This is a genomic window from Stutzerimonas tarimensis, from assembly GCF_042648805.1.
Lineage (GTDB): Bacteria > Pseudomonadota > Gammaproteobacteria > Pseudomonadales > Pseudomonadaceae > Azomonas > Azomonas tarimensis.
The window spans coordinates 1-55,910 of sequence record NZ_JBHRXZ010000027.1; the positions used below are offsets into that span (position 1 = coordinate 1).

The following is a 55,910-nucleotide window of genomic DNA, read 5'->3' on the forward strand; positions in this document are numbered from 1 at the left end:
GGTTCTGGCCACGCAGCAGCATCTGCTGGCGGGTGTTGGGCATGGCCTGCTTCAGGGCGCGGATACGCTCCCAGGGGTCTTCTCCAAGGTAGCGGATGCAGGCATCGAAGGTCGCCCCACCCCAGGATTCCACCGACCAGAAGCCCACCTGATCGAGCTTGGGCGCGATCGGCAGCATGTCTTCCAGGCGGACCCGGGTAGCGAGGATGGATTGGTGGGCGTCACGAAGCACCACATCGGTGATGCCGAGTGGCTGGTTACGGCTGGTCATGTCGAACTCCTTTTCAGCCCCGACGGGCACGGTGGCGTTGGAGGGCGATGCGAATGGCAGTGAAGGTCTCGTCATCCACGTGCGCAGAGGGGCTTTCGACGGGTGCGAGCTGGAGTGCCTGTGGCCCTTCGAGGCGGCCCACGAGCGACGACATGAGGCGCACGCAGACGATCAGCAGTACAAGAAAGCAGAACACGAATCCCATGCCGAACAACATGAGCTCAGCGCCTCGGGCAATCATTTCGGTGGATGTCATGGTGGGGGTACTCCGGCGCTTGCGGCGCTCTTGTTGTGAAGATGAAAGGTGTCTAGAGCGAACTGATCAGGTGGCCGCCATCGACCGGAATGACCGTGCCGGTGATGTAGCGGCCTGCGTCCGAGGCGAGCAGCAGCAGTGCGCCGTCCAGGTCTTCCGGTGTCGCCACACGCCGTTGCGGAATCCGACTGATCAACCGCTGCCCGGCCTCGCTGGCCAGGAAGTCGCGGTTCAGGTCGGTCTCCACATAGCCGGGAGCGAGGGCATTTACCCTGATTTCGTGGCGAGCTAGCTCCAGCGCCATGGCCTTGCTCAACTGGATGAGCCCGGCCTTGGACGTGGCATAGGCGCTGGTGCCGCCCGCCACCCGGAGGCCAAGGATCGAGGCGACATTGATGATGCTCCCCGAGCGTTCGGCCCGGACCAGACGCCTGGCCCCTTCCCGGGCGACGATGTAGCTGCCGCCGAGGTTTGTATCGAGCACTTCGTCCCAGGCCTGCGAGTCGGTTTCCAGCAGACTCCCGGTGGCGGTGATGCCGGCGTTGTTCACCACCACCTCGACCGTGCCCAGCCCCTGTTCGACCCTGTCGAAGGCGGCCCGCACCGAGGCAGGGTCGGTCACGTCCACCGGTACTGCCAGCACCTGTGCACCGGCTTGCTCGAGCATTTGCGCCAGGGCCGTCAGCCGGTCGCTACGGCGAGCGCAGATGGCTACCCGTGCGCCGGCCCGGGCAAGGGTGCCTGCAAAGTGCTGGCCAAGCCCACTGGAAGCGCCAGTCACCAGGGCGACGCGGCCATCCAGACGAAACGAGGGCGGGTTCATGCTTGTTGGCTCTCCTGTGTTAAGCGGACGGCCTTGCCTGCGCCCGGAGGGCAGGGCAGGCGAGAGGCGATCACTCCACCGCCTTGACCATGTCCTCGATCACCTTCCTGGCATCGCCGAACACCATCATGGTCTTGTCCATGTAGAACAGCTCGTTGTCGAGGCCGGCATAGCCGCTGGCCATGGAGCGCTTGTTCACGATCACCGTGCGTGCCTTGTAGGCATCGAGGATCGGCATGCCGGCGATGGGCGAGTGCGGGTCGGTCTTGGCCGCCGGATTGACCACGTCGTTGGCGCCCAGCACCAGCACCACGTCGGTCTGGCCGAACTCGGCGTTGATGTCGTCCATCTCGAACACCTGCTCGTAGGGCACCTCGGCCTCGGCCAGCAGCACGTTCATGTGCCCCGGCATGCGCCCGGCTACCGGGTGGATGGCGAACTTCACCGTGACCCCGGCGTGGCTCAGCTTTTCGGCGAGCTCCATCAGCGCATGCTGGGCACGAGCCACCGCCAGGCCGTAGCCCGGGACGATGATCACGCTGTCGGCGTTGGCCAGCAGAAAGGCCGCATCGTCGGCCGAGCCGGACTTCACGTTGCGTTCCTGCTGCGCCGAGGCCGGGCCTGCAGCCCCGGCCTCGGCGCCGAAGCCACCGAGGATCACGTTGATGAACGAGCGGTTCATCGCCTTGCACATGATGTAGGAAAGGATCGCCCCGGAAGAACCCACCAGCGAGCCGGCGATGATCAGCATCGAGTTGTTCAGCGAAAAGCCGATCCCTGCCGCCGCCCAGCCCGAGTAGCTGTTGAGCATCGACACCACCACCGGCATGTCGGCGCCGCCGATGGGGATGATGATCAGCACGCCGATGACGAAGGCCAACACTAGCAGCATGGCAAAGGCACTGACGTTGCCGGTGAGGCTGTACACCAGCCCCAGCCCGAGGATCGCCAGGCCGATGGCCAGGTTGATCAGGTGCTGGCCCCTAAAGGCCACCGGCGCGCCCTGGAACAGGCGGAACCGGTACTTGCCCGAGAGCTTGCCAAAGGCGATCACCGAACCGGAAAAGGTGATGGCGCCGATGGCCGCGCCCAGAAACAGCTCCAGGCGATTGCCCGCCGGGATCGGGTCGGTCATGGCCGCGACGATGCCCAGCGACTGCGGCTCGACCACTGCGGCGATGGCGATGAACACCGCGGCCAGGCCGATCATGCTGTGCATGAAGGCCACCAGCTCGGGCATCTTGGTCATTTCCACGCGCCGGGCCATCAGCGTGCCGATCGAGCCTCCGATCAGCAGGCCCACCACCACGAAGCCGATGCCGGTGGAGGCGATCTCGCTGGAGAGCTGGAACACCAGCATCATCGTGGTGATGATCGCCAGGCCCATGCCGGCCATGCCGAACAGGTTGCCGCGCCGCGAACTGGTGGGGTGCGAGAGCCCCTTGAGCGCCTGGATGAAGCACACCGAGGCGACCATGTACTGCAGGGTGATCAGGTTCATGCTCATCTACTTGGCCTCCGCCAGCACGGCGACCTGCGCCGAAGCGACGTCAGCCGAGGCAGGGTTCGCAGCAGGCGCGGCCTTTGGCGCCTTCTTGCGAAACATCTCCAGCATCCGCCGGGTAACCAGGAAACCGCCGAACACGTTCACCGCGGCCAGCCCCACCGCCAGGGTGCCCATGGCCTTGCCCAGCGGGGTCAGGGTGAGTGCGGCGGCCAGCATGGCGCCAACGATGACGATGGCGGAAATCGCGTTGGTCACCGCCATCAGGGGCGTGTGCAGGGCCGGGGTGACGTTCCACACCACGTGGTATCCCACGTAGATCGCCAGCATGAAGATGATCAGGTTGTAGACGCCGTCGGAAATCATGTCCATGAGAAAGCCTCTTGTCGTTGTTCTGGGGGTCAGCGGTTCTGGCGCAACACCTGGCCGCCTTCGCACATCAGGCAGGCGGCGACGATGTCGTCCTCGCGGTCGGGGGCAAGGCGCCCCTCGCCATCGATCACCAGCTTGAGGAAATCCAGCAGGTTGCGGGCGTAGAGCGCCGAGGCATCGGCAGCGACCCGGGCCGGCAGGTTGCTGTAGCCGATCAGTGTCACCCCGTGCCGGATCACCACCTGATCGGGCTCGGTGAGCGGGCAGTTACCGCCTTGGGCGGCGGCCAGATCCACCACCACCGAGCCCGGCTTCATCTGCGTCACCGTTTCCTCGTGCAGCAGGGTCGGAGCCCGGCGGCCGGGGATCAGCGCGGTGGTGATGACAATGTCGGCCTGCCGGGCACGCTCGTGCACCGCCTGGGCCTGGCGCTTCATCCAGCTTTCCGGCATCGGCCGGGCATAACCGCCGACGCCCTCGGCTCAGGCGCACTCCTCCTCGGTCTCGAAAGGCACCTCGATGAACCTGGCACCAAGCGACTCGATCTGCTCCTTGACTGCCGGGCGCACATCCGACGCCTCGACCACCGCGCCCAGGCGCTTGGCCGTGGCGATCGCCTGCAAGCCGGCCACCCCGGCGCCGAGCACCAGCACCCGCGCCGCCTTTACAGTGCCGGCGGCAGTCATCAGCATCGGCATGAAGCGTGGGTAATGATCAGCGGCCAGCAACACCGCCTTGTAGCCGGCGATGTTGGCCTGTGACGACAGCACATCGAGGCTCTGGGCGCGGGAGGTGCGCGGGGCGGCCTCCAGGGCGAAGGCGGTGAGGCCGCGTTTGGCCATCCGCGTGATCAGGGCATCATCGAAGGGATCGAGCATGCCCACCAGTGCCGCGCCGGGGTTCATCAACCCCAGCTCGGCATCACTGGGCGAGGCGACCTTCAGCACCAACTCGGCACCCAGAGCATCCGAGGCGGTACCAAGGCTGGCACCGACGGCGGCAAAAGCCGTGTCGGGCAGGGCAGCGGCAAGGCCGGCGTCATGCTCGAGCGTGACCTGATGGCCCTGGGCGATGAGTTTCCTCACGGTATCCGGGGTCGCGGCGACACGCGTCTCCCCGGGGCGGGTTTCGAGGGGAATGCCTATGTGCACGTCAGGCTCCTTTGTTCTTGTTAGAGGCCGTTGCAGTGCCGGTCAGAAGGCACCGGGCGTCTGGATCATAGCAAAAACAAAACAATATGGTATGTTTTTATATGGGCCGTCGTCTGGCTTTTCCCCGGCATCCCGGCACAATGCAGCCACACAGATAAAAGGCGGCGACATGGACTGGGACAACCTCCGCTATTTTCTCGAGCTTTCGCGGGCCGGCCGCCTCACCGCGGCCGCACGGCGGCTCGGGGTCGATCACACCACCGTGGCGCGGCGGGTCCAGGCGCTGGAGAAGTCACTCGGGCGTCCGTTGTTCCTGCGATCGGGTAGCGGCTACAGCCTGACCGAGGCCGGCCGCCGCCTGTCCGCCCAGGCCGAGGCGATGGAAAGCGCGTTCCTCTCCATCGAGCAGGAAGTGGATGAAGGCAGCGGCGGGGTGTCCGGCCTGGTGCGCATCGGCGCGACCGAAGGCTTCGGCGTTGAGTTCCTGGCCGGACAGCTTGCCGGGCTCACACGCCTGCACCCGGACCTGCACATCGATCTCCTGGCCGTTCCGCGCATGGTGCGCCTGGCCCGCCACGAAGCGGACATCGCCATCACCCTCGAACGCCCGGAGCGGGGCCCCTACATCATTACCCGGCTGACCGACTACTCCCTGCGCCTCTACGCCTCGGCAGACTACCTGGACAGCCACGCGCCCATCCGCCGCCGCGAAGACCTGCGCGAGCACGGCTTTGTCAGCTACATCGAGGATCTGCTCTACAGCAAGGAACTGACCTACTTCGATGAAATCGGCAAACCCGGCCAGGCGTCCCTGCGCAGCACCAGCATCCTCGCGCAACTGGAAGCCGCGAAGGCCGGAGCCGGCCTCGCCATCCTGCCCAACTTCGCCGCCAGTCACGCGCCTGGGCTGCAGCAGGTGCTGGCCGAAGAGGTGGAATTCATCCGCACGTTCTGGATGCTCATGCCCGTGGAGAGCAAGGACATCGCCCGCATGCGGGTCACCTGGGATTTCCTGCGGGAGGCTGTTGCGGCTCATCAGGGGTTGATGATGGGGCGCTGAGTGGGCCAGCAGTACCGAGCCGACATTGTTCGTTCTCGACACCAACGTAGTGTCCGAACTGCGAAAGGTTCGGGTTGGCAAAGCTGACCCGAACGTTGCGGCATGGACTGAACGCGCGCTCGCGGATCTGCTTCATCGCGTCGGCCAGCTCCGAGCTCCTCGAATTCGTCATCCAGTGCATCTGTAGCCAGGCTGCCAGCCGCCCTCACGGGCCGATCGATGCGCCGCTATCTCCGCCGTCAGTGTTCGCGCGATAACGCGTGCTGCGCCCACCACCAGAAAGGCGGACCAAGCAGCCTTTCGCAAGGAGGTCCGCAAGGTGGCGGGTCGCAGTGGCCTTGGAAACCTTGGCGACGGCCTGGTACTGAGCGGCGCTGATGCCGTCCTCAAAGCCGCGTTCGCCGCCATCTAGCAGGCGATTGAGCACTTTGACCTGTTCGGTGGAAAGGGGCTGGCCGCGATGCGTCTGCCAGAAGCGCGCCTTGGCCAGCACTCTGTCGATGCGGGCAAGGGCTTGCTCCAAACTCTTGAGTAACGTGTCGAGAAACCACTGCAGCCAAGCGGTGATATCCAGCGTGCCTTTCTGGCTGGCTTCGAGGATGCGGTAATAGCCGGCGCGGTCATCAAGGATACTGGCGGACATGGCGTAGAAACGAATGGCCTGCTGCTCACCCTGGGCCAGCGCCAAGTCGGTGATAGCGCGAGTGAGGCGGCCATTGCCATCATCGAAGGGGTGGAGGGTGACGAACCAGAAATGGGCAATCCCAGCGCGCAACGACGGGTCGAGGCTGGCATCGCTGCGGCTGCTCTCGAACCAAGTGAGAAACTTGGACAGTTGCTCTTCCAGTCCGGTGCGCGGCGGTGCCTCAAAATGCACCGTAGGCTGGTCGATGCGGCCAGAAACAACCTGCATAGGCTCGTCGCCACGCAGTGCACCGATCCGTAGCGGGCGCGCTGACAGGTTGTCATCGCTGGGGAACAGCCAGCAGTGCCACTTGTACAGTCTCTGCAGGTCTAGCGGCTGCTGATGTGCGCAAGTTGCATCTAGCAGCAATTCCGCCAGGCCTTCTGAGCGCGCCGTGGTGCGACCTTCCTCGCTAACCCCCAAGCGCCGCGCTAGCGAGGAACGCACCGAGCCGACGTTCAGCTGCTCGCCCTCAATGGCTGATGAAGTAACGATGTTCTGCAGCATGGCATCCAGGCTGCTTTGCGCTTCGGTATCACTCCCGACCGCACCGAGCATGCCGAGCAAGCGCCCCTGGGCCTGCGTGCAGGCGCGCAGCAGCGGGGCAAGCGGTTCGGCTTGCCAGCTGAAGTGCGGCCACTCGGGCTGCTGCCAGATCCAGAAAGGGTCGTTCATGGGGCTTGCTCACTGTGAGCCGATTAGCGAATCTATTCGGCTCATTAGGTGAGCCGATCATGCCGGTTATTCGGCTCACTGTCTAATTGAGGATTAGAGCCGGTGAGGGCGGGAGGCGCTTAACGAACCGCATTTTTTGCGGCGATCATGCCTTTGGCTCGGGCAGCAACCTCAATGGGATTCGCTATATACGCGGCGTCTCTGGTTTCCAGGGCATCATCGGTGATGACCGAGTGCAGGTTTTCGGGGTTTACGCTAAGGGTGGCTTCCAGTGCCTTGAGGTGCGCTTGTAGTTCTGCCGCATCGGGTTCTGGAATTTGAAGGTGCGCTTGTTTGTAGCTTCAGGGCTACAGATAGACTGGCGCGCCTCTGCTCCGGCGTCGGGTTTCCGGCTGGAGGCGCTGTTCGCAGCGGGTGGGGTTTGTGATCAGGCGCTGGGGCCAAAAAGCATGAAGCCGCGCTAGGCGCGGCTTTGAAGGTGGTGGGCCCACACGGACTCGAACCGTGGACCAAAGGATTATGAGTCCTCTGCTCTAACCAACTGAGCTATAGGCCCCCAGAAGGCTGGCGGATTATACCGGCCGGGCCTTGGGTGCGCCAACTGATTGCGAGGTCAGCAGCAGTCGTCTTCCACGCGCTGCAGCAGGGAGACCATTTCGTGGTCGCCGTTGCGCTCGAAGAGTTCGTGGATGACGTTGATTTGGGCGTGGAGGATCAGGCGGGCGTCGGGTTCGAAGCCGTTGCGGGTGCCGATCTTGTCGCGAAAGTAGCCGCAGAGGGAGCAGCTGCCGTCGTCCTTTCGGATGTAGTGCTGGATGCGCGAGTAGATGGTGCGGATGCTGCGGTCGCATTCGATGTAGGGCAATGGCTGGTCGCCGGCGACGTTGCGATAGGTGGTGAGGCTGGGCATGGCATCTCTCCTGGTTCCGGTTGGGCGGTGTCTGGCCGTGGCGGTGATGCTAGGAGGTGCCTGAGGGTGCGTCTGTCAGCCAGCCGACACCTTGCCGGCGCGCTGGCTGCGCTGTTTGAGCAGGTCGGGGCGGTGGATGTCGAAGGTTCCCGGCCGGACCCGGCTGAGGATGCCTTCGCGGGCCATCCGGTTGATCAGCGAGGACACGGTCTGACGGGTGGTACCGAGCAGGCGGGCAATGTCTTCGGTGTTGAGGTCCAGTTCCAGGCGTTGCACACCGTCATGCAGGCGTCCCTTGCGGCTGAGCATGCCGTCGAAGAAGCGCGCCAGGCGGCCTTCGACGTCGCGAAAGGCGAGGTCTTCGATCAGGCGCATGGAGTTGGCCAGGGTCTGGCCAAGCACGCGAATGACGATGGGCACGGCGCCGGGCAGCGAGCCGAGGGTGCTGAGCATCAGGGCGGTGTCGCCGACCAGTACGTCGGTGGGGCGCACGGCCTGCAGGTAGGCGCCGCTGTGGGTGCTGTAGATGTCCCCCGCTTCGAGAAAGGTGAGCGAGTACTCCTTGTCTTCAAAGGACAGGAACACCCGAATGCGGCCGCTGCGTACGATGAACACGCTGTTGCGCGAGCCGCCTGGGCTGCCGATGAGCTCGCCTTCCACCAGGCTGCGCTGGTGAAAACCCTGGAGCAGAGCGGCCTGGTCAAGGGCCTGGAGTCGGTCGGCGTTGGTGCTGTCGGATCCGTGCATGGCGTTCGGTCCGTCCGTGGGCGAAGGCCGAGCATAACGCGGTCTGATGGGCGGTGGGGAGTCTGCCGGGGCGGATGGCAAAAGCCCCGGCTGGTCCGGGGCTTCTGGTTCACTCGTCGAGGAAGGAGCGTAGATGCTCGCTACGCGTGGGATGGCGCAACTTGCGAAGCGCCTTGGCCTCGATCTGGCGGATGCGCTCGCGGGTGACATCGAACTGCTTGCCGACTTCCTCGAGGGTGTGGTCGGTGTTCATGTCGATGCCAAAGCGCATGCGCAGGACCTTGGCCTCACGTGCGGTAAGCCCGGAAAGCACTTCGCGGGTGGCTTCCTTGAGGCTCTCCACGGTGGCCACCTCGATGGGCGACTGCATGGTGGAGTCTTCGATGAAGTCGCCCAGGTGCGAGTCTTCGTCGTCGCCGATGGGCGTCTCCATGGAGATCGGTTCCTTGGCGATCTTCAGGACCTTGCGGATCTTGTCCTCGGGCATTTCCATGCGCTCGCCCAGCTCTTCCGGGGTCGGTTCGCGACCCATCTCCTGCAGCATCTGGCGGGAAATGCGGTTGAGCTTGTTGATCGTCTCGATCATGTGCACCGGGATACGGATGGTACGCGCCTGATCGGCGATCGAGCGGGTGATCGCCTGGCGAATCCACCAGGTGGCGTAGGTCGAGAACTTGTAGCCGCGGCGGTATTCGAACTTGTCCACCGCCTTCATCAGGCCGATGTTGCCTTCCTGGATCAGGTCGAGGAATTGTAGGCCGCGGTTGGTGTACTTCTTGGCGATGGAGATCACCAGGCGCAGGTTGGCCTCGACCATTTCCTTCTTGGCGCGGCGAGCCTTGGCTTCGCCGATGGACATGCGACGGTTGATGTCCTTGATGTCGGCGATGCTCAGGCCGACTTCCTTCTCCAGGTCGATCAGCTTCTGCTGGTTGGCCTTGATCGCAGGCGCCTGGGCGGCCAGGGCATCGGCGTACTTGCTCTTGCCGCTGGCAATGCCGTCGGCCCAGTCGAGGTTGGTCTCCTCGTTGGGGAACAGGCGCAGGAAGTCACCGCGGGGCATGCGCGCATCGCGCACAGCCAGCTGCATGATGGCGCGTTCCTGGCCGCGGATGTTGGCCAGGGAGGTCCGCACGCGCTCCACCAGGGCGTCATACTGCTTGGGAATGAGCTTGATGGGCATGAACAGTTCGGCAAGGGCGAACAGCTCTTCGACAGCCTGGTCGCTGTGGCGGCCATGCTTCTTGATCGTCTTCTTGGCCTTCTCGAGCTGCTCGGCTACCGCGCCGAAGCGCAGGCGAGCCACCTCGGGGTCCGGGCCGCCATCGCCTTCTTCTTCCTCGTCGTCGCTGTCGCCTTCTTCCTCGTCGTCCTTTTCGTCGTCACCGGCGGCCTTGGCGGCTGGCGGGGCGACGGGCACGACTTCCTCGGCGGCGGCGCCATCGTCGTCCGGATCGATGTAGCCACTGAAGACGTCAGTCAGGCGGCCACCTTCGGTGGTCACCCGCTCATACTCGGCGAGGATGCTGTCGACCGTGCCGGGGAAGTGGGCGATCGCGCTCATGACTTCGCGAATGCCTTCCTCGATGCGCTTGGCGATCTCGATTTCGCCTTCGCGGGTCAGCAGTTCGACCGTACCCATTTCACGCATGTACATGCGCACCGGGTCGGTGGTGCGGCCGATGTCGGTCTCCACCGCAGCCAGGGCGGCGGCGGCTTCTTCGGCGGCGGCTTCGTCGGTATCGGCCTCGGCCAGGAGCAGGGCATCGGCATCCGGAGCGGTCTCGAATACATTGATGCCCATGTCATTGATCATGCGGATGATGTCTTCCACCTGCTCAGGATCGGAAATATCCTCAGGCAGGTGGTCGTTGACCTCGGCATAGGTCAGGTAGCCTTGCTCTCGGCCACGCTGAATCAACTCTTTGAGACGGGACTGCTGTTGCGCTTTTCCGGACATAAAACCCTATCCACTGATAGTTCTGGCGGGCTGAATACAAGCTGAGCATTATAGCCCAGACCTGACCTCAGGCGCCAGTTGAGGTCGGGGAGACGGGTGCCTTGTCGCGTTGCAACAAGTCACGTAGATGATCCTTTTCCTCGGCACTGAGTTCACCTTCGCGTGCTTTGCGGAGCAGGTGCTCGAGGCGGCGCTCGTGCTGAGCGGCGGCTAGACGATTAATGGTGTCGAAAAATTGCTGTTCAAGGTTGTCACTTGAAATCAGCCATTCCTTCTCTGCCAGAGCGCGCAGCAGGCGACCTTGATCGGTGCCGTGCCAGCGGGCCAGCAGTTGCAGCGTCCGCAGCCCGGGATTCTTCTGCAGGGCGCCCAGCAGGGCTACCAGTAATTGGGCATAGGTGTGGTCTTCTTCGGCGAAATGGCTGACATCCTCGACTTTCTGGGCGAGTTCCGGGTGGCGAAGCAGGGTGCGCAGGGCTGCCAGGGTTGGCGGTTCCACCGCGACGGGAGCGCGCTTTTCACGGCGCTGGAAATCCTGTCGGGGACGGTCCTTCTGCCATTCCTTGCGCTTCGGCTTGCCGTGGGTATTCCGATAAGCGGTCGGCGCGGGGCTCTCCTGCTCCTCGACGTTGCGAAAGTACGACTCTTCCGAGGGCTGCGGTGGGCGTGGCGAGGCGGGCTCGGACGCCGCCTCGCCACTCAGGCCGGTCAGTTCGCCCAGGCGGCGACGCATCAGTGCGCGCAGGTTGGCCCCCGGAATCTTTTCGATCAGTGGTGCGGCGAGGGTGGCAAGGTGCGCCTTGCCTTCCAGTGAGCGGGGGTCGGCTTCTTCGGAAAGTTGCTGGAAGAAGTAGTCGGCCAATGGCTGGGCCTGCTGGAGCATGCGCGCGCGAAAGGCGTCTTCGCCTTCGGCGCGGACCAGGCTGTCCGGATCCTCGCCTTCGGGGACGAACAGAAAGCGCGCACGCTTGCCGTCCTGCAGGTTCGGCAGCGTCGCTTCCAGGGCTCGCCAGGCGGCCTTGCGCCCGGCCATGTCGCCGTCAAAGCAGAACAGGATGTTTGGAACCAGGCGGAACAGTCGCTTGATGTGCTCCTCGCTTGTGGCCGTACCGAGGGTGGCCACTGCGTTGCGCAGCCCTTGCTGGGCAAGGGCGATGACGTCCATGTAACCCTCTACCACCAGCACTTCGTCGAGGTCGCGGTTGTACTTGCGCGCTTCGTAGAGGCCGTAGAGTTCCTGGCCTTTATGGAATACCGGGGTTTCCGGAGAGTTGAGGTACTTGGGCTTGTCGTCGCCCAGGACCCGGCCGCCAAAAGCGATCACTCGTCCGCGGCTGTCGCGGATAGGAAACATGATCCGGTCGCGAAAGCGGTCGTAGCGCTTGCCGTTCTCGGCATTCTCGATGAGCAGGCCGGCGTCGATCATGGCCTTCTGCTGCAGACTGTCACCGCCCAGGTGCTTGAGCAGGTTGTCCCAGCCGGGAGGCGCGAAGCCCAGGCCGAAATCGCGAGCGATCACCCCGGTCAGTCCGCGGCCCTTGAGGTAGTCCACCGCGGCGCGCCGCGCCGGATGCTGCTTGAGCGCCTGGCGGAAATACTCGGCGGACGCTTCCAGCAGGGGGTAGAGGGGTGAGTCGACCGGTTGCCTGGGCTTGTGGCCGCGCGAGTCTTCTCGCGGGACGTCCAGGCCGGCGCGCTTGGCCAGATCCTCGACCGCCTGTGGAAAGTCCAGGTGGTCGTGGTCCATGATGAAGCCCAGGGCGTTGCCGCCAGCGCCGCAACCAAAGCAGTAGTAGAACTGCTTGTCGGGGCTGACCGAGAACGAGGGGGTCTTCTCATTGTGGAAGGGGCAGCGCGCGGTGTAGTTTTTCCCGGCTTTCTTCAGCGCGATACGAGAACCCACCACTTCGACGATGTCGGTGCGGTTGAGGAGATCGTCGATGAAGCTTTGCGGGATCATGCCAGCGGCGACTCGGAGCTCAGGCGGTAAGCCAGAAACGACAAGACTCCGCAGGTTCGCCCTTGGCGAAGCGGAGTCTTTCGGCTGGGTCGGCAGGCCGACCCGATGCGGGAGTCAGTGCAGGTCTGTCAGTACAGACGGACGCTGCGACGCTGCTCGCGCTGAACCTTCTTGGCATGACGCTTGACGGCAGCGGCCGCCTTGCGCTTGCGCTCGGAAGTGGGCTTCTCGTAGAACTCGCGGCTGCGCACTTCGGCCAGTACACCGGCCTTTTCGCAGGAGCGCTTGAAGCGACGCAGGGCTACGTCGAAAGGTTCGTTCTCTTTAACTTTGACAGCGGGCATCCAGGGCGTACCTTCAACTTGATTACCGGGCAACGCGCTTCGGCAAATGGCTCGCAGCACGCTGGGATTTAAGGGTTGCGGATGTTACCCCGTTGACCTGGCGAATGCAAAGCCCTGCAGTCGAAAAGCGCTGGTCGGTACCTGGCCTGACCTTTACTATGCGCGGCTCTCATTTGCTACCTCTCAGGTGCTGTACCCATGCTAGTGCTGGGCTTGGAAACCTCCTGCGATGAAACCGGCGTGGCGCTGTACGACAGCGATCAGGGCCTGCTGGCCGATGCGCTGTTCAGCCAGATCGACCTGCATCGCCTCTATGGCGGGGTGGTGCCGGAGCTTGCCTCGCGTGACCACGTCAAGCGGATGCTGCCGCTGATCCGTGAGGTGCTCACGAACGCTGGGAAGGCCCCGGCAGATATTCAGGCGGTCGCCTACACGGCAGGCCCCGGCCTGGTCGGTGCGCTTCTGGTGGGCGCCTCTTGCGCCCAGGCGCTGGCCCTGGGCTGGGGCATACCGGCTCTTGGCGTGCACCACATGGAAGGGCATCTGCTGGCACCGATGCTCGAGGAGCAGCCGCCGGCGTTTCCCTTCGTGGCCCTGCTGGTGTCCGGCGGGCATACCCAACTGGTCAAGGTCGATGGCATCGGCCGCTACGAGTTGCTCGGCGAGTCGGTCGACGACGCGGCGGGCGAAGCCTTCGACAAGACCGCCAAGCTGCTCGGGCTCGGCTACCCGGGCGGGCCGGAGATTGCCCGCCTGGCGCTTCGTGGTACGCCTGGGCGCTTCGTGTTTCCGCGGCCGATGACCGACCGGCCTGGGCTGGATTTCAGCTTCAGCGGGCTCAAGACCTTTGCGCTGAACACTTGGCAGCAGTGCCGTACCGCCGGCGACGAGGGCGAGCAGACGCGCTGCGATATTGCCCTGGCCTTCGAGCAGGCGGTGGTCGCTACGCTGACCATCAAATGCCGTCGAGCCCTGAAGCAGACCGGCCTCAAGCAACTGGTGATCGCCGGTGGCGTCAGCGCCAACCAGGCGTTGCGATCCTCACTGGCTGACATGCTGGAGGAGTTGGGCGGGCAGGTATTCTATGCGCGGCCGCGTTTCTGTACCGATAACGGTGCGATGATCGCCTATGCCGGCTGCCAGCGGCTGCTGGCCGGGCAGCACGAGGGGCCGGCGATTGGTGTGCAGGCGCGCTGGTCGATGGAGAGTCTGCCAGCGATCTGATCGCGCTCCTCCGTTAGCCGGCAGCGACAGGCCCGCGAGAAAGGCGGAGCGGCTGCTTGACCCGCGCGCGGCGTGCCTCCAGCCTGTCTCTAGCGTTTGAAACGGTGCTCCTTGCCGGCGTAGAGCTTCTCGAGATTGACCCGGTGCCGCCAGACGATAAGGCAGGCCAGCAGGCTCATGGGCATCAGGCCAGTCTGCTGCCAGGCCAGCAGTGGCAGGCTCAGGGCCAGGGCGCAGAGTGCCGCCAGCGAGCTGGTACGGGTCAGACCGAAGGTGGCGGCCCAGCCGACGACCGCCAACAGGGCGGCCGGCCAGGACAGACCGAACAGGACGCCGGCCGCGGTGGCGACACCCTTGCCGCCATGGAAGCGAAAGAACAGCGGAAATGTATGCCCGGCCACCGCAGCGAGACCGATCCAGGCTTGCTGATCAGGCGACAGGCCCAGCGCGCGAGCCAGCAGCACGGGGAGCAATCCCTTGCAGAGATCGCCGAGCAGGGTGAGAACGGCCAGGCGCTTGCCGGCCACGCGGTACATGTTGGTGGCGCCCGGGTTGCCGGAGCCGCTGTCGCGCGGGTCGGGCAGGCCCGTCAGGCGGCTGAGCAGGATGGCGAACGACAGCGAGCCGAGCAGGTAGGCGAGCAGGGTCAGCAGCCAGAACATTGATATTAATCCGGAGCAAGGGCGCTCCAGAGTCTAGCGACACCAGGCTGGGTTGTCGTCTCGCGGGAGAAGGCTAGTGGATACAGTATTTATCGAAGGGTTGGAGGTCGAGACCCTGATCGGCGCCTACGACTGGGAGCGCGGCATCCGCCAGTGCCTGCACCTCGACCTGCACCTGGGCTGGGACATACATCCGGCGGCCGAGGGGGACGACCTGAACCAGGCGCTGGATTATGCCAGGGTCGGCCAGGCGATCGAGCGCTTCGCCGAGGCGGCGCGTTTCGAACTCGTGGAGACATTCGCCGAGCGGCTGGCCGAGACCCTTATGCAGGAGTTCGGGATACCCTGGCTACGGCTGCGCATCACCAAGCCCGGCGTCAATCCGCGGGCCCGCCGGCTGGGTGTCGAGATCGAGCGTGGCAGTCGATGACGCCAGTACTGCTGGGCCTCGGTAGTAACGTCGAGCGGGAAAAGCACCTGAGCGGCGGACTCGATGCGCTGGCCACGATCCTTGTCGACATGCGCTGCTCACCCGTCTTCGAGAGCCTGGCAGTCGGCTACAAGGGCGCCAATTTCTACAACCTGGCGGTGGCCGGATTGACCACCCTGCCGTTGATGGCGCTCGACCGCCGGCTGAAATTCATCGAGGCCGACAATGGCCGTTATGCGGCCGATCGCAAGGGGTTGCCGCTGGATATCGATGTGCTCGCCTATGGTGATCTGGTGGGCAATTTCGATGGCCTGGTGCTGCCCAGGGCGGAGATCCTGCGCAACGCCTTTGTGCTCTGGCCACTGGCGTTGCTGGTACCCGATCAGCGGCACCCCGGCGAGGACAAGGCATACGCCGACCTGTGGGGTGAGGCGAGGATCGAGCAGGCGCTCTGGCCTGCGCCTTTCGAGTGGCAGGGCCAGGCGCTGACACCGGATTGGCTGCTCGAGGCGCATACCGCGCCCTAGGGTCTGTTGACGTTTCATCGCGAGCCGCGTTGCTGCGTCAACAGACCCTAGCCCTGTGAGTCTGGCTCGCTGCCCGCGCTCCGGCCTTTCACGGCGCCTTCATGTAGCCGGCCAACGCTTTTTCACGCTCACGGCTGAGCGCCTCGCCCAGCTCCGCGCCCTTGTAGCCCTGGGCGAGCAGCGGCTGCACGGTCACGCCGCGGGCAACCGAGGCGGCGCCGCGCAGGTAATCGCCCTGAGGGTGGCTGCCGCTGGCGAATCCCTGGGCCCTGGCTTCCATTTCGCAGGCGGCGAGAAATTGTTCGAGCCGCAGCGGACGGCGATAGACATCGAAGCGCTGCAGCAGCGCCAGCAGTTGCGCGGGTGACAGACTTTCCGGGGTTTGGGCCAGGACCCGGTACTGCCCCACCAGGCTGGCGAGTTCCTGGCAGTCGCGCGGTGGCTTGCAGCGCTGGTTGAGGGCGTCGATCCGCGCCAGATGCGGGGAGGTAGGCGACTCAGGCCGCTCGTTATCGATCGCGCCCGGGTCCTGCACCAGGCAGGCCCAGCGGACCGCCAGCGGCTGGTCATGACGGGCGCACTGCTCGAGCACGCGCAACCGTTGCTGACCGGTCCCGGCGCTGAACAGCGCTTCGACTTCCGGCAGCACATCGCCCAGCGCGCCGCACTCATGCAGGGTGCGAACGAACACCTCGGGATGCGGCTCCATCAGGGCGCGGGAGATCTCTTTCCAGCTGCGCTCCGGCGTCAGCGCCTGCAGTTCGCCGGATTCGGCGAGCCCACGCATCAGCTCACAGGTTTGCGCGGCGACGGTAAAGCCGAGCCCTGCATAGCGGGCGGCAAAGCGAGCCACCCGGAGTACGCGCAGCGGGTCTTCGGCGAAGGCGGGGGAAACGTGGCGCAGCAATCGGGCCTGCAGGTCGTGCCTGCCGCCATAGGGGTCGATGACCTGACCCTGTTCGTCCTCGGCCATGGCGTTGATGGTCAGGTCGCGGCGGAGCAGGTCTTGCTCCAGGGTGACCTCTGGACTGGTGAAGAAGGTAAAGCCTCCATAACCCCGACCACTCTTGCGCTCGGTACGGGCCAGGGCGTATTCCTCGCCGGTCTGTGGATGCAGGAATACCGGGAAATCGCTGCCAACCGGGCGAAATCCCTGCCGAGCCATCTCCTCGGCGCTGGCGCCGACCACCACCCAGTCCACCTCGGTGACCGGGCGTCCAAGCAGCCGATCCCGAACGGCGCCGCCGACTTTGTAGATTTGCATGGGAGTACCTCCTGGCGCGGAGGATACGGGAAAAAACGAGCAAAGCCGAAGAAAGCGCCTGGGGGCGGGCCTGAGGGAATGGCCTGCAGGGTGGGCTTCAGCCCACCCCAGGGTTCAACCGGCCATCACACGGTCATGGACAGGTCCATGCGCCGCCCGTCGTCAGGGGCAGGGTGTGGGGGCATGTGGTGGACGCTGACCAGCACATCGTCCTGGCGCGACTCCAGGTGCACATCGAAGCCCCACAGCCGGTGGAGGTGCTTGAGGACCTCCTGGGTGGACTCGCCGAGCGGTTTGCGGTTGTGCTGCTGGTGACGCAGCGTGAGCGAGCGGTCGCCGCGCAGGTCGACATTGAACACCTGGATGTTGGGTTCGCGATTGCCGAGGTTGTATTGCGCTGCCAGCAGTTCGCGGATGGTGCGGTAGCCATCGTCGTCGTGGATGGCCGGGACCGACAGGTGTTCCTGGCGATCATCGTCGAGGATACTGAACAGCTTGAGGTCGCGAATCACCTTTGGCGAAAGGAACTGCAGGATGAAGCTTTCATCCTTGAAGTTGTTCATCGCGAATTTGACGGTGGTCAACCAGTCGCTGCCGGCCATGTCGGGGAACCAGCGCTTGTCCTCTTCGGTCGGGTTTTCGCAGATCCGGCGGATGTCGCGGAACATCGAGAAGCCCAGTGTGTAGGGGTTGATGCCACTGTAGTAGGGACTGTCAAAGCCTGGCTGGAAGATCACCCCGCAGTGCGATTGCAGGAACTCGATCATGAAGCCTTCGTCGACCAGGCCCTCGTCGTAGAGATCATTGACCAGCGTGTAGTGCCAGAAGGTCGCCCAACCTTCGTTCATGACCTGGGTCTGGCGCTGCGGATAGAAGTACTGCGCCACCTTGCGTACGATGCGCACCACCTCGCGTTGCCAGGGCTCCAGCAGCGGCGCATGCTTTTCGATGAAATAGAGGATGTTTTCCTGGGGCTCGGCCGGGAATCGCTTGCGCTCGTCCTGATCGTGCTCCTTGCCCGGCGCCAGCGGGATGGTGCGCCAGAGATCATTGACCTGGCGCTGCAGGTACTCCTCACGCTCGGCCTGGCGGCGACGTTCTTCTTCGGCGGAAATGGGGTAGGGGCGCTTGTAGCGGTCGACGCCGTAGTTCATCAGCGCATGGCAGGAATCCAGCAGGTCTTCCACCGCGTCGATGCCGTGTCGCTCCTCGCAGCGGGCGATGTACTGCTTGGCGAAGACCAGGTAATCGATGATCGAGCTGGCATCGGTCCAGGTGCGGAACAGGTAATTGCCCTTGAAGAAGCTGTTGTGGCCATAGCAGGCATGGGCGATCACCAGGGCCTGCATCATGATGGTGTTTTCTTCCATCAGGTAGGCGATGCAGGGGTCGGAGTTGATCACGATCTCATAGGCGAGCCCCATCTGGCCGCGCTTGTAACCTTTTTCGGTGGAGAGGAACTGCTTGCCATAGGACCAGTGGTGATAGCCGATCGGCATGCCCACCGAGGCATAAGCGTCCATCATCTGTTCAGCTGAGATGATCTCGATCTGGTTGGGGTAGGTGTCGAGTCCGTAGCGTTCGGCAATGCGACCGATCTGGCGATCGTATTCCTGGATGAGCTCGAACGTCCATTCCGAGCCGGTGGAGATGGGCTGACGTTTCATGTATCCCCCTCAGCTGACGAGCCGACGCTGGAAAAGCTCACGGAACACCGGATAGATATCCGCTGCGGAAACCAGTTGCTGCTGGGCGAAGCCTTCGGGGAAAGCCTCGCGCACGTTTTCGTATTCGTACCACAACGCCTGGTGCTCGCGGGGCGTGATTTCCACGTAGGAAAAATACTGGACGAACGGCATGATCTGGTTGACCAGGATGTCCCGGCAGATCGGAGAGTCGTCGTTCCAGTTGTCGCCATCCGAGGCCTGAGCTGCGTAGATGTTCCACTCGTTGACCGGATAACGCTCGGCCATGATCTCCTGCATCATCTTCAGCGCGCTGGAAACGATGGTCCCGCCTGTCTCGCGCGAGTAGAAGAACTCTTCCTCGTCCACCTCCTTGGCGCTGGTGTGGTGGCGAATGAACACCACGTCGATCTTGTCGTAGCTTCGTTTCAGGAACAGGTACAGCAGGATGAAGAACCGCTTGGCGATGTCCTTGGTGGACTGGGTCATGGAGCCCGATACGTCCATCAGGCAGAACATCACCGCCTTGGAGCTGGGGTTAGGCTGCTTCGACAGCAGGTTGTACTTGAGGTCGAAGGTGTCGAGAAAGGGCACCCGGTCGATGCGGCTGCGCAGGCGTTCGATCTCCAGTTCGGCAGCCTGAATGTCATCGAGGTTGTCCGGCTCTTCGAGCCGCAAGCGTTCGAGTTCGGCCTTGACCTGACGCAACTTGCCACGGCTGCTTCCCGACAGGGCGATGCGCCGGGCGTGGGCCGAGCGGAGCGTGCGCACGATATTGATGCGCGACGGGTTCCCCTCGCTGCTGATGCCTGCCCGCACCGTCTTGAAGGTATCGGCGCCGGTGATGTGCCGCTTGATCAGATTGGGCAGCTCCAGGTCCTCGAACATGAAGTCGAGAAACTCTTCCTGGGTGATCTGGAAGACGAACTCATCCATGCCCTCGCCGCTGTTGCTGGCCTGGCCGGCACCCTGGCCGCCACCGCCGCCCTGAGGCCTGGGAATGCGATCCCCGCTGACGAATTCCTTGTTGCCGGGATGCACGATGGTCTGCTTGCCGCCCTTGCCATGGTGCAGGACCGGCTCGTCGATATCGCGACCGGGAATGCTGATTTGTTCGCCATGCTCCATATCGGTGATGGAGCGCCGGCCGACCGCCTCCTCGACTGCTTTCTTGATATGACCACGGTAGCGCCGCAGAAACCGCTGACGGTTTACCGTGCTCTTGTTCTTGCCATTCAGGCGTCGGTCGATCACGTAACTCATAGGCCCCTCCAGGGGAGCTGCAAGCTTCAAGCGACAAGCTGCAAGCCGTGCCTGCAACTCGCCACTCCGTGCTCTTGCTTGCAGCTAACAGCTTGTGGCTTGAGGCTGCTTACTGCGATTTGCGCACCCGCAGATACCACTCGGACAACAGGCGCACCTGCTTCTCGGTATACCCGCGCTCGACCATGCGGGTAACGAAGTCGTTGTGCTTCTGCTGGTCTTCCTTGCTGGCCTTGGCGTTGAAGCTGATGACCGGCAGCAGGTCCTCGGTGTTGGAGAACATCTTCTTCTCGATCACCGCGCGCAGCTTCTCGTACGACAGCCAGCTGGGGTTCTTGCCGTTGTTGTTGGCGCGGGCGCGCAGGACGAAGTTGACGATCTCGTTGCGGAAGTCCTTCGGGTTGCTGATACCGGCCGGTTTCTCGATCTTTTCCAGTTCCTCGTTGAGCGAGGCGCGGTTGAGGATCTCGCCGGTTTCAGGGTCGCGGTATTCCTGGTCCTGGATCCAGAAGTCGGCGTACAGCACATAACGGTCGAAGATGTTCTGGCCGTATTCGCTGTAGGACTCGAGGTAGGCGGTCTGGATCTCCTTGCCGATGAACTCGACGTAACGCGGCGCCAGGTACTCCTTGATGAAGCGCAGGTAGCGCTCGCGCACTTCGGCCGGGAACTGCTCCTGTTCGATCTGCTGCTCCAGCACGTAGAGCAGGTGCACCGGGTTGGCGGCGATTTCATGCGGATCGAAGTTGAACACCTTGGACAGGATCTTGAAGGCGAAGCGGGTAGAGAGCCCGTTCATGCCTTCGTCCACGCCCGCGTTGTCGCGGTACTCCTGGATCGACTTGGCCTTGGGGTCGGTGTCCTTCAGGTTCTCGCCGTCATAGACGCGCATCTTGGAGTAGATGTTGGAGTTTTCCGGTTCCTTCAGGCGCGAGAGTACCGAAAACTGAGCCAGCATCTTCAACGTGTCCGGCGCGCAGTGCGCTCTGGAAAGCGAGCTGTTGATCAGCAGTTTGTCGTAGATCTTCACCTCATCCGATACACGCAGGCAGTACGGCACCTTGACGATGTAGATACGGTCGATGAAGGCCTCGTTGTTCTTGTTGTTGCGGAAGGTATGCCACTCCGACTCGTTGGAGTGGGCCAGCAGGATGCCGTTGAAGGGAATCGCGCCCAGGCCTTCGGTACTGTTGTAGTTGCCCTCCTGCGTGGCAGTCAGCAGTGGGTGCAATACTTTGATCGGAGCCTTGAACATCTCCACGAACTCCATCAGGCCCTGGTTGGCCCGGCACAGCGCGCCCGAATAGCTGTAGGCGTCCGCGTCGTTCTGCGGGAAATCTTCGAGCTTGCGGATATCCACCTTGCCCACCAGCGCGGAGATGTCCTGGTTGTTCTCGTCGCCCGGTTCGGTCTTGGCGACCGCGATCTGGTTGAGAATCGAGGGATAGAGCTTCACGACACGGAACTTGGAGATGTCGCCGCCATACTCCTGCAGGCGCTTGGTGGCCCAGGGCGACATGATGGAGCTCAGGTAACGGCGAGAGATGCCGTAGTCCTCCTCGAGGATCTCGGCATCTTCGGCGGGATTGAACAGGCCCAGGGGCGACTCGAAGACCGGCGACCCCTTGATCGCGTAGAAGGGTACGTGCTCGATGAGTTGCTTGAGCTTCTCGGCCAGGGACGACTTGCCCCCACCGACCGGGCCCAGGAGATAGAGGATCTGCTTCTTCTCTTCCAGCCCCTGTGCGGCATGGCGGAAGTAGGAAACGATCTGCTCGATGCAGTCTTCCATTCCGTGAAAGTCAGCGAAGGCCGGATAACGGCGAATCACCTTGTTCGCGAAAATGCGCGAGAGACGCGGGTCGCTAGTGGTGTCGACGAGTTCAGGCTCGCCGATGGCCATGAGCATGCGTTCTGGCGCGGTGGCATAGGTTCTCGGATCCTGCTTGCACAGATCGAGATACTCCTGCAGTGAATATTCCTCTTGGCGAGTCGCTTCAAAGCGTTGCTGGAAGTGGCTGAAAATACTCATGACTTCACCTCGGTCGATGCTCGGAGCCGGCGTGCCATCAGGCATTCCCAGGCCGCCGACACAATCGGCTGGCGCCTGTTACGTCTGATGGTCGTTGAGTTCTTGTGGCCCGGAAACCACTTGGCCTGTGTGGCCTAATGGGCCCTGCAAATGGGATGCCGCCTGCCCCTCTGGATCTACTGTATCTCGACACCACCCCCCATAACCGATCTGGATCGGCAGGCGGATGCGCCCTGAACGGCCCAGCCCATGGCATGCAGCCGGTCGCCCCCTTTGGAGGGTCCCATCAAAAGGATAGTTCGGTTTTCGGGTGTTGCAGGACGAACAATAGGTTTCGCGGCATGACCGAGCCCCCGAGGAGGTGCGTGCGCTATCTTGGTGCGCGATCGAGGCGGAGCGGCAGCTCAGGCGCCATCTTCGATCTCTTCGGGATACAGGCTGCGCCACATTTCAAACCCACCGTCGAGGCTGTACACCTCGGAAAATCCTTGGTTGGTGAGATAGGCCGCGGCATTCTGACTGGAGTGGCCGTGGTAGCAGGTCACGATCAGCGGTGCATCGAAGTCGGCGCCGGCGAGAAAATCGGGCAGGTTCTGATTGTCAATCCGCGTGGAGCCGGTGATATGGCCGCTGGCGAAGCTCTGTGGGTCACGGATATCGACCACCACGGCGCCATTTTCGCGCAGGGTGGCGGCTTCGGATGGGGCAATGCGTTTGAAGTCACTCATCAGCGGGTCTCTTGCAGTCATGGCAGTGAAGTTCGCCAGTATCGAGGTTCGCCAGCGTCATGGCATTGCCCCAGACACAACCGGTGTCCAGGGCATAGACGTCCGGCTCGTCGCAACGGCCTTCCAACGCCGCCCAGTGGCCGAATACCAGACGGTGGCCGCGGGTCTTGCGCTCGGCGTGCTGGAACCAGGGCGCGAAGCCGCTGGGTGCGGTTCCCAGCCCTTCCTTGGCGACGAGATCGAGGGTGCCGTCCGCGGTGCAGAAGCGCATCCGGGTGAAGTAGTTGGTAATCACTCGGAGCCGCTCCACGCCCTTGAGGTTCTTGTTCCACTTGGCCGGCTGGTTGCCGTACATGCCGTCCAGGAAGGGCTTCACGCAGGCGTCGTCACGTAGCGCCTGTTGCACCTCGGCCGCCCGCCGCAGCGCCTTGGCGATGCTCCACTGCGGAGGGATTCCGGCATGCACCATGGTGAGGTCGCGCTCGGGATCGTGGTGGACCAGTTCGAGCCCGCGCAACCAGTCGATGAGCTCGCTACGGTCCGGCGCGTCGAGAATGGGTTGCAGGGTGTCGGATTTCTTCATCCGCTCAACATCGTAGGCGACTGCCAGAAGATGCAGATCATGGTTGCCCAGCACGCTGACCGCCGAGGTGCCCAGGTCGCGGACGAATCGCAGGCACTCCAGCGATTTCGGCCCGCGATTGACGAGATCGCCCACAAGCCACAGGCAATCCCGGGATGGGCTGAAAGCGGCCCGATCGAGCAGCTTCAACAGCGGATCAAGGCAACCTTGCAGGTCACCTACGGCGTAAAGGGTCATCGAAGCCTTGCCTCGCAAACGTCAGTGCAGGGCACCGGGCACGGCCAGCCGGAAAGGCGCGATCTCGGCGTCGAAACTCTGGCCATCATCGGCCAGCATCTGGTAGCTGCCCTGCATGCTGCCGACGCGCGAAGCGAGCAGGGTTCCGCTGGTGTAGCTGTGGCTCGCCCCTGGGGCGATCACCGGCTGTTCACCCACCACGCCCGCGCCGCGAACTTCCTGTACCTTGCCGTCGCCGTCGGTGATGATCCAGTGGCGGGACAGCAGCTGCGCCGATACGGTGCCGTTATTGGTGATGGTTATCTTGTAGGCAAAGGCAAAGCGGTTTTGTTCCGGCTCGGACTGCTCGGCCAGGTAGCGGGTGGTGACGTCGACATCGATGCGATAGCGGGGATCGGTCATGAGTGTTCCTGTCGGTCGGGCGGTCATCGGCGCGCGGCCAGTTGGTCGGCCAGGCGCACGAAGGCAGCCAGGTCCAGCTGTTCGGGGCGCAGGCCGCCGTCCACGCCAGCGGCTTCGATGGCCTCGTGGTCGAGCAGACCCTTGAGTGTGTTGCGCAAGGTCTTGCGGCGCTGGTTGAAGGCTTCGCGAACGATGCGCTCCAGCTGCAGGGGATCCTTTGCGATGTGCGGCGCAGTGGCGTGGGGGGTCAGTCTGACAATGGCCGAGTCGACCTTGGGCGCCGGGTTGAAGGCCCCGGGGCCGACGTTGAACAGGTGTTCGACCTGGCAGTGGTACTGGACCATGATCGACAGTCGACCCCAGTCGCCGCCGCCGGGCGAGGCGGCCATGCGCTCGACCACTTCCTTCTGCAGCATGAAATGCATGTCGCGGATCAGCGGGGCATGGGCCAGCAGATGAAAGATCAGCGGCGTGGAAATGTTGTACGGCAGGTTGCCGACGATGCGTAGGCTGCGCGGTGCCTCGGCCAGTTGGGCGAAATCGAACTTGAGTGCATCGCCCTGGTGCAGGGCGAAGCGCGGGGCCTGGCTGAAGCGTGTCCTGAGCAGGGGTACCAGATCGTGGTCGAGTTCGATGACGTCAAGACGCGCACCGCTGCCCAGCAGCCCCTCGGTGATGGCGCCCTGGCCGGGGCCGATCTCCACCAGATGCTCATCCTCACGCGCATGGATGGCCCTGAGAATGCGATGGATGACCCCCGCATCATGCAGGAAATTCTGGCCAAAGCGCTTGCGCGCGCGATGTTGATAAAGCTCGGACATGGCTGAAGCTCCAGAAAAACAGCCTGAAGCCTTTAGCTCGCAGCTGGAATGAAAAACGAAGTCTAGCAGGCGCCGACGCCAAAGGGCCTCTGGGCTGGGCGTCCAGCGCTGAGCTGGACGACGAGCTCGTTGTCGGTCATGCCTTCGGCGAAGGCGACCTTGCGGTGCGGTAGAGCGCTCTGTCGGGGTACGCCCTGCGGCCAACCCGACCTACGCCCGACACCGGCGGCGCCGTGTCACGGTGCCTTCGCCGCTTCGGCCATCTGATAAGCCGTTTCCAGCGCTACCTGCAGGCTGCCGGTGTCGATGCGGCCGGTGCCGGCGAGATCCAGGGCGGTGCCGTGGTCGACCGAGGTGCGGATGATCGGCATCCCCAGGGTCACATTGACCGCGGCGCCGAACCCTTTGTACTTGAGCACTGGCAGGCCCTGGTCATGGTACATGGCCAATACCGCGTCACAGTGCTCCAGGTTCTTCGGGGTAAAGAGGGTGTCGGCAGGCAGCGGGCCGACCAGGTCCATGCCGTCGGCGCGTAGCCGTTCGAGGCACGGCTCGATGATCTCGATCTCTTCGCGGCCCAGGTGCCCACCTTCCCCGGCATGTGGGTTGAGGCCGCAGACCAGGATGCGTGGCCGGTTCAGGCCGAATTTCTCCACGAGGTCTCGATGCAGGATCCGCGTGACCTGCTCCAGTCGGTCGCCGGTGATGGCTGCGGCCACGTCCTTGAGAGGCAGATGCGTGGTCACCAGTGCCACCCGAAGACCCTGAGTGGCGAGCATCATCACCACCTGGGGCGCGCCGGTCAGTTCGGCGAGAAATTCGGTGTGGCCGGAAAACGCCGTGCCCGCCTCGTTGATCACACCCTTGTGGACCGGGGCGGTGATCATCCCGGCGAAATCACCGTCGATACAACCCTGGCCAGCTCGGGTCAGGGTTTCCAGTACGTAGGCGGCGTTGCGTGGGTCGAGCTGGCCACTCTGGGCCGCTATGGCCAGCGGGGTATCCCAGACGTAGAGTGTGCCGGCCGGCGCCGGCAGCTCTGGCCAGCGGCCGGGCGAGACAGCTACGAGATCGACCTGTACGCCGAGTTCGGCCGCTCGCGCGTGCAGCAGCTCGAGGTCGGCCACCACCACCAGAACCCGGGGCTGGGCTTGCGCGGCGAGCAGCAGGCAGAGGTCGGGGCCTATGCCTGCCGGTTCACCAGGGGTGAGGGCGAAGCGATGGACGTTCAGATCTTGATCTCGACGTAGGCTTCGTCACGGATCTGGCGCAGCCAGGACTGCAGCTCCTCGTCGAACTTGCGGTTGCGCAGCAGGTTCGCAGCCTGTTGCTCGCGATATTCCTGGCTGGCGTCGGTGGCGCGACGGCCGAGGACTTCCAGCACATGCCAGCCATAGGGGGTGCGGAACGGCTCGGACAACTCGCCGCTGGCGGTGTCTGCCATGACCTGGCTGAATTCCGGCACCAGGGAGTTGGGGTCGATCCAGTCCAGGTCGCCGCCATTGAGCGCCGAGCCAGGGTCTTCGGAGAAATTGCGTGCCAGCTCGGCGAAATCCTCGCCGGCGCGCAGACGCACATGCAGCCGCTCGGCCAGTTGCCGGGCTTCGGTTTCGCTGCGGATCTCGCTCGGCTTGATCAGGATGTGGCGCACGCGCACTTCCTGGCGAACCTGGGTTTCGCCGCCGCGCTTGTCGGTCAGCTGGATGAGGATGAAGCCCGGGGGCGTGCGGATCGGCTCGGTCACCTGGCCGACCTGCATGTCGCCGACCATGGTGTCGAAGGGTGGCGGCAGCTGGGCGGCGCGGCGCCAGCCCATGTCGCCACCTTCGAGGGCGTTCTCGCTGGCCGAGCGGGCCATGGCGAGGCGGCCGAAGTCTGCGCCCTGGCGTGCCTGCTCGTAGGTGTCGCGAGCGGCGGCTTCGGCAGCCTGGATAGTGGCGGCGTCGGCTGCCTCGGGCACCGGAATCAGAATGTTGGCCAGGCGGTACTCCTCCGAAAGCTGCAGCTTGCCCAGATCGGAGGCGAGAAAGCTCTGCACCTCCTGGTCGGACACCTGAACGCGTTCGGCCACGCGGCGCTGGCGTACCCGGGTAATGAGCATCTCGCGGCGGATCTGTTCGCGCGCCTGCTCAGGGCTCATGCCGTCACGGGCCAGTGCCTCGCGAAACTGCTCGAGGCTCATGTTGTTGCGCTGGGCAATGGTGGCCATTGCCTGATTGAGCTCTTCGTCGCCGATGCGGATGCCGGAGCGTTCGGCCAGCTGCAGCTGGAGGTTCTCGGCGATGAGTCGCTCCATGACCTGCTGACGCATTTCCTCTTCAGGCGGCAGCTCGACGCCGCGCTGGGACATGGTGTTGCGGACCTCGCGCAGGCGCTGTTGCAGCTGGCTCTGCATGATCACGTCGTTGTCGACGATGGCCACGATGCGGTCGAGCGGCTGTACCTGAGCAAATGCCTGGCCGCCACAGGTGAGGCCGCCGAACAGGGCGGTGGCCAGCGCCAGCGGGCGCAGGTAATCAGTAAGCTTGGTCTTCACGTTCACGGTAGCCTTGAATGCCTTGGTCGAGGAAGGTGTCGGTCGCACTGCCGACCACGTTGCCGAGTCCCTTGAACACGATCTGCAGGAATATGCCGCGGTCCGGCTCGTCGTTGCGCGCGGGATCGAGGCTGACCTCGTCATAGTCGATCCAGTAGCGGTTGATCAGCCGTACTTTCCAGCAGCAGCTGTCGTATTCGAAGCCGCCGAAGGCTTCGAGGGTGCGGTTCTGGGCGTAGTCATACTGCCAGCGGGCAACCAGGCTCCATTGCTGAAGCACCGGCCAGACGGTGGAGAAGTCATGCTGCTGGATCTTGTAGTAGTCCTGGATGTATTCCGGGGTACCCGGTACGCCGAAGTCGGCGTTGTAGGTCCAGGTGCCGCTCGCCTGGTCGAAACGCATGGTGTCGTTGCGATAACGATATCCCAGGTTGACGATCTTGTTGGGGTTGTCCGCCGGCTGGTAATGGAACATGGCGCTGCCGGAGATGGTGGTGCCGGTATCCGGATCCCAGTTGAAATGGGAGGAGAAGCGCCAGTCGCGGTTGTAGCGATACATGTACTCCAGCGCATAAGGCGAGACATCCGCCTGGGCGCCGGCCCGCTCGCGGTAATCGATGCCGGGTAGCTGGACGCGGCGGTCGCGGAAATACAGCGCCTGGCCGAAGCTGAAGGTCTGGCGCTCGAAGCCGTTGGGCTCGATCCAGCGGCTGGTCACGCCCAGCGATAGCTGGTTGGCATCGCCGATACGGTCGCGTCCGGAGAAGCGGTTGTCGCGCCACAGTTGTGCGTAGCTGAAGGCAAACTCGCCGGAATCGAAGACGGGAATGTCCTGCTGGTCTTCATAGGGTACATAGAGATAGAACAGCCGCGGTTCGAGCGTCTGCCGGTAGGGGTTGCCGAACCACTGGGTGTCGCGGTCGAAGTACAGTCCGCTGTCGAGGCTGGCGATGGGCACGCCGCGATTCTGGCTGCTGTTGAAGGTCTGGTCGCCCAGGGTTGCCTGGCCACGGCTGTCCAGGTCCAGTTCGTACTGGGTGAAGGCATAGCGAAGCGAGGGTTTGATGTAACCCCAGCTCCAGTCCATCGGCAGGCTGACGCCGGGCTCGAGGTGCAGGCGTTCGCCCTCGGCGCGGTTCAGGCCGACCAGGCGGTCGTCGTACCACTGTTCGGGGACGCCGTTTTCGTTGATGAAGTCACCGCTGCGCAGGCTGCGTTTGAAGTTGACGTATTCACCCGCGTAGTCGAAGCGCAAGCCGCCAGGCTGGACGGGCAGGAAGCCGTTCAGGGTCAGTTGCGGCATGCGGTCGTAGGGGGTGATGTCGACGATGGTCGCCCGCTCGTAGGCGTGCAGGTTCAGCCCGGCGGTGAAGGTGTCGCCGCGATAGCTCAGCGCAGCCCGTTGGGTGACGAATTCCGGGCGGGACGTCCTCAGATGGGTGTCGAGATCCTGGAAATAGTAGGGGTCGCTGATGTCGGTGTAATCGAGTTCGGCCAGCCAGCGCGAGTCGAGGCCGGTGTGATTCTGCAGGCTGTACATCCAGCGCTGGTCCTCGTACTCCGACTGCAGGCGGCGCTCGTCTTCCTGGTCGTCCAGGTAGGCGGCGGAGATGCTGCCCTCGCTGTTGCGGGTCAGGTAGCGGAACTCGCCCTCCATCAGCAGCCCGCGCTCGCTCATGTAGTGCGGGTACAGGGTCGCGTCGAAGTTGGGCGCCAGGTTGAAGTAATACGGTGTGATCAGTGAGGCGCCGGTGCGCGAGGAGCTCGACAGGCCCGGCATCAGAAAGCCCGACTGGCGGCGATCGTCCAGCGGGAAATGGATGTAGGGGGTATAGAAAACCGGAATGTCCTTGACGCGAAGCGTCACGTTGGTCGCCGAACCGAAGCCGCGGGCCTGGTCGAGGGTGACGTTGTTGCCACGCAGGTGCCAGGTGTTGCGGCCGGGTTCGCAGCGGGTATAGGTACCATCCTTGAGGCGGATGATCGCGGTGTCTTCGCGCTTGATGTACTGGGCGCTGCCGCGCACCTGGCCTTCGTGAAGGATGTACTCGGCGTTGTCGATGCTGGCTTCGCCGGTGTCGAGCATCAGTTCGGCGCGGTCACCGAGCAGCAGGGCGCCGCGGTCGCGCAGGCGGACGTTGCCGATGAGCTCGCCGCGGTTTTCCAGCTGGTTCAGTCTAGCTTCGTTGGCCTCGGCCTGGATTCGTCCCTGGCGCAGCACCACGTCGCCGGCGAGGGTCGCCGTTTCGGTCTGCTGCTCGTAGCGCGAGGCCTCCGCCGAGACATAGGTCGGCGCCTGGCTCATGGGGGTTTCGTCGAACTGTCCAGGCCGTCTCGGCTCCACATAGCTGCCGGAGCAGTAGGGGCCGATCTCGGCCAGCTGGGCGCTGCTCAGCTGTTCGCGAGGCACCCAGTCAAGATGACTGTAGTCGGCACTGCGCACGGTCGACGCGCGGCCGCTGCGCGGGGACTCGGCTCTGCGGGGCTCGGCTGCCGCGGCAGTCGCTGCCGGAGCGGTCTCCTGGACAGGCCGTGGCGGCAATGCCGACGGCCGCTCTGCCGCGGCGCAGCTCCAGCCGCCACCGGGGCCCACTTCGCAGGCAAACTGCTCGGCGGCCGTGGCGAGCGAGGCTGCCATTGGCTGCAGGGCAAGGAGACTACCGGTGAAGAGGAGTGGGAACTTCTGATGAAACGAGGGATGCTTGACTGCCATCTTGTACTCGGGTCCTGGCTTCCTGCAAGCCATCGGCCGGCAAGGCTTCTGCCATCTCGATGGGCCGAAAAATATCCCGGATAATAAAGCATGACCTGCCCATCGGCTAGCGCCGCGGAGACCCCTATGCTGCACCCAGACACACGCCTGCAAGCCCTTGGCGACTGGCTCGACGCTCGACTGCCGGCCCTGTTCGCCGCCCGCTGCTGGGGCGATGTGCCCGAAGGCCAGCTGAGCCCGGCCAGCAGCGACGCCAGTTTTCGGCGCTACTTTCGCTGGGAGGGCGGCGGTCGCAGCCTGATCCTGATGGACGCGCCGCCGCCCCAGGAAGACTGCCGCCCCTTCGTCAAGGTGGCCGGCCTGCTGGCCGCGGGCGGGGTGCATGTGCCCGAAGTGCTGGCGGCCGATCTCGATCGGGGCTTCCTGCTGCTGGACGACCTCGGGCGGCAGACCTACCTGGACGTGATCGACGAGAGCAACGCCGATGCGTTGTTCGCCGATGCCATCGAAGCGCTGCTGCGCTTTCAGTGCCAGCCAGTCGCGGCCCCACTGCCAGGCTATGACGAAGCCCTGCTGCGGCGGGAGTTGCAGCTGTTTCCCGAATGGTATGTCGAGCGTCATCTGCAAGCCCCTTTCACCGGAGAGCAGGAGGCCGCCTGGCAGCGCGTCTGCCGGCTGCTGATCGACTCGGCCCTGGCCCAGCCGCAGGTGCTGGTACACCGTGACTACATGCCCCGGAACCTGATGGTCAGCGAACCCAACCCCGGTGTGCTGGACTTCCAGGATGCGGTGCTCGGCCCGCTGAGCTACGACGTCACCTCCCTGTTCAAGGACGCCTTTCTCAGCTGGCCCGAAGAACGGGTGCAGGGCTGGCTCGAATCCTACTGGGAGCAGGCACGGGCCCATGGATTGCCGGTTCCCGAGCACTTTGCCGATTTTCAGCGCGCCAGCGACCTGATGGGCGCGCAGCGTCACCTGAAGGTGATCGGCATCTTCGCGCGCATCTGCCATCGTGATGGCAAACCCCGTTATCTGGAGGATGTGCCGCGCTTCTTCAGCTACTTGCGGACGGTGCTGGGGCGGCGGCCGGAGCTGGCCGAGCTCGGCGCTTTGCTCGATGAGCTGGAGTCGCGCACATGAAGGCGATGATTCTCGCCGCGGGCAAGGGCGAGCGGATGCGTCCGCTCACCCTGCACACACCCAAGCCACTGATCCGCGCGGCCGGCGTGCCGCTGATCGAATACCACGTGCGTGCGCTGGCCGCGGCCGGTTTCCGTGAACTGGTGATCAACCATGCCTGGCTGGGCGAGCAGATCGCAGCCTACCTGGGCGATGGCGCCCGCTTCGGCGTCGAGATCAGCTATTCGCCCGAGGCTGAGCCGCTGGAAACCGGTGGCGGCATCCGCCGGGCGCTGCCCTTGCTTGGCGAGGCGCCGTTTCTGGTGGTCAACGGCGATATCTGGACCGACTGCGATTTCGCTGGCCTGCGTCGACCGCTGGCAGGGCTGGCGCATCTGCTGCTGGTGGATAATCCGGCGCATCATCCACAGGGGGATTTCCACCTGCAGCAAGGGCGGGTCGACGACGGCGGGCAGCCCCGGCTGACCTACAGTGGCATCGGGGTGTTCAGCCCGGCCTTGTTCGCCGGCACCGGGGAAGGTGCCTTCAAGCTGGCACCACTGCTGCGCCGGGCCATGGCCGAGGGACGGGTCAGCGGCGAGCGACATGCCGGCCGCTGGGTCGATGTCGGCACCCTCGAGCGGCTGGCCGAAGTGGAGCGCATCATCAAGGAGCAATGCTAGATGTTCTGGCCCATCACTCTGCTGGGCGCCATTGCTGGCTGGCTTATCGCCAGTATCCCGGGCGCTCTTCTGGGCGGCCTGCTGGGACTGATCCTCGATCGCCGCCTGCGGCTCAACTCCTGGGCGGCCTTGCGCGAGCGCATGCGTGGAACCCCGGCGCTGCAGGGCAACGAACTGCTGTTCGTGCTGCTCGGTCGGTTGGCCAAGTGCGATGGCCATGTCGCGCCAGCACACATCCAGGCCGCACGCCTGGAGATGATCCGGCGCAAGCTGGACGAGCGCGGCGAGCAGGCCGCGATCAAGGCATTCGGCCGTGGCAAGCGCGATGCTAGCGGCCTGCGCGAACCGCTGCGACGCCTGCGCGGGCGCGACGATGAGGCCAGGGCGGTGCTCGAAGCCTGCTGGCGCCTGGCGCGGGCCAACGGCGGCGTGAGCCCGCGTCAGCACGAGCTGATCCTGCTCTGGGGTGGCTGGATGGGCTGGGACCAGGCCGCGGTGGCCGCGCTCGACACGCGCCGGCGCCGCGAGCCGCCCACCCTGCACGGCGGCGCCTATCAGGATGCGCTGCGGCTGCTCGGGGTGACGGCGGTCAGCGAACCGCGGGAGATCAAGCAGGCCTATCGACGCCTGCTCAGCCAGCACCATCCGGACAAGCTCGCCGGCAGTGGCGCCAGTGCCGAACAGATCCGCCAGGCCACCGAACGCACCCGCCAGTTGCAGGACGCCTACGCGCTGATCCGCCAGCGCCAGGGATTTCGCTAGCGCTCCGGCTGTGGCCAGTCAAACCTGTCGCACCCTCGGCCGTAGGCCGGATTAGCGCAGCGAAATCCGGCGACCCATGGCCGTGCGGGTTTTCATCAGCGGTAGGTCGGATTAGCGCAGCGTAATCCGACAACGAATGGCCTCGCAGCCTGGTATCAGCGCTCCAGCCAGCCGCGGATGCGGCGCAGCAGCTGCTCCTGCTCGTTCGCCTGATCGCCTGGCAGCGGCTGCAGGCCGACCTGGGTATAGGCGTCGTGCCCGGTCTGGCGGCTCTGGTTGCGCCGCGCGCGGGCTTCGTTTTCGGCGCGGCCGCCGTCACGGTAATAGAAGTCGCCGAGCGGCAGGGGTACCTGCAGCGCCTCCAGTGGCTCGCCTTGCGCCGCCGGGCGTCGTGGCGAGATCAGGCCGATCCGGCGCACATCGGCGAAGGTGTTGTTCGTCTTGAAATGCAAGGCCCAGTAGCCGCCGGTGCCGTGACCGATAAGGATCACCGGGCCGGCCCCGCGGCTTGCGGCCAGGTCCATGCCCGCCTCGATGCGCGCGGCGACCTGCTGGGTGTGGGTCAGCGGCTCGCGCGCAGGCTCGGGCTCCTCCCAGGCGGCGTCATCGGTGGGCGGCTCTTCGAAGTCCGGCTCAGGCTCCGGTTCGGGCTCCGGCTCCGGCTCTGGCTCCGGCTCCGGCTCTGGCTCAGGTTCTGGTTCGGGCTCGTCAGGCTCGGTCTCAGGGATGTCAGGCTCCGGTTCGGTCGGCGCAGGCGCTGGCGGCAGCAGCGGGTCGGCGACCGGCAGGGGGGCGGGCTCGGGCTCGGGCAGGCTCAGGCTGAGGGTATGCCAGCCATGGTCGGTGAGCCCGTGGCGCAGTGGGCTGATCGCCCGCGGCCAATCGGCATGTTCGCCATCGCCATGCAGGAAGATGACCACGCCCCTGGCCTCGGGGCTATTGGCGTCCAGCCAGAGTGCAACAAAGGTCTCGTCGCCGGCCACCAGGCGATGCGTCTGCTGCGGATAGCGCCGCGCCAGCGCCTCGCCTTGCTCGACACTGCGCAGACTCACCGGCAGGCGTTCGTCGGCCAACGGCGGCGGGCTGCCGAGCAGGACGGTAGATAAAAGGGCGATGGACAGGCGCGACAGCATCGTTGACTCCCAGGCGATGCGTCAGCCTAGCCGCCCCATCGGCACTTGACCAGCCGCCCCGCTGGCTCGGTTAGAATGGCGGCCTACTCTTTGTCCGAGGTGCGTCATGCAACCCTTCGCCATCGCCCCGTCGATCCTCTCCGCCGACTTCGCCCGCCTGGGTGAAGAAGTGGACAAAGTGCTCGCCGCGGGTGCCGACATCGTCCATTTCGATGTGATGGACAACCATTACGTCCCCAACCTCACCATCGGTCCGATGGTCTGCAGCGCGCTGCGCAAGTACGGCATCACCGCGCCCATCGACGTGCACCTGATGGTCAAGCCGGTCGACCGCATCATCGGCGACTTCCTCGAGGCCGGCGCCAGCTACATCACCTTTCACCCGGAAGCCTCCGAGCACATCGACCGCTCGCTGCAGCTGATCCGCGATGGCGGTGCCAGGGCCGGGCTGGTATTCAACCCGGCCACGCCGCTGGATGCCCTCAAATACGTCATGGACAAGGTGGACATGATCCTGCTGATGAGCGTGAACCCGGGCTTCGGCGGGCAGAAATTCATTCCCGGCACCCTGGACAAGCTGCGCGAGGCGCGTGCGCTGATCGATGCCTCGGGCCGCGACATCCGTCTGGAGATCGACGGCGGGGTGAACGTGAAGAATATCCGCGAGATCGCCGAGGCGGGGGCCGACACCTTTGTCGCCGGGTCGGCCATCTTTGGTCAGCCGGACTTCAAGGTGGTGATCGACGCCATGCGGGCGGAGCTCGCCCAGGTACCTGCATGACTCCGCTGGAAAGGCTGTTCGGCGGCCAACTGCCGAAGCTGGTGATGTTCGACCTCGACGGCACCCTGATGGACTCGGTGCCGGACCTGGCGGCGGCGGTGGACTCCATGCTGATCCAGCTGGGTCGCCCGCCGGCGGGCATGGCGCGGGTGCGTGACTGGGTGGGCAACGGTTCGCCGACGCTGGTTCGCCGTGCCCTGGCCGGTCAGCTGGATGACAGCGGGGTGGACAGGGCCGAGGGCGAAGTCGCGCTCGGCCTGTTCATGAAGGCCTACGCCGGCGGTCATGCGCTGACCACCGTGTATCCCGGCGTTGCGCCCCTGCTGCGCTGGCTGCGTACGCGGGCCATCCCCCTGGCGGTGATCACCAACAAGCCAGAGCAGTTCGTCGAGCCCTTGCTCAGGGAAAAGGAGCTTGGGCATTTCGACTGGATCGTCGGCGGCGATACCCTGCCGAACCAGAAGCCCGACCCGGCCGGACTGCTGCATGTGCTGAGCCAGGCGGGGGTGAGCGCCGACGAGGCGTTGTTCATCGGTGACTCGCGTAACGACGTGCTGGCGGCCCGGGCGGCCGGGGTACGTTGCGTGGCGCTCACCTATGGCTACAACCATGGCCGGCCGATCGCCGAGGAAAAGCCGGACCGGGTCCTCGACGACTTGCGCGAGCTGCTCGTTTGACGGCAGAACCGACAGGGGCGATTCCTGCCTGCTGCCACCCGGCTTGCAGGTCGCCGGCTGCTGCTGCTAGTGTTTCGGCCTTCCTTCCCGCCCAAGAGATTGTCGTCGTGGTGGTTGCGCGCAAACACTGGATGAATCTCTTCAAGGCGATCGCCCGCTGGCGCTGGCGCGCCTGACCCGTCCTGCCGGTTCTCCGGCGCGTTTGCTTTCCGACCGTTTGACCGAGGCGCCGAGGCGCGCCTGCCACGAGACTGATCATGAACCGCGAAGAATTCCTGCGCCTGGCCGCCCAAGGCCACAACCGCATCCCGCTGCACTTCGAAACCATCGCCGATTTCGACACCCCGCTGTCGCTGTACCTGAAGCTCGCCGATGCGCCCAATTCCTACCTGCTGGAATCGGTGCAGGGCGGCGAGAAATGGGGGCGCTACTCCATCATCGGCCTGGCCTGCCGCACCGTGCTGCGCGTCCATGGCCATCAGGTCAGCATCAAGGTCGACGAGGTGGAGACCGAGCGTCATGAGGTGGACGACCCGCTGGCCTTCGTCGAAGAGTTCAAGGCGCGTTACCGCGTCGCGCCGGTCGGCCATCTGCCGCGCTTCAACGGCGGCCTGGTGGGCTATTTCGGCTACGACAGCGTGCGCTATGTCGAAAGCAAGCTCGCCCATTGTCCGCATCCGGACCCGCTGGGGACGCCGGACATCCTGTTGATGGTGTCCGATGCGGTGGTGGTGTTCGACAACCTGGCGGGCAAGATGCATTGCATCCTGCTCATCGATCCGGGCGAGGACCATGCCTTCGAGAAGGGCCAGATGCGCCTGCGTGAACTGCGTGAAAAGCTGCGCCAGCCCCTGGCGCCGCGCATGGGCCTGGATCTGGACGGGGCGGTCCAGGGCGAGCCGGAGTTCACTTCCAGCTTCAGCCGCGATGACTACGAGCAGGCGGTGCTGAAGATCAAGGACTACATCCTTGCCGGCGACTGCATGCAGGTGGTGATCTCCCAGCGCATGTCGATTCCCTTCCGTGCCGCGCCCATCGACCTGTACCGGGCGCTGCGCTGCTTCAACCCGACGCCCTACATGTACTTCTTCAACTTCGGCGACTTCCATGTGGTCGGCAGCTCGCCGGAAGTGCTGGTGCGCGCCGAGGACGGCCTGGTCACGGTGCGCCCCATCGCCGGCACCCGTCCGCGCGGGGCGACCGAAGAGGCCGATCTGGCGCTGGAAGAGGACCTGCTCTCCGACGCCAAGGAGCTGGCCGAGCACCTGATGCTCATCGACCTGGGGCGCAACGACGTCGGCCGGGTGGCGACCACGGGTTCGGTGAAGGTCACCGAAAAGATGGTGATCGAGCGCTATTCCAACGTGATGCACATCGTCTCCAACGTCACCGGCGAGCTCAAGCCGGAGCTTTCCGCCATGGACGCGCTGCGCTCGATCCTGCCGGCAGGGACCCTTTCCGGCGCGCCCAAGGTGCGGGCAATGGAAATCATCGACGAGCTGGAGCCGGTCAAGCGCGGTGTCTACGGCGGCGCGGTGGGTTACCTGGCCTGGAACGGCAACATGGATACTGCCATTGCCATACGCACCGCAGTGATCAAGGGCGGCGAGCTGCACGTGCAGGCCGGCGCCGGCATCGTGGCCGACTCGCAGCCGGCACTGGAATGGGAAGAGACCCTGAACAAGCGCCGCGCGATGTTCCGCGCGGTGAGCCTGGCGGAGCAGTCGGTCAAGTGACGGCAGCGCTCCCTGCTCAGGTGGCGCCTGCGCCCAGTTCCAGAGCGATGGCGTCAGCGGTCTTTTCCAGCTCTTCCCGATAGCGGTCCTGGGAAAAGCCGTTGTCCATCACGGCTTCGGGTCCGGACAGATTGATGGCCGCCACCACCTGCCCCAGATGATTGCGGATCGCACAGGCGATGGCAGTGGAATAGTCCGAGCGGTGCAGCACCCAGCCGCGTTCGCGGTCGTTGGCGATCAGCTGCTGCAGCTCGGGCAGCGTCTTGGGCGCGGGCGGTGGATAATCGTCGAGCCGCGCATGCTGGTAGAGCCCGGCTAGTGCGTCCTCGCCCAGGCCGGTAAGCAGCATGCGGCCCATGGCCGTGCAATGGCAGGGCAGCCGGGTGCCGATGGGAATGTTCACCGACAGCCGCTGCGCGGCGAAGGCGCGGTAGACATAAAGGCTGTCGGTCTGCTCGCGGATGGTCAGGTGGCAGGACAGCGAGGTGCGGTCACGCAGCGCATTGAGGTGCGGCATGGCGATGTCGACGATGTCACGGCTGGCCAGATAGCTGAAGCCGTCCGCCACCACCTGGGGACCCAGTTCGTAGGTGTTGCGGGCCACCTTGCGCAGGTAGCCCATCTCGGTGAGGGTGTGGACGATGCGGTAGATCGACGACACCGTCACTCCCAGACGCTCGGCGATGTCGTTCATGGCCAGAGTGCGCTCGCGGGCGTTGAACATCTGCACGATGGTCAGGCCCCGCTGAAGCGCCGGCACGCGGTAGTCGGTTTCCCGTTCGATGGCTTCTTCGTGAGCGGTCATGAGATCTCCTGGCTAGGGTGAGGCGTTTATCGAGGCGCCAGGGCGTCGATGCCCACGGGCTGGCCGCCGAACTCGCCCATGGCGTCGAGCAGGACATCCCAGAAGTAGTCCACCGAAGCGCGGTCGCACAGAAGCTGGAAACACGGCAGCTCGGCGGGGCCGGCGTTGACGATGATCACGTTGATCCGCGCCGCCGAGGTCTGCGCCACGCTGCCGCGCGGGAAGGCTTCGGGCCGCAGATCGACGGCGCAGAGCTTGGCCATCACCTGGCTGATCCATTCCCCCGTCAGCATCAGCCAGGCATGGCTGTCCTGGCGCGGCAGCAGGTAGTTGGCGCTGGCGCCGAACTGCCAGCCGCGCTCCTCGCCGGCGATACGTTCGCCCCCGTCGGCCAGACTGCCAAGCAACAGGTATTCGGTCTGCGACAGACGCGCCACATGGCTGCCGTCGGCCTGGGTGAGGGCCCGGTTCGGCGCATCCGGGAGCAGGAAGCCGCGGATCTTCAGGTGCTCGGCGGCCGCTGCGCCGCGAAAGCCCACGCGCGCCAGGCAGGTCAGGTCGATCAATCCGCAGCGGCTGAGCAGGCCGCGTTCATCGGCCTCGGTATAGCCGGCGACCAGCTCGCCGCGGCCCACCGGGGCCAGGCGAGCGCCGTGGTGCCTGGGATAGAGGGGGCTACGCTCCTGCGGTGCATTCAGGTTTTGCATGGCTCAGAGCTCCTGGCGCTTGTTGTCGGGATCGAAGAACGGCAGGGTCACCACCCGTGCCTGGACCTGCTTGCCGCCTTCCACGCGAATCGGAATCTGCCCGCCAGGCGTCGCCTGGTCGGCGGCGGCATAGGCCAGGCCGATGATGCAGTCGAGCGTCTCCGAGTACTCACAGGAAGTGACGTTGCCGCTGATGTCCGCGCCCTTGAGCACGAGGTGCCCCTCGAGCGGCTTGGGCGAATCCTTCGGCAGGGTGAAGCCCACCAGCTTGCGCCGTAGCGGCTGCTGCTCGAGGATCTCCACCGAGCGCTTGCCGACGAAGAACGGCTTCTTGCGGCCGATGGCCCAGCCCATGTCGATCTCGGCCGGGGTGGTCATGCCGTCGGTGTCCTGGCTGATGATCACGTGGCCTTTTTCCAGACGCAGCAGGCGCTGGGTCTCGACGCCAAAGGGGCGGATGTCGAACTCGGCCCCGGCTTGCATCAGTGCATCCCAGAGCGCTTCGCCGAAGCGTGCGGGGACGTGGATCTCGTAGCCCAGTTCGCCGACGAAGCCCACCCTGAGCAGCCGCGCCGGGATACCCGCCACGCTGCCGGTACGCACGCCCAGGTAGGGGAAGGCCTCGGCGGACAGGTCGAGGTCGCTGCAGACTTTCGCCAGCACCTTGCGCGCATCCGGCCCCGCCAGGTTGACCGCGGCCATGGCGGCGGTAACGTTGGTGATGTCCACGTCCAGCCGCCATTGGGCGTTCCACTTGAGCATCTGCGTGTAGATGCGGTCCACCCCGCTGGTGGTGGCGGAGACGTAGAAGTGGTTATCGGCGAAGCGCGCACAGACACCGTCATCGATCACCACGCCCTGCTCGTTGGTCATCAGCGCGTAGCGCGAGCGGCCCACCGGCTGCTTGAGAAAACCGAAGGTGTATATGCGGTTGAGCAGTTCGGCGGCGTCGGGGCCGCGCACGTCCAGCCCGCCCAAGGTCGAGACGTCGATCAGGCCGACCTTGCTGCGCACGTGCCGGGCCTCGGCCTGCATGCAGGCGTCGCGCTGGTCGGCCGCGCCATAGTAGGCCGGACGCTGCCAGATGCCAGCCGGCATCATCTTCGCGCCGGCGTCCAGGTGGCGCTGGTGCATGGGCGTCTGGCGATGCGGGTCGAAGCCGCGGCCGGCGATGTGGGCGAGCTTTTCCGGGGCGAACGGCGGCCGTGCGGTGGTGACCCCGGTCTCGCTGACGCTGCGGTTGGTGGCATCGGCCACCAGGCGCGCGGTGGGCAGCGCCGAGTGGCGGCCCTGGGACGGGCCCATGCCGACGGTGGAGAAGCGCTTGACCAACTGCACGTCGCGGTAGCCGTGGCGGGTGGCGTTGACGATATCGCGGATCTGCAGGTCCTCGTCGAAGTCGACGAATTCCTTGCCTTCAGGATGCGGAAAGATCGGCCAGGGGTAGTTCGGCGAAGGCTCTTCCAGCATCCGGCCCTCGACTGCCGGTGCTTCCAGGCCGATCGCGGCCACGGCCTGGACAGCCACCTGGCGGGCCTCCAGCAACAGGTTGTCGAGCCGGTTGTGGCCGTTCACCGAACCGGCGACGCGCAGCCCGGGCGGCAGTCCGCTGAGGTTGAAGGCCGCCTGCTCGTCGTTGTAGCTCAGCTTGCCGCCGGCCTGGCAGAGAAGCTGGTACACCGGCATGTAGCCGCCCGACATGCACAGCAGGTCGCAATCGATGCGCAGGCCCTTGTCGGCGACCTGGCCCTTGCCGACGATGCGCCGCACATCCACACCGCTGAGGTGGCGCAGGCCCTTCTCCGGCAAGGCTTCGTAGACGGTGCTGCCGGAATGGCAGGGGATGCCCGAGCTCTGCAGGGCGGTCAGCAGAGCGGCGTCGGCCCGCCCGGCGCGCAGGTCGACCAGCCCGGCGACTTCCACGCCCTGTTCGTGCAGGTCGAGCGCAGCGAGGTAGCCATCGTCGTTGCCGGTAAGGACCACCGCGCGCTTGCCCGGCCTGACCGCGTAGAGCCGCATCAGGCGCTGGGCGGCGCTGGTCAGCATCACGCCGGGCAGGTCGTTGTTGCGAAACACCACCGGCTGGTCGAAGGCGCCAGCGGCGACGATGCACTGCCTGGCGCGCACCTTGTACAGGCGCTCGCCCTGGATCACCGGCAGGTAGTGGTCGGCGAACCAGGCGTTGCACACCGCCTCGGTGAGGATCTGGATGTTGGCGTGGCTTTCCACCGCGGCCACCAGTCGCCGGCGCAGGCCGTCGCCGCGTTCACCCGCGATGTCGAAGCGTGCCCAGGCCAGCGAACCGCCAAGGATCGGCTGCTGTTCGATGAGCAGCACCTTGGCGCCGGCGTCCGCCGCGGTCAGCGCCGCCTGCAGGCCGGCAGGGCCGGCGCCGATGACCGCCAGGTCGGGAAACAGGAAGGCCTTGTCGTAGTACTCGGGCTTGAAATCGAGGTCCAGCACGCCGAGCCCCGCCTTCTTGCGGATCAGCGGCTCCCAGAGCTTCCAGGCGCCCTTGGGCTTGTAGAAGGCGCGGTAGTAGAAACCCACCGGCATGAACCGGGAAAACTTGCCGAGGTAGGCGTCGCGATCGTTTTCCAGCGAACCGGAGACATTCTGCGCGGCGACCTCCAGGCTGCCCGTCAGGGGCTCGGCATCGGCCAGCACGTTGGGTTCCCGCGGCAGCTGCACCAGGGTGTTGGCGTCCTGTCCGGCCATGCTCAGCGGGCCGCGTGGGCGGTGGTACTTGAACGAGCGCGACATCAGCCACTGGCCGTTGGCGAGCAGGGCGCTGGCGATGCTGTCGCCTTCGAAACCTTCGAAGCCTTTACCCTCGAAGCTGAAGCGGACGGCCTTGCTGCGGTCGATCAGCAGGCCCATGGGGGCGGGCAGACGGTTCATCCTGCTGACTCCTCGCTGGGCATGCTGAACTCGACCCGTTCACTGAAGACTTCCTTCGGGTCGAAGGTGCGAAGGATCTCGTCGGTCACCGTATGACGCTCGGCGAGAAACCAGTAGCTGGAGGCGTTGTGCATCCACCACTCGGTGACCACCCCGGCGCGGTTGTCGGCGTTGAAGACATAATCGGCCCACTCGGCATCGCTGCAGCTGTTGGGGTCAGGCATGTGCTTGAACTCGCCGCCATAGGTGAATTCGCTGATGTTGCGTGGCCCGTTGAGCGGGCAGGGCATGATCTTCATGGGGTCGCCTCAGTTGTTACGGGCATCTATCGCGTTGCAGGAGCGAGCGCGCTTCTACGGAATACGTGGGCTTTGGGTCGCTTGGCCATGGCTCAGTGGCTCGCTGCGGTCGCGCCCATCTCGTTCACCTGTCGGAAAGTGGAGAAGCGGGCCAGGCTGAATGGCGCGATGAGGTCCGGCACCACGCCGCCGCTGGCGACGAGCTGGGCCATGGTCTTGCCGCAAATGGGCGTGGATTTGAAGCCCCAGGTGCCCCAGCCGGCGTCCAGGTAATAATTGTCCACCGGCGAAAGGCCCATGATCGGGCTGTAGTCCGGGGTTATGTCGGTGATGCCGGCCCACTGGCGCATCAGCTTGGCGTTGGCCAGGAAGGGGAACATCTCGATGGCGTGGGCCAGCAGGCCTTCCTTGAGTTCCAGGGTCGAACGGGTGTTGTACAGCGGGTAGGGGTCCGAGCCGCCGCCGATCACCACCTCGCCGCGACCGGTCTGCTGCACGTAGCAGTGCAGCGCGGACGAACTCACCAGGGGGTCGAGGAAGGGTTTGAACGGCTGGGTCACCATGGCCTGCAGCGGGTAACTGTGGATAGGTGCGCGGATCCCGGCCTTTCGCATCAACAGCGAACTGTGACCGGCGATGGCCTGCACCGCGCAGCCGCATTTCACCGTGCCGCGATTGGTCTTGACCGCGACGATGCGGTTGTTCTCGATCACCAGGTCCTGCACTTCGGTGAGCTGGTGGATCTCCACGCCGCGCTTGGCCGCTTCCTTGGCATAGCCCCAGGCCACCGCGTCGTGGCGGGCGGTGGCACCGTCGATGTGCCAGAGCCCGGCGAGCACCGGCAGGTGGCCGGGGTCCAGGTTGAGGGTCGGCACCAGTTCGCGGATCTGCTGACGGTCGATCATCTCGGTGCGGCCACCGAAGTGCTTGTTCACCTCGGCGCGCTGGCGAAAGGCGCGTACCGTCGCGTCCGTGTGGGCCAGGGTCAGCTGGCCGCGCTCGGAGTACATGATGTTGAAGTCGAACTCATTGGAGAGTCCCTTGAACATCTTCACCGACTCGGCATAGAAGCGTACGCCTTCGCTGGTCAGGTAGTTCGAGCGGATCACCGCCGTATTGCGCGCCGTATTGCCGCCGCCCAGGTAGGCCTTTTCCAGCACCGCGACCTTGGTCACGCCATGGTACCTGGCCAGGTAGTAGGCAGTGGCCAGCCCGTGGCCACCACCGCCGATGATCACCACGTCATAGGACGGCTTGAGCTCGGTCGGTGGCGGCAGGTCGACCTCCTCCGGGTAGTCCGAGGAAAAGCCGTACTTCAGCAGGTTGAAGGGCATACAGCCTCCGGTGCCGCGGCGTGTTGCAGGCGCGCCGCGATCAGGGTGTTCTTCATCAGGTAGGCGATGGTCATCGGGCCGACCCCGCCCGGCACCGGGGTGATTGCCGAGGCCAGCGCCGACGCGCTGGCAAAGTCCACATCGCCCACCAGCCGCGAACGGCCGTCTTCCTCGATGCGGTTGATGCCCACGTCGATCACCACGGCGCCGGGCTTCAGCCAGCCGGCGTCGATCATCCGCGGGCGCCCCACCGCCGCGACCACGATGTCGGCCTGACGACACAGCGCGGCTGCGTCACGGCTGCGCGAATGCAGCACGGTCACCGAACAGTTGGCCTGCAGCAGCAGCGCAGCCATGGGCTTGCCGACGATGTTCGAGCGCCCTACCACCACCGCATGCAGGCCGGACAGGTCGCCGAGGCTGTCCTGCAGCAGGCGCAGGCAACCGGTTGGGGTGCAGGGCGTGAGCACCTCGCGGCCCTGGCTCAGGCCGCCGACGTTTTCGCTGTGGAAACCGTCGACATCCTTGCGCGGGTCGATGGCCTCGAGTACGGCGTTTTCGTCGATGTGCCGGGGCAGGGGCAGCTGCACCAGGATGCCGTGGACGTCGCGGTCGGCATTCAACCGCTCGATCAGTTCCAGTAGCTCGTCGGCCGATACATCGGCGCCCAGGCGGTACTCCAGCGAGCGGATGCCCACTTCGCCGGCGCGCAGCACCTTGTTGCGCACGTAGACATGGCTGGCCGGGTCGTCGCCCACCAGCACCACGGCCAGGGTCGGCTCGATGCCTTCGGCCTCGAGGGCGTCGACGTCCCCGCGGACCTCGGCGAGCACCGTGGCGGCGGCGGCCTTGCCGTCGATGAGGCGTGCCGTGCTCATGCTCGCGGCGCTCATCGGAAGATCACCGTGCGGTCGTCGTTGAGGAAGACTCGGTGCTCGAGGTGGTACTTGACTGCCTTGGACAGGGCCACGGTTTCGGTATCGCGGCCGATGGCTACAAGCTTGTCAGGCAGGTAGGTGTGGTCCACCCGCTGCACTTCCTGCTCGATGATGGGGCCTTCGTCCAGGTCGGAAGTCACATAGTGGGCGGTCGCGCCGATGAGCTTGACGCCACGCTCCCAGGCCTGGTGGTAGGGCTTGGCGCCTTTGAAGCCGGGCAGGAAGGAGTGGTGGATGTTGATTGCACGACCGGCGAGCTTCTTGCAGAGATCGTCGGAGAGGATCTGCATGTAGCGGGCGAGGACAACCAGTTCGGTACCGGTTTCCTCGACGATGCGCATCAGCTCGGCTTCCTGCTGGGCCTTGGTGTCCTTGGTCACCGGCAGGTAGATGAAGCGGATGCCTTCACGCTCGGCCATGGCGCGCAGATCGAGATGGTTCGAGACCACGGCGGTGATCTTCATGTGCATCTCGCCCTTGTGATAGCGGTAGAGCAGGTCGGCGAAGCAGTGGTCGTACTTGCTCACCATCAGCACCACTTTGGTTGGCCTCGAAGCGCTGTAGAGCTCCCATTGCATCTCGAACCTGTCGGCGACATCGGTGAAGCCCTGCTCGATGACGCTGATGTCGCCGTCGAAGCCAGCGTTGAAGCGAAACACTGCGCGCATGAAGAATCGACCGCTCACTTCATCATCGAACTGCGCCATTTCGCCGATATAGCAACCCTGATCGGCAAGAAAGGTCGACACGGCAGCGACGATGCCGGAGGTGGCAGGGCAACTGATCTTGATGATGAAGTGGTCCTGGGCGTGTGGCATGACTAGTCCTCTAGGGGTCGGCAAAGCGAAAGTTTCATCAGCGGCAGGAAATTTCACAAGCGAAGACTTTTTATCTTCAGGAATATAATTTTCGTGTGCTGATTTTATAAGCGAATGACGGATGTCAGTCCAGTAGCTTTGGGAATTTTTTTATCCTGCCAGGAAACTTGGCGGATGGCAGGCGGACCTGGGTGGCCATGCTGGGGCGGATCCGCGCCTGCTGGCTGGTGGCTGGGCTGCCCAGCGCTGCACCGCAAGCGCATGACCGACATCCGAGGCCAGGCCCTGGCCCGCTATATGAAGGAGGAAGCGGAGCGGCTTGCTCGCGAAAGGAACGGCAACAGAGGCCCCACTGCCGAGCGAGCCGCCTGTATCGGCAACGGAGTCTGCTTACGCTTGGCTGCCCCGGCCTGCGGCTAGCTGCTGTAGTTCATCACTGACAGCAGACGTATCGGCACCTTCACCAGTTTTTCCGGCCCATGGGGGACTTCGCCTTCGAGGGTCAGGCTGTCGCCCGGGCCCATCTGGAATAGCTGATTGCCGTGACGATAGACAAGCTCGCCCTCCAGCAGGTGAAGGAACTCGGTGCCGGGGTGAGAGAAGGTGGGAAATTCCTCACTGGCATCATCCATGCTGATGAGATAGGCCTCGAAGCTTTTCTTCGGTCCTCGGGTGTGATTCAGCAGCCGATAGTTGTGGCCTTTCTCGGTGCCTCGGCGAACCACTTCCAGACCCTCGTTCGCCTTGACCAGCAGCGCAGTGCTGCCCTGCTGGTCGTATTGGCTGAACAGCTTCGACATGGGCAACCCGAGCACATCGCACAGGCGGCTCAAGGTGTCGAGGCTGGTGGACACCTGTGCGTTCTCGATCTTGCTCAGCATGCCCTGGCTGATGCCGGCGATGCGGGCGACATCGGCGATCTTCAATTCCAGCGCCTGGCGCTGTCGTTTGATCTGCATGCCGAGGTACTGCTCGAGTTTCAGGCGCGGATGCTCTTCGGTTGATTTGGCCATGCGTTCCTGCACAAAGATGGTTCATTAATAAAAGTTTCGCACCAGGAATGTCCATGCTAGCGTATCCGCAGCCAGGCGTTTCCTGTCGGCCAAACCGACGAGGCGGTCTGGAACAGGCGATTCGGGGTATTTGACGTCGCTCCAAGTGGAGTGGCGGAGTTGGCAAGCGCCTTGCATTTCTTTTGGGGAAATAAAATTTCTCACCCGGAATATGATCAATAGCTCAGGAGCACAGTCGCCCATGTTGCCCGCCGAAACCCAGCAGCTCATCGAACAGCACGGTATCAAATATGTGCTCGCCCAGTTTGTCGATATCCACGGGTCCGCCAAGACCAAGTCGGTGCCGGTGTCTGGCCTCGAGGCGGTTGCCGAGGGCGGCGCGGGCTTTGCCGGTTTCGCGCTCTGGGGCATGGGGATGGAACCCCACGGGCCGGATTTCATGGCACGCGGCGACCTTTCGACCCTGACCCCTGTGCCCTGGCAGCCTGGCTATGGCCGCGTGCTCTGCATCGGTCACGTCAATGGCGAGCCGCACCCCTACGACACCCGCTTCGTCTGCCTGCAGCAGGTCGAACGCCTTGCCCAGCGCGGCTGGACGCTGAACACCGGCCTGGAGCCCGAGTTCAGTCTGTTCCGCCGCAGCGGTGACGGCAAGCTGGTGCCGATGGACCAGAGCGACTGCCTGGAAAAGCCCTGCTATGACTACAAGGGCCTGTCCCGCTCGCGGGAATTTCTCGAGCGGCTGACCGAGGCGCTGCAGGCGGTCGATTTCGACATCTATCAGATCGACCACGAGGACGCGCCGGGCCAGTTCGAAATCAACTACACCTACAGCGAAGCACTGACCTCGGCCGACCGCTTCACCTTCTTCCGCATGGCCGCCGGAGAGATCGCCCACGACATGGGCATGGTCTGCTCCTTCATGCCCAAGCCGCACGCCAACCGTGCCGGCAACGGCATGCATTTCCACCTGTCGATCGGCAGCAAGGAAAACAAGAACCTCTTTCACGACGCCAGCGACCCCAACGGCATGGGCCTGTCCAAGCTGGGCTATCACTTCGTCGCTGGCTTGCTGGCCCACGGCCCGGCGCTCTGCGCCTTCGCCGCGCCGACGGTGAACTCCTACAAGCGCCTGGTGGTGGGGCGCTCGCTGTCCGGCGCGACCTGGGCACCGGCCTTCATCGCCTACGGCGACAACAATCGCTCGGCCATGGTGCGCATCCCCTATGGTCGCATCGAGTTCCGCCTGCCGGACGCCGGCTGCAATCCCTACCTGGTCACCGCCGCGATCATCGCCGCCGGCCTCGATGGCATCGACCGCCAGCTCGAACCCGGCAAGCCGTGCAACGAGAACCTCTACAAGCTCAGCCTCGAAGAAATCGCCGAGCGCGGCATCCAGACTCTGCCGCAGTCGCTGAAAGAGGCGATGGACGCGCTGGAAGCCGACCCGCTGTTCCGCGAAGTGCTCGGCGCCGAGATCGTCGACGAATTCATCAAGCTCAAGCGGATGGAGTGGGTCGAGTACTGCCGGCATGTAAGCGACTGGGAAATCCAGCGTTATACCGAATTTTTCTAGCCGCAAGCCTCAAGCCGCCAGCAGGAGCGGGCGCAGCAGAGGCCGGCAATGCAACGACAGCTTGAAGCTTGCAGCTTGAAGCTCCCGAACGAAGTGAGGACTGCTCATATGTGTGGAATCGTGGGTCTCTACCTGAAGAACCCCGCGCTGGAATCCCGGCTCGGTGAACTGTTCGAGCCGATGCTCGAGGCCATGACCGATCGCGGGCCGGACAGTGCCGGCTTCGCCATTTACGGTGATGAGGCTGCCGAGGGCTGGGTCAAGCTGACCCTGCAGGCTACCGAGTCGGTCGCAGGCGAGAAGGCCTTCGATTACAAGGCGCTGATGGACGAACTGGAAGGGCGCCTGGGCTGCTCGCTGGACTGGTTCGAGAACGCCACGGCGGCGGTCCTCAAGACCAACGCCGCCGAAACCGATGTGCGTGCGGTGATCAAGGAGCTGGCGCCGAGCGTGCGCATCATGAGCGCCGGGCAGAGCATCGAGATTCTCAAGGGCATGGGGCTGCCAAAGGAAATTTCCGAGCGCTTCGGCCTGAAGCAGATGAAGGGCAGCCACATCATCGGCCACACCCGCATGGCCACCGAATCGGCCGTGACCATGGAAGGCAGCCACCCGTTTTCCACCGGTGCCGACCTCTGCCTGGTGCACAACGGTTCGCTGTCCAATCACTTTCGCCTGCGTCAGGAACTCAAGCGCCACGGCATCGCATTCGAGACCGAGAACGACACCGAAGTGGCGGCCGGTTATCTCACCTGGCGCCTGCAGCAGGGCGACAGCCTGAAGGAGGCGCTGGACCACTCCCTCGAGGATCTCGATGGCTTCTTCACCTTTGCCATCGGTACCCGCGACGGCTTTGCGGTGATCCGCGACCCGATCGCCTGCAAGCCGGCCATCCTCGCCGAGACCGACGACTACGTGGCCATGGCCTCGGAGTACCAGGCGCTGGCAAGCCTGCCGGGGATCGAAAAGGCCAAGGTCTGGGAGCCGGAGCCGGCCACCATGTACATCTGGGAACGCGCATAGGTGAGTCCTACAGCCTGCTGCGCGCCCCGATCGCAGCGTAGGTCCTCGCGAAGACTCGGCGTAGTCGAGTACTGCCTCGCCTTTCGCTCCGGTCCTTCCTTGCTCTCGACGCGCTCGCGACGGCTATAGACGATTCTCAAGCATTGGAGTTTGAAAAAGCATGAAAACCGTAAATCTCACCGAATCCACCGTGCGCGACCTCAACCAAGCCCTGCATGACCAAGCCAAGGATCTGACCGAGCGCGAGTGGGTGATCACCCATTCGGACGGCAAGCACAACCTGGCCGTCGGCCTGAACGAAGCGCTGACCGTCGAGATCGACGGGCACGCCGGGTATTACTGCGCCGGGATGAACCAGAAGGCCAGCGTCACCGTGCACGGCAACGTGGGCGTGGGCGTTGCGGAAAACATGATGTCCGGCTCGGTACGGGTCAAGGGCAGCGCTTCGCAGTCGGCGGGCGCCACCGCCCATGGCGGGTTGCTGGTGATCGAGGGCGACGCCGGCGCGCGCTGTGGCATTTCCATGAAAGGTGTGGACATCGTGGTCGGCGGCAACATCGGCCACATGAGCTGCTTCATGGGCCAGGCCGGGCGGCTGGTGGCCTGCGGCGATGCCGGAGACGCGCTGGGCGACTCGCTCTACGAGACCCGCATCTATGTGAAGGGCACGGTCAAGTCGCTGGGCTCGGACTGCATCGAAAAGGAAATGCGCGCCGAGCACCTAGAGGAGCTGGCTGAACTGCTCAACCGCGCCGGCTTCGATGAAGATCCGAAAGCCTTCAAGCGCTACGGCTCGGCTCGCCAGCTCTACAACTTCAAGGTCGATAACGCCTCGGCGTACTGACAGAACCGATTCCATTTCGAGGAGCTCCCCATGAGCAACGAACATCCACCGGTGCTGCGCGAGTCCGCCACTTTCGATCGCCTGACCATCCAGGAAATCCAGCGCGCCGCCGAGACCGGCATCTACGACATCCGCGGCGGTGGCACCAAGCGCAAGGTCCCGCACTTCGACGACTTGCTGCTGCTCGGCGCCTCCATGTCCCGCTACCCGCTGGAAGGCTACCGGGAAAAATGCGGCACCGACGTGGTGCTCGGCACCCGCTTCGCCAAGAAGCCGATCCACCTGGCCATTCCGGTGACCATCGCCGGCATGAGCTTCGGCGCGCTGTCCGCCCAGGCCAAGGAAGCCCTCGGCCGTGGCGCGAGCATCGCCGGCACCAGCACCACCACCGGCGACGGCGGCATGACCCCGGAGGAGCGCGGCCAGTCCAAGCACCTGGTCTACCAGTACCTGCCGTCGCGCTATGGCATGAACCCCGACGACCTGCGCAAGGCCGACGCCATCGAGATCGTCCTCGGCCAGGGCGCCAAGCCGGGCGGCGGCGGCATGCTCTTGGGCATGAAGGTCACTGAGCGGGTCGCCGGCATGCGCACCCTGCCGATCGGTGTCGACCAGCGCAGCGCCTGCCGCCACCCGGACTGGACCGGACCGGACGACCTGGCGATCAAGATCGCCGAGATCCGCGAGATCACCGACTGGGAAAAACCCATCTACGTGAAGATCGGCGCCAGTCGCCCTTACTATGACGTCAAGCTGGCGGTGAAGGCCGGCGCCGATGTGATCGTGCTGGACGGCATGCAGGGCGGCACCGCGGCAACCCAGGAAGTCTTCATCGAGCACGTGGGCATCCCGATCCTTTGCGCCATCCCGCAGGCCGTGCAGGCGCTGCAGGAGATGGACATGCATCGCAAGGTGCAACTGATCGTTTCCGGCGGCATCCGCACCGGCGCCGACGTGGCCAAGGCCATGGCCATGGGCGCCGATGCCGTGGCCATCGGCACCGCCGCGCTGATCGCGCTTGGCGACAACCACCCGCGGCTGGACGGGGAACTGAAGAAGATCGGCTCGGCCGCCGGCTACTACGACGACTGGCAGAACGGCCGCGACCCGGCCGGCATCACCACCCAGGATCCGGAGCTTTCCAAGCGCCTGGACCCGGTGGAGGGCGGCCGCCGGCTGGCCAACTATCTGCGAGTGCTGGTGCTGGAAGCCCAGACCATGGCCCGCGCCTGCGGCAAGTCCCATCTGCACAACCTTGATCCCGAGGACCTGGTAGCCCTCACCGTCGAGTCAGCTGCCATGGCGCGTGTGCCCTTGGCTGGCACCAACTGGGTGCCGGGGCAGGGCGGCTACTGACAGCCGCCATTTCGTCGCCCAAAAACCCTCCGCGCGCACGGCGCCGGAGGGTTTTTCATTATCGGGATCGACCCTGGGACGAGGCCTGCAGGCTTCTCACCAGCGCCAGGCAGCGACGAACCAGGGTGGATTCGTCTCCGGCCCGGTAGCTCACCACGATGGGTGATGTCGCCTCGACATCTGCGAGCGGGGTGTAGGCGATGTCGTCGCGGTGCATGCGCTGCACCGAGGCTGGCACCAGGGTGATGCCGACGCCGGCCGCCACCAGGCCGATGGCAGTCTGCATCTCGTTGGCCATCTGCGCCACCCGGATCTTCAGGTTCCGGCGGGCGAACAGCGCCAGCACATGGTCGGCATAGCTCGGTCGCGGCGCGCCGGGGTAGAGCACGAAAGGCTCGCCGGCCAACTGGGCGAGCGTCGCCGGCCCGGCCAGCAGGGGGTGGCCGACGGGGAGGGCGGCCACCAGCGGGTCTTCCCGGATCACTTCCTGGATCACCGCCGGGTCCTCGATGCGGATACGCCCGAAGCCGATGTCGATGCGCCCACTCTTCAGCGCCTCCACTTGTTGCAGAGTGATCAGCTCCGACAGCCCCAGCTCCAGGCTGCCCTCGCGGCGCAACTGGCGGATCAGTTCCGGCAGCGCGCCATACAGTGTCGAGGGCGCGAAGCCGATGCCCAGCCAGCGCTTCTGGTGCTCGGCCAGCCGGCGGGTGTCCTCGCACACTCGCGCCAGTTGCTCGAGCAGCTGCACCGAATGCTCGTGGAAGAAGCGCCCGGCTTCGGTAAGTTTCAGCGGTCGGCCGCGCTCCACCAGGGCGACGCCCAGTTCGTCTTCCAGTTGCTGGATCTGCCGGCTCAGCGGCGGCTGGGCGATATGCAGCTGTTCCGCGGCGCGGGTGAAGTTGAGGGTTTCCGCGAGCACGCGGAAGTAACGCAAGTGGCGCAGTTCCACGATACCTCCTAGGTATTGTTCGAGACCGAATCAATATTGGACCCGTGCATTTCGTAGGGTCAATCTTCGGCTACACAAGAAAAACACCTGAGGGATACCCGATGCATCCATGCGTCCTTGTCTGTCAGCGTTCCGCTGCCGGGTTCGACTGTTCGCCGAGGAAGGTCATATGAGCCAGCCTCTGATCGAGAGTCTCGAAACCCTCATCGTCGACCTGCCGACCATTCGCCCCCACAAGCTGGCCATGCACACCATGCAGCGCCAGACCCTGGTCATCCTGCGGTTGCGCTGCAGCGATGGCATCGAAGGTATCGGCGAGGCCACCACCATCGGCGGACTGGCCTATGCGGGCGAAAGTCCGGAGAGCATCAAGACCAACATCGACACCTATTTCGCGCCCCTGCTGGTCGGGCAGGACGCCAGCAATATCAATGCAGCGATGCAGCGCATCGAGCGCCATGTGCGTGGCAATACCTTCGCTCGCTCGGCCCTGGACACGGCGCTGCTCGATGCCCAGGCCAAGCGTCTCGGCCTGCCCCTGGCGGAGCTGCTGGGCGGGCGCCTGCATGACGGCCTGGAAGTCGCCTGGACCCTGGCCAGCGGCGACACCGACAAGGATGTGGAAGAGGCCGAGCGCATGCTCGACCTGCGCCGGCACCGTCACTTCAAGCTGAAGATCGGCGCGGGCGAGCCGGCCAGGGACATCGCCCATGTCGCCGCCATCAAGCGCGCCCTGGGCGACCGGGCCAGCGTGCGGGTCGACGTCAACCAGGCCTGGAGCGAGGCGGTCGCCCTGCGCGCCTGCCAGCAACTGGGCGACGCGGGGGTCGAACTGATCGAACAGCCGATCCCGCGCCATGACGAACGGGCCCTGGCGCGGGTCAGTGCTCGCAGTCCGGTTCCGGTGATGGCCGACGAGGCCATCGAGTCGGTCGAAGATGGATTCCGCCTCGCCCGCGCCAGTGCCGCGCCGGTGTTCGCCCTGAAGATCGCCAAGACGGGCGGGCCACGTGCTGTCCTGCGTACGGCTGCGATTGCCGAAGCGGCCGGCATCGGGCTCTACGGCGGGACCATGCTCGAAGGCGGGCTGGGTACCTTGGCCGCCGCCCATGCGTTCGCCACGCTGCCGAAGCTGGAGTGGCATACCGAGTTGTTCGGTCCGCTGCTGCTGACTGAGGATATTCTCGTCGAAGGCCCCGTGTATCGCGATTTCCAGCTGCTGATTCCGAACGCTCCGGGCGTAGGCGTGACGCTGGACGAAGAGAGACTGGCCCATTTCCGCCGTGACTGAGAAGGTGACCCATGCTGTTCCATGTCCGCATGACCGTGAAACTGCCGACCGACATGCCTGCCGAACAGGCGGCATCGCTCAAGGCTGAAGAGAAGGCGCTGGCCCAGCAGCTGCAGCAGGAAGGCACCTGGCGCCATCTGTGGCGCATCGCCGGGCTGTACGCCAATGTGAGTATTTTCGATGTGCCCGATGCCCAGGCCCTGCACGACACTCTGATGCAGCTGCCGTTGTATCCCTACATGGATATCGAGGTGATGGCGATGTGCCGTCATCCCTCGTCCATCCATGACGATGACCGTTGATAAGCGATACCTGAAGTGCCGTCCTGATTGACAACAACAATATGAGGAATAAGCCATGACCGTACGTATCTCCCATACCGCTGAAGTGCAGAAGTTCTTTGAAAACGCCAGCGGTTTCGACAACGACCTGGGCAACAGCCGGATGAAGACGGTGGTCCACCGGGTGCTGAACGATGCCGTCAAGATCATCGAGGACCTGCAGGTCACTCCGGAGGAGTTCTGGAAGGCAGTCAACTACCTCAACGAACTGGGTTCGCGCCAGGAAGCCGGGCTGCTGGTGGCCGGCCTGGGCCTGGAGCACTACCTCGACCTGCTGATGGATGCCGAGGACGAGCAGGCAGGCCGCGCCGGCGGCACCCCGCGTACCATCGAAGGCCCGCTCTATGTCGCTGGCGCGCCGCTCTGCCAGCATGAGGCGCGGCTGGACGACGGCACCGACGATGCTACCGTGATGTTCATGGAAGGCCGGGTATTCGGCACCGATGGCGCGCCGCTGGCGAACGCCATGGTCGATGTCTGGCACGCCAATACCAACGGCACCTACTCCTACTTCGACCCGTCCCAGTCCGAGTTCAACCTGCGCCGCCGCATCCAGACCGATGCCGAAGGCCGCTACCGCTTCCGCAGCATCGTGCCGTCGGGCTACGGCTGCCCGCCGGACGGCCCGACCCAGCAGTTGCTCGACCAGATCGGCCGCCACGGTCAGCGTCCGGCCCACATCCACTTCTTCATCTCGGCAGAGGGCCATCGTCACCTGACGACCCAGATCAACCTGGCGGGCGAGAAGTACCTGCACGACGACTTCGCCTACGCCACCCGTGACGAGCTGATCGCCGAGATCCGCTTCATCGACGATGCCGAGCAGGCCAAGGCCCGCGGCGTGGAAGGACGCTTTGCCGAGCTTACCTTCGACTTCACCCTGCCGCCGAGCGACGAGGCGCGGGAACAGCAGCGCCGCGAGCGCAAGCGGGCCCTGGAGGCCTGATCGCCGGGCGCTTGCGGAGACGCCGATGCCCGGGCCAATGAGCCCGGGCATCGCTGCATCGACGCTGGGAGGCGTGTAGGTATAGACGTCTGTCTGGCTGACCGAAATACTCGGGATTAGGCTACACTCGGTTGGCCCCAGCGTGCCGCCCAGGCGGCCCCGACTATAAAAACAAAGAGGCCTGAAGATGGAATGTAGTCTGCTTAGCGACCGCAGCCGCGTGTTCGAGCGTGCCGACCCTTATGCGGTGTCTGGGTACGTCAACCAACATGTCGGCGCGCATTGCATTCGCTTGCCCAAGGCTGGCAGCCCCGAAGCGAGCATCAACCATCGCAAGTTCGCCAGCCTCGATCTGTGCCGCCTCAGTTATGGTGGCAGCGTGCGGGTCACCTCGCCGGCCCTCGAAACCATCTACCACCTGCAGGTCCTGCTGCGCGGACATTGCCGTTCCCAGTTCCGTGGCGAAGAGCTCTACTACACGCCGGGCGAGATGCTGTTGATCAACCCGGACGATCCAGTGGACCTGACCTACTCGGAAGACTGCGAGAAATTCATCGTCAAGCTGCCGGTCAGCCTGTTCGAAAGCACCTGCCTGGAACAACGCTGGGTACTGCCCGAGGGCGGCATCCGCTTTGCCTCCAGCACTCATGATGCCCGTTCGCTGGACGGCTTTCTGGCGCTGTTGGCGCTGATTTGCGAGGAGGCCGAGACGGCCGCCTCGCTGCCTCAGGTGCAGGAGCATTACGCCCGCATCGTCGCCAGCAAGCTGCTCAGCCTGCTGGACAACAACGTCGAGCGCGCCGCCAGCGATGCGCGGCCCAGCTCGTTCGATCAGGTCGCCCAGTACATCGACGAGCACCTCACCCAGGACATCGGGCTGAAGGAGCTGTTGCAGGTAGCGCGGGTCAGCGAGCGGACCCTCTACGCGCTGTTCGAGCGGCATGTCGGCCTTTCGCCAAAAGAGTACATCCGCCAGCGCAAGCTCGAGCGCATCCATAGCCGCCTGCTGGATCGCATCCGCCCGCCGCGCAGCGTGACGGAAGTGGCGCTGGATTTCGGCTTTCTCCACCTCGGGCGCTTCTCGGAATGCTACCGCCGCCAGTTCGGCGAACTGCCCTCGGAAACCTTCCGCCGCGGCGAATGAGCGGCCCGGGCGCGCTGCCTGGCGCGCACCACTGACGGTGCCTCCTGCACCGGTTCCGGCGCAGCACTCGCCGCGCCGTCTCCACTCCGCGATGCCCTTGCCCCTGGCCGATCCGGCTGGGGTTGCGCCTGCGCGCCGGCCCGCCGGGCAGACCCGCAGTAGATGGATAGCGGCACGCAGTAATCGGATATTGCCCCAAGGGGCCGAAGCCTAGTCTGACCCTGCCTGATACAAGAACAAACGGAGGGCCAGACCCATGACCGGCACACTCGATCGCCTTGCGCGGCAACTGACCGACGCGGTACAGGAAGACCCTGCCAAGGGCATCTTCCGCTGCCGTCGGGATATCTTCACCGACCCCGAGCTGTTCGAGCTCGAGATGAAGCACCTCTTCGAGGGCGGCTGGGTATTTCTGGCCCATGAGAGCCAGATTCCCGAGCCCAACGACTACTTCGCCACCCACATCGGCCGCCAGCCGGTGGTGATCACCCGGGACAAGCAGGGCACCCTGCACGGGTTGATCAACGCCTGTGCCCACCGTGGCGCCACGCTCTGCCGGCGCAAGCAAGGCAACAAGGGTTCCTTTACCTGCCCGTTCCATGGCTGGACCTTCTCCAACGCCGGCAAGCTGCTGAAGGTGAAGGACGGCAAGACCGGCGGTTACCCGGAGAGCTTCGACACCAATGGCTCCCACGACCTGAAGCGGATTGCGCGCTTCGAAAGCTACCGTGGCTTCCTGTTCGGCAGCCTGAAGGCCGAGGTGCCGAGCCTTGAGGACTACCTGGGTGAAACCCGGGTGATCATCGACCAGATCGTCGACCAGGCGCCCGAAGGCATCGAAGTGCTGCGAGGCAGCTCCACCTACCACTTCGACGGCAACTGGAAGCTGCAGACGGAAAACGGTGC

The 55,910-nt window shown here is 64.6% G+C and carries 51 protein-coding genes, 1 tRNA gene and 3 pseudogenes (1 of these 55 running past the window's edge); 19 read left to right on the plus strand and 36 right to left on the minus strand.

What is annotated here, in order from left to right; genetic code table 11:
* The 6 genes and pseudogenes from ACFOMF_RS16660 to ACFOMF_RS16685 all read right to left on the minus strand — a co-directional run.
* Positions 1-271, minus strand: a pseudogene (locus ACFOMF_RS16660) (oxaloacetate decarboxylase); the annotation flags it as partial.
* Between the two features lie 13 nt (positions 272-284).
* Positions 285-527, minus strand: a complete 243-nt coding sequence (locus ACFOMF_RS16665) for an OadG family protein (protein WP_386366976.1) — start codon at positions 525-527, stop codon at positions 285-287.
* Positions 528-579: 52 nt separating this feature from the next.
* Positions 580-1,350, minus strand: coding sequence for an SDR family NAD(P)-dependent oxidoreductase (locus ACFOMF_RS16670; protein ID WP_386366977.1), 771 nt, complete (start codon positions 1,348-1,350; stop codon positions 580-582).
* 70 nt (positions 1,351-1,420) lie between these two features.
* Positions 1,421-2,857, minus strand: a complete 1,437-nt coding sequence (locus ACFOMF_RS16675) for an NAD(P)(+) transhydrogenase (Re/Si-specific) subunit beta (RefSeq protein ID WP_386366979.1) — start codon at positions 2,855-2,857, stop codon at positions 1,421-1,423.
* Entirely contained in the window at positions 2,858-3,226 is a 369-nt protein-coding gene (locus tag ACFOMF_RS16680; RefSeq protein WP_386366981.1) for an NAD(P) transhydrogenase subunit alpha, read from the minus strand.
* A gap of 29 nt (positions 3,227-3,255) precedes the next feature.
* Positions 3,256-4,377 (minus strand): annotated as a pseudogene (locus ACFOMF_RS16685) (Re/Si-specific NAD(P)(+) transhydrogenase subunit alpha).
* Positions 4,378-4,546: 169 nt separating this feature from the next.
* On the opposite strand from ACFOMF_RS16685, the gene ACFOMF_RS16690 reads away from it, so the two are divergent.
* Complete coding sequence (locus ACFOMF_RS16690) at positions 4,547-5,437, plus strand: LysR family transcriptional regulator (protein ID WP_386366983.1); 891 nt, start codon at positions 4,547-4,549, stop codon at positions 5,435-5,437.
* 205 nt (positions 5,438-5,642) lie between these two features.
* Here ACFOMF_RS16690 and ACFOMF_RS16695 read toward each other — a convergent pair whose 3' ends face one another.
* The 8 genes and pseudogenes from ACFOMF_RS16695 to rpsU all read right to left on the minus strand — a co-directional run bounded on the left by ACFOMF_RS16695 (position 5,643) and on the right by rpsU (position 12,718).
* Complete coding sequence (locus tag ACFOMF_RS16695; RefSeq protein ID WP_386366985.1) at positions 5,643-6,797, minus strand: Fic family protein; 1,155 nt, start codon at positions 6,795-6,797, stop codon at positions 5,643-5,645.
* Positions 6,798-7,018: 221 nt separating this feature from the next.
* Positions 7,019-7,128, minus strand: a pseudogene (locus ACFOMF_RS16700) (nuclease); the annotation flags it as partial.
* A gap of 148 nt (positions 7,129-7,276) precedes the next feature.
* Positions 7,277-7,353: transfer RNA gene (locus tag ACFOMF_RS16705), tRNA-Ile, on the minus strand.
* 57 nt (positions 7,354-7,410) lie between these two features.
* Positions 7,411-7,707, minus strand: coding sequence for a N(2)-fixation sustaining protein CowN (gene cowN / locus ACFOMF_RS16710; RefSeq protein WP_386366987.1), 297 nt, complete (start codon positions 7,705-7,707; stop codon positions 7,411-7,413).
* 75 nt (positions 7,708-7,782) lie between these two features.
* Complete coding sequence (locus ACFOMF_RS16715) at positions 7,783-8,454, minus strand: Crp/Fnr family transcriptional regulator (protein WP_386366989.1); 672 nt, start codon at positions 8,452-8,454, stop codon at positions 7,783-7,785.
* A 109-nt stretch (positions 8,455-8,563) separates the two neighbouring features.
* The gene (gene rpoD, locus ACFOMF_RS16720; protein WP_386366991.1) at positions 8,564-10,414 is read right to left on the minus strand and encodes an RNA polymerase sigma factor RpoD; all 1,851 of its coding nucleotides are present in this window, start codon (positions 10,412-10,414) and stop codon (positions 8,564-8,566) included.
* 67 nt (positions 10,415-10,481) lie between these two features.
* Complete coding sequence (gene dnaG, locus ACFOMF_RS16725) at positions 10,482-12,374, minus strand: DNA primase (RefSeq protein ID WP_386366993.1); 1,893 nt, start codon at positions 12,372-12,374, stop codon at positions 10,482-10,484.
* Between the two features lie 128 nt (positions 12,375-12,502).
* A complete protein-coding gene (gene rpsU, locus ACFOMF_RS16730; RefSeq protein WP_003296736.1) occupies positions 12,503-12,718 on the minus strand; it encodes a 30S ribosomal protein S21 in 216 nt (71 codons plus the stop codon).
* A gap of 198 nt (positions 12,719-12,916) precedes the next feature.
* Here rpsU and tsaD point away from each other — a divergent pair, with 198 nt between their 5' ends.
* Positions 12,917-13,942: a tRNA (adenosine(37)-N6)-threonylcarbamoyltransferase complex transferase subunit TsaD gene (gene tsaD, locus ACFOMF_RS16735; RefSeq protein ID WP_386366996.1), complete on the plus strand. Its 1,026-nt coding sequence runs from the start codon at positions 12,917-12,919 to the stop codon at positions 13,940-13,942.
* Between the two features lie 89 nt (positions 13,943-14,031).
* On the opposite strand, the gene plsY is transcribed toward tsaD, so the two are convergent.
* On the minus strand, positions 14,032-14,604 hold the full coding sequence (gene plsY / locus ACFOMF_RS16740; protein ID WP_386366998.1) for a glycerol-3-phosphate 1-O-acyltransferase PlsY: 573 nt from the start codon (positions 14,602-14,604) through the stop codon (positions 14,032-14,034).
* A gap of 76 nt (positions 14,605-14,680) precedes the next feature.
* Here plsY and folB point away from each other — a divergent pair, with 76 nt between their 5' ends.
* The gene (gene folB, locus ACFOMF_RS16745; protein WP_386367000.1) at positions 14,681-15,034 is read left to right on the plus strand and encodes a dihydroneopterin aldolase; all 354 of its coding nucleotides are present in this window, start codon (positions 14,681-14,683) and stop codon (positions 15,032-15,034) included.
* The gene (gene folK / locus ACFOMF_RS16750; RefSeq protein ID WP_386367002.1) at positions 15,031-15,561 is read left to right on the plus strand and encodes a 2-amino-4-hydroxy-6-hydroxymethyldihydropteridine diphosphokinase; all 531 of its coding nucleotides are present in this window, start codon (positions 15,031-15,033) and stop codon (positions 15,559-15,561) included. Before folB ends, folK begins: the two co-directional genes overlap by 4 nt.
* A gap of 88 nt (positions 15,562-15,649) precedes the next feature.
* Here folK and ACFOMF_RS16755 read toward each other — a convergent pair whose 3' ends face one another.
* From ACFOMF_RS16755 to ACFOMF_RS16805, 11 genes are all read right to left on the minus strand, one after another.
* Positions 15,650-16,825 carry a multifunctional CCA addition/repair protein gene (locus tag ACFOMF_RS16755; protein WP_386367004.1) on the minus strand — a complete coding sequence of 392 codons (1,176 nt, stop codon included), beginning with the start codon at positions 16,823-16,825 and terminating at the stop codon, positions 15,650-15,652.
* Between the two features lie 125 nt (positions 16,826-16,950).
* Entirely contained in the window at positions 16,951-18,492 is a 1,542-nt protein-coding gene (locus ACFOMF_RS16760) for a SpoVR family protein (protein ID WP_386367007.1), read from the minus strand.
* Between the two features lie 9 nt (positions 18,493-18,501).
* Positions 18,502-19,773 carry a YeaH/YhbH family protein gene (locus ACFOMF_RS16765; RefSeq protein WP_386367009.1) on the minus strand — a complete coding sequence of 424 codons (1,272 nt, stop codon included), beginning with the start codon at positions 19,771-19,773 and terminating at the stop codon, positions 18,502-18,504.
* Between the two features lie 109 nt (positions 19,774-19,882).
* Complete coding sequence (locus ACFOMF_RS16770; protein WP_386367010.1) at positions 19,883-21,805, minus strand: PrkA family serine protein kinase; 1,923 nt, start codon at positions 21,803-21,805, stop codon at positions 19,883-19,885.
* A 404-nt stretch (positions 21,806-22,209) separates the two neighbouring features.
* Complete coding sequence (gene glpE, locus ACFOMF_RS16775) at positions 22,210-22,533, minus strand: thiosulfate sulfurtransferase GlpE (RefSeq protein WP_386367012.1); 324 nt, start codon at positions 22,531-22,533, stop codon at positions 22,210-22,212.
* Positions 22,526-23,353, minus strand: a complete 828-nt coding sequence (locus ACFOMF_RS16780; protein WP_386367014.1) for a symmetrical bis(5'-nucleosyl)-tetraphosphatase — start codon at positions 23,351-23,353, stop codon at positions 22,526-22,528. Before ACFOMF_RS16780 ends, glpE begins: the two co-directional genes overlap by 8 nt.
* A 21-nt stretch (positions 23,354-23,374) precedes the next feature.
* On the minus strand, positions 23,375-23,755 hold the full coding sequence (apaG, locus tag ACFOMF_RS16785; RefSeq protein ID WP_386367016.1) for a Co2+/Mg2+ efflux protein ApaG: 381 nt from the start codon (positions 23,753-23,755) through the stop codon (positions 23,375-23,377).
* Between the two features lie 23 nt (positions 23,756-23,778).
* Positions 23,779-24,576 carry a 16S rRNA (adenine(1518)-N(6)/adenine(1519)-N(6))-dimethyltransferase RsmA gene (gene rsmA, locus ACFOMF_RS16790; RefSeq protein ID WP_386367018.1) on the minus strand — a complete coding sequence of 266 codons (798 nt, stop codon included), beginning with the start codon at positions 24,574-24,576 and terminating at the stop codon, positions 23,779-23,781.
* A gap of 236 nt (positions 24,577-24,812) precedes the next feature.
* Complete coding sequence (gene pdxA / locus ACFOMF_RS16795; RefSeq protein WP_386367174.1) at positions 24,813-25,808, minus strand: 4-hydroxythreonine-4-phosphate dehydrogenase PdxA; 996 nt, start codon at positions 25,806-25,808, stop codon at positions 24,813-24,815.
* Positions 25,805-27,112 carry a peptidylprolyl isomerase gene (locus ACFOMF_RS16800; RefSeq protein ID WP_386367020.1) on the minus strand — a complete coding sequence of 436 codons (1,308 nt, stop codon included), beginning with the start codon at positions 27,110-27,112 and terminating at the stop codon, positions 25,805-25,807. Before ACFOMF_RS16800 ends, pdxA begins: the two co-directional genes overlap by 4 nt.
* Positions 27,093-29,825 (minus strand): LPS-assembly protein LptD, encoded by a 2,733-nt coding sequence (locus ACFOMF_RS16805; protein WP_386367022.1) that lies wholly within the window; start codon positions 29,823-29,825, stop codon positions 27,093-27,095. The genes ACFOMF_RS16800 and ACFOMF_RS16805 overlap by 20 nt, the downstream gene beginning before the upstream one ends.
* 126 nt (positions 29,826-29,951) lie before the next feature.
* Here ACFOMF_RS16805 and ACFOMF_RS16810 point away from each other — a divergent pair, with 126 nt between their 5' ends.
* From ACFOMF_RS16810 to ACFOMF_RS16820, 3 genes are read left to right on the plus strand one after another with little or no spacing between them, the layout of a single operon-like run.
* Positions 29,952-30,965: an aminoglycoside phosphotransferase family protein gene (locus tag ACFOMF_RS16810; RefSeq protein ID WP_386367024.1), complete on the plus strand. Its 1,014-nt coding sequence runs from the start codon at positions 29,952-29,954 to the stop codon at positions 30,963-30,965.
* A complete protein-coding gene (gene murU, locus ACFOMF_RS16815; RefSeq protein WP_386367026.1) occupies positions 30,962-31,627 on the plus strand; it encodes an N-acetylmuramate alpha-1-phosphate uridylyltransferase MurU in 666 nt (221 codons plus the stop codon). Before ACFOMF_RS16810 ends, murU begins: the two co-directional genes overlap by 4 nt.
* Positions 31,628-32,389 (plus strand): TerB family tellurite resistance protein, encoded by a 762-nt coding sequence (locus tag ACFOMF_RS16820; RefSeq protein WP_386367028.1) that lies wholly within the window; start codon positions 31,628-31,630, stop codon positions 32,387-32,389.
* Between the two features lie 155 nt (positions 32,390-32,544).
* Here ACFOMF_RS16820 and ACFOMF_RS16825 read toward each other — a convergent pair whose 3' ends face one another.
* Positions 32,545-33,522 carry a DUF3530 family protein gene (locus ACFOMF_RS16825; RefSeq protein WP_386367030.1) on the minus strand — a complete coding sequence of 326 codons (978 nt, stop codon included), beginning with the start codon at positions 33,520-33,522 and terminating at the stop codon, positions 32,545-32,547.
* Between the two features lie 106 nt (positions 33,523-33,628).
* Here ACFOMF_RS16825 and rpe point away from each other — a divergent pair, with 106 nt between their 5' ends.
* The 3 genes from rpe (at position 33,629) to trpE (ending at position 36,716) form a co-directional block, all read left to right on the plus strand.
* Positions 33,629-34,303, plus strand: a complete 675-nt coding sequence (gene rpe / locus ACFOMF_RS16830) for a ribulose-phosphate 3-epimerase (RefSeq protein ID WP_386367032.1) — start codon at positions 33,629-33,631, stop codon at positions 34,301-34,303.
* Positions 34,300-34,980 carry a phosphoglycolate phosphatase gene (locus ACFOMF_RS16835; RefSeq protein ID WP_386367034.1) on the plus strand — a complete coding sequence of 227 codons (681 nt, stop codon included), beginning with the start codon at positions 34,300-34,302 and terminating at the stop codon, positions 34,978-34,980. The genes rpe and ACFOMF_RS16835 overlap by 4 nt, the downstream gene beginning before the upstream one ends.
* A gap of 257 nt (positions 34,981-35,237) precedes the next feature.
* Entirely contained in the window at positions 35,238-36,716 is a 1,479-nt protein-coding gene (trpE, locus tag ACFOMF_RS16840) for an anthranilate synthase component I (protein WP_386367036.1), read from the plus strand.
* 16 nt (positions 36,717-36,732) lie between these two features.
* Here trpE and ACFOMF_RS16845 read toward each other — a convergent pair whose 3' ends face one another.
* From ACFOMF_RS16845 to ACFOMF_RS16880, 8 genes are all read right to left on the minus strand, one after another.
* Entirely contained in the window at positions 36,733-37,521 is a 789-nt protein-coding gene (locus ACFOMF_RS16845; RefSeq protein ID WP_386367038.1) for an IclR family transcriptional regulator, read from the minus strand.
* Positions 37,522-37,547: 26 nt separating this feature from the next.
* The gene (locus ACFOMF_RS16850) at positions 37,548-38,228 is read right to left on the minus strand and encodes a sarcosine oxidase subunit gamma (protein WP_386367040.1); all 681 of its coding nucleotides are present in this window, start codon (positions 38,226-38,228) and stop codon (positions 37,548-37,550) included.
* Positions 38,229-38,231: 3 nt separating this feature from the next.
* Positions 38,232-41,129 carry a 2Fe-2S iron-sulfur cluster-binding protein gene (locus tag ACFOMF_RS16855; RefSeq protein WP_386367042.1) on the minus strand — a complete coding sequence of 966 codons (2,898 nt, stop codon included), beginning with the start codon at positions 41,127-41,129 and terminating at the stop codon, positions 38,232-38,234.
* Positions 41,126-41,428 (minus strand): sarcosine oxidase subunit delta, encoded by a 303-nt coding sequence (locus tag ACFOMF_RS16860; RefSeq protein WP_386367044.1) that lies wholly within the window; start codon positions 41,426-41,428, stop codon positions 41,126-41,128. Before ACFOMF_RS16860 ends, ACFOMF_RS16855 begins: the two co-directional genes overlap by 4 nt.
* Positions 41,429-41,520: 92 nt before the next feature.
* Complete coding sequence (locus ACFOMF_RS16865; protein ID WP_386367046.1) at positions 41,521-42,762, minus strand: FAD-dependent oxidoreductase; 1,242 nt, start codon at positions 42,760-42,762, stop codon at positions 41,521-41,523.
* Positions 42,744-43,640 (minus strand): bifunctional methylenetetrahydrofolate dehydrogenase/methenyltetrahydrofolate cyclohydrolase FolD, encoded by an 897-nt coding sequence (gene folD / locus ACFOMF_RS16870; RefSeq protein WP_386367048.1) that lies wholly within the window; start codon positions 43,638-43,640, stop codon positions 42,744-42,746. Before folD ends, ACFOMF_RS16865 begins: the two co-directional genes overlap by 19 nt.
* Before the next feature lie 11 nt (positions 43,641-43,651).
* Positions 43,652-44,518, minus strand: a complete 867-nt coding sequence (purU, locus tag ACFOMF_RS16875; protein WP_386367050.1) for a formyltetrahydrofolate deformylase — start codon at positions 44,516-44,518, stop codon at positions 43,652-43,654.
* A gap of 416 nt (positions 44,519-44,934) precedes the next feature.
* Positions 44,935-45,531, minus strand: coding sequence for a helix-turn-helix domain-containing protein (locus ACFOMF_RS16880; RefSeq protein ID WP_386367052.1), 597 nt, complete (start codon positions 45,529-45,531; stop codon positions 44,935-44,937).
* A 241-nt stretch (positions 45,532-45,772) separates the two neighbouring features.
* Between ACFOMF_RS16880 and glnT the strand changes: the two genes are divergently transcribed.
* The 4 genes from glnT to ACFOMF_RS16900 all read left to right on the plus strand — a co-directional run bounded on the left by glnT (position 45,773) and on the right by ACFOMF_RS16900 (position 50,330).
* Positions 45,773-47,107 carry a type III glutamate--ammonia ligase gene (glnT, locus tag ACFOMF_RS16885; protein WP_386367054.1) on the plus strand — a complete coding sequence of 445 codons (1,335 nt, stop codon included), beginning with the start codon at positions 45,773-45,775 and terminating at the stop codon, positions 47,105-47,107.
* A 108-nt stretch (positions 47,108-47,215) separates the two neighbouring features.
* Positions 47,216-48,130 (plus strand): class II glutamine amidotransferase, encoded by a 915-nt coding sequence (locus ACFOMF_RS16890; protein WP_386367056.1) that lies wholly within the window; start codon positions 47,216-47,218, stop codon positions 48,128-48,130.
* Between the two features lie 160 nt (positions 48,131-48,290).
* Positions 48,291-48,974 carry a GltB/FmdC/FwdC-like GXGXG domain-containing protein gene (locus ACFOMF_RS16895; protein ID WP_386367058.1) on the plus strand — a complete coding sequence of 228 codons (684 nt, stop codon included), beginning with the start codon at positions 48,291-48,293 and terminating at the stop codon, positions 48,972-48,974.
* A gap of 30 nt (positions 48,975-49,004) precedes the next feature.
* A complete protein-coding gene (locus ACFOMF_RS16900) occupies positions 49,005-50,330 on the plus strand; it encodes an FMN-binding glutamate synthase family protein (RefSeq protein WP_386367060.1) in 1,326 nt (441 codons plus the stop codon).
* 58 nt (positions 50,331-50,388) lie between these two features.
* Here the strand turns inward: ACFOMF_RS16900 and ACFOMF_RS16905 are convergent, their stop codons facing one another.
* Entirely contained in the window at positions 50,389-51,282 is an 894-nt protein-coding gene (locus ACFOMF_RS16905) for a LysR family transcriptional regulator (RefSeq protein ID WP_386367062.1), read from the minus strand.
* A gap of 169 nt (positions 51,283-51,451) precedes the next feature.
* Between ACFOMF_RS16905 and ACFOMF_RS16910 the strand changes: the two genes are divergently transcribed.
* The 5 genes from ACFOMF_RS16910 to ACFOMF_RS16930 all read left to right on the plus strand — a co-directional run.
* Entirely contained in the window at positions 51,452-52,573 is a 1,122-nt protein-coding gene (locus ACFOMF_RS16910) for a muconate/chloromuconate family cycloisomerase (protein ID WP_386367064.1), read from the plus strand.
* A gap of 11 nt (positions 52,574-52,584) precedes the next feature.
* Positions 52,585-52,875 carry a muconolactone Delta-isomerase gene (gene catC / locus ACFOMF_RS16915; protein WP_386367066.1) on the plus strand — a complete coding sequence of 97 codons (291 nt, stop codon included), beginning with the start codon at positions 52,585-52,587 and terminating at the stop codon, positions 52,873-52,875.
* A gap of 55 nt (positions 52,876-52,930) precedes the next feature.
* A complete protein-coding gene (gene catA / locus ACFOMF_RS16920; protein ID WP_386367068.1) occupies positions 52,931-53,860 on the plus strand; it encodes a catechol 1,2-dioxygenase in 930 nt (309 codons plus the stop codon).
* Between the two features lie 187 nt (positions 53,861-54,047).
* A complete protein-coding gene (locus ACFOMF_RS16925) occupies positions 54,048-55,004 on the plus strand; it encodes an AraC family transcriptional regulator (RefSeq protein WP_386367070.1) in 957 nt (318 codons plus the stop codon).
* Positions 55,005-55,260: 256 nt separating this feature from the next.
* On the plus strand, positions 55,261-55,910 hold the 5' end (the start) of the coding sequence (locus ACFOMF_RS16930; RefSeq protein WP_386367072.1) for a Rieske 2Fe-2S domain-containing protein. The gene runs 727 nt beyond the window's last position; 650 of the gene's 1,377 nt are visible here — the first part of the coding sequence; the start codon lies at positions 55,261-55,263; its stop codon lies beyond the right edge, outside the window.

Bases quoted from the DNA above. Each gene is read 5' to 3' on its own strand.
- ACFOMF_RS16665 (WP_386366976.1), bottom strand. From the start codon at position 527: ATGACATCCACCGAAATGATTGCCCGAGGCGCTGAGCTCATGTTGTTC.
- ACFOMF_RS16670 (WP_386366977.1), bottom strand. From the start codon at position 1,350: ATGAACCCGCCCTCGTTTCGTCTGGATGGCCGCGTCGCCCTGGTGACT.
- ACFOMF_RS16675 (WP_386366979.1), bottom strand. From the start codon at position 2,857: ATGAGCATGAACCTGATCACCCTGCAGTACATGGTCGCCTCGGTGTGC.
- ACFOMF_RS16680 (WP_386366981.1), bottom strand. From the start codon at position 3,226: ATGGACATGATTTCCGACGGCGTCTACAACCTGATCATCTTCATGCTG.
- ACFOMF_RS16690 (WP_386366983.1), top strand. From the start codon at position 4,547: ATGGACTGGGACAACCTCCGCTATTTTCTCGAGCTTTCGCGGGCCGGC.
- ACFOMF_RS16695 (WP_386366985.1), bottom strand. From the start codon at position 6,797: ATGAACGACCCTTTCTGGATCTGGCAGCAGCCCGAGTGGCCGCACTTC.
- cowN (WP_386366987.1), bottom strand. From the start codon at position 7,707: ATGCCCAGCCTCACCACCTATCGCAACGTCGCCGGCGACCAGCCATTG.
- ACFOMF_RS16715 (WP_386366989.1), bottom strand. From the start codon at position 8,454: ATGCACGGATCCGACAGCACCAACGCCGACCGACTCCAGGCCCTTGAC.
- rpoD (WP_386366991.1), bottom strand. From the start codon at position 10,414: ATGTCCGGAAAAGCGCAACAGCAGTCCCGTCTCAAAGAGTTGATTCAG.
- dnaG (WP_386366993.1), bottom strand. From the start codon at position 12,374: ATGATCCCGCAAAGCTTCATCGACGATCTCCTCAACCGCACCGACATC.
- rpsU (WP_003296736.1), bottom strand. From the start codon at position 12,718: ATGCCCGCTGTCAAAGTTAAAGAGAACGAACCTTTCGACGTAGCCCTG.
- tsaD (WP_386366996.1), top strand. From the start codon at position 12,917: ATGCTAGTGCTGGGCTTGGAAACCTCCTGCGATGAAACCGGCGTGGCG.
- plsY (WP_386366998.1), bottom strand. From the start codon at position 14,604: ATGTTCTGGCTGCTGACCCTGCTCGCCTACCTGCTCGGCTCGCTGTCG.
- folK (WP_386367002.1), top strand. From the start codon at position 15,031: ATGACGCCAGTACTGCTGGGCCTCGGTAGTAACGTCGAGCGGGAAAAG.
- ACFOMF_RS16755 (WP_386367004.1), bottom strand. From the start codon at position 16,825: ATGCAAATCTACAAAGTCGGCGGCGCCGTTCGGGATCGGCTGCTTGGA.
- ACFOMF_RS16760 (WP_386367007.1), bottom strand. From the start codon at position 18,492: ATGAAACGTCAGCCCATCTCCACCGGCTCGGAATGGACGTTCGAGCTC.
- ACFOMF_RS16765 (WP_386367009.1), bottom strand. From the start codon at position 19,773: ATGAGTTACGTGATCGACCGACGCCTGAATGGCAAGAACAAGAGCACG.
- ACFOMF_RS16770 (WP_386367010.1), bottom strand. From the start codon at position 21,805: ATGAGTATTTTCAGCCACTTCCAGCAACGCTTTGAAGCGACTCGCCAA.
- glpE (WP_386367012.1), bottom strand. From the start codon at position 22,533: ATGAGTGACTTCAAACGCATTGCCCCATCCGAAGCCGCCACCCTGCGC.
- ACFOMF_RS16780 (WP_386367014.1), bottom strand. From the start codon at position 23,353: ATGACCCTTTACGCCGTAGGTGACCTGCAAGGTTGCCTTGATCCGCTG.
- apaG (WP_386367016.1), bottom strand. From the start codon at position 23,755: ATGACCGATCCCCGCTATCGCATCGATGTCGACGTCACCACCCGCTAC.
- rsmA (WP_386367018.1), bottom strand. From the start codon at position 24,576: ATGTCCGAGCTTTATCAACATCGCGCGCGCAAGCGCTTTGGCCAGAAT.
- ACFOMF_RS16805 (WP_386367022.1), bottom strand. From the start codon at position 29,825: ATGGCAGTCAAGCATCCCTCGTTTCATCAGAAGTTCCCACTCCTCTTC.
- ACFOMF_RS16810 (WP_386367024.1), top strand. From the start codon at position 29,952: ATGCTGCACCCAGACACACGCCTGCAAGCCCTTGGCGACTGGCTCGAC.
- murU (WP_386367026.1), top strand. From the start codon at position 30,962: ATGAAGGCGATGATTCTCGCCGCGGGCAAGGGCGAGCGGATGCGTCCG.
- ACFOMF_RS16820 (WP_386367028.1), top strand. From the start codon at position 31,628: ATGTTCTGGCCCATCACTCTGCTGGGCGCCATTGCTGGCTGGCTTATC.
- ACFOMF_RS16825 (WP_386367030.1), bottom strand. From the start codon at position 33,522: ATGCTGTCGCGCCTGTCCATCGCCCTTTTATCTACCGTCCTGCTCGGC.
- rpe (WP_386367032.1), top strand. From the start codon at position 33,629: ATGCAACCCTTCGCCATCGCCCCGTCGATCCTCTCCGCCGACTTCGCC.
- ACFOMF_RS16835 (WP_386367034.1), top strand. From the start codon at position 34,300: ATGACTCCGCTGGAAAGGCTGTTCGGCGGCCAACTGCCGAAGCTGGTG.
- trpE (WP_386367036.1), top strand. From the start codon at position 35,238: ATGAACCGCGAAGAATTCCTGCGCCTGGCCGCCCAAGGCCACAACCGC.
- ACFOMF_RS16845 (WP_386367038.1), bottom strand. From the start codon at position 37,521: ATGACCGCTCACGAAGAAGCCATCGAACGGGAAACCGACTACCGCGTG.
- ACFOMF_RS16850 (WP_386367040.1), bottom strand. From the start codon at position 38,228: ATGCAAAACCTGAATGCACCGCAGGAGCGTAGCCCCCTCTATCCCAGG.
- ACFOMF_RS16855 (WP_386367042.1), bottom strand. From the start codon at position 41,129: ATGAACCGTCTGCCCGCCCCCATGGGCCTGCTGATCGACCGCAGCAAG.
- ACFOMF_RS16860 (WP_386367044.1), bottom strand. From the start codon at position 41,428: ATGAAGATCATGCCCTGCCCGCTCAACGGGCCACGCAACATCAGCGAA.
- ACFOMF_RS16865 (WP_386367046.1), bottom strand. From the start codon at position 42,762: ATGCCCTTCAACCTGCTGAAGTACGGCTTTTCCTCGGACTACCCGGAG.
- folD (WP_386367048.1), bottom strand. From the start codon at position 43,640: ATGAGCACGGCACGCCTCATCGACGGCAAGGCCGCCGCCGCCACGGTG.
- purU (WP_386367050.1), bottom strand. From the start codon at position 44,518: ATGCCACACGCCCAGGACCACTTCATCATCAAGATCAGTTGCCCTGCC.
- ACFOMF_RS16880 (WP_386367052.1), bottom strand. From the start codon at position 45,531: ATGGCCAAATCAACCGAAGAGCATCCGCGCCTGAAACTCGAGCAGTAC.
- glnT (WP_386367054.1), top strand. From the start codon at position 45,773: ATGTTGCCCGCCGAAACCCAGCAGCTCATCGAACAGCACGGTATCAAA.
- ACFOMF_RS16890 (WP_386367056.1), top strand. From the start codon at position 47,216: ATGTGTGGAATCGTGGGTCTCTACCTGAAGAACCCCGCGCTGGAATCC.
- ACFOMF_RS16895 (WP_386367058.1), top strand. From the start codon at position 48,291: ATGAAAACCGTAAATCTCACCGAATCCACCGTGCGCGACCTCAACCAA.
- ACFOMF_RS16900 (WP_386367060.1), top strand. From the start codon at position 49,005: ATGAGCAACGAACATCCACCGGTGCTGCGCGAGTCCGCCACTTTCGAT.
- ACFOMF_RS16910 (WP_386367064.1), top strand. From the start codon at position 51,452: ATGAGCCAGCCTCTGATCGAGAGTCTCGAAACCCTCATCGTCGACCTG.
- catC (WP_386367066.1), top strand. From the start codon at position 52,585: ATGCTGTTCCATGTCCGCATGACCGTGAAACTGCCGACCGACATGCCT.
- catA (WP_386367068.1), top strand. From the start codon at position 52,931: ATGACCGTACGTATCTCCCATACCGCTGAAGTGCAGAAGTTCTTTGAA.
- ACFOMF_RS16925 (WP_386367070.1), top strand. From the start codon at position 54,048: ATGGAATGTAGTCTGCTTAGCGACCGCAGCCGCGTGTTCGAGCGTGCC.